Genomic DNA, 57,671 nt, shown 5'->3' with positions numbered 1-57,671 from the left:
CCCCTGCATCTCCCCCTCAAACGCTAATAAAAAGGTACGCCCATGACCCGTTACGTTGACGTCAATGACCTGAGCCGCCTCGTCCAGGCCAAAGGCCTGACCTGCTGCCTGACTGAAATGGCCGAGTACATTCGCCAGGACTACCTGCGCTGGGAAGACTTCGAGAAATGTGCCCGCCTGGCCAACCACTCGCCGGAGGGCGTGATTGAGTTGATGCCGGTGTCGGATGCCGCGCTGTACGCCTTCAAGTACGTCAACGGTCACCCGAAAAACACCCATAACGGCATGCTGACGGTCATGGCCTTTGGCGCGTTGGGGGATGTCGATACAGGCAAGCCGGTCCTGCTCAGCGAGATGACCCTGACCACCGCCATTCGCACCGCCGCCACCTCCGCCCTGGCCGCTCGCTACCTGGCCCGGCCAGACAGCCGGCGCATGGCGCTGATCGGCAACGGCTCGCAAAGTGAATTCCAGGCCCTGGCATTCCACACCCTGCTGGGCATCGAAGAACTTAGCCTGTACGACATCGACCCGGCCGCCAGCGCCAAACTGCAGGCCAACCTGAGTGCCTACCCGGCCCTGAAGATCACGATTGCCGCCAGCGTCGCCGATGCCGTGCGCGGAGCCGATATCGTCACCACCGTGACCGCCGACAAGGCCTATGCGACCATCCTCACCCCACAAATGATCGAACCCGGCATGCACCTCAATGCCGTGGGTGGTGACTGCCCTGGCAAGACCGAGTTGCACCGCGACATCGTCGAGCGGGCCCGGGTGATCGTCGAGTACGAACCGCAAAGCCGCATCGAGGGCGAGATCCAGCAGATGCCCGCGGATTCGCCGGTGATCGAATTCTGGAAAGTGGTCAACGGCCAGGAACAGGCTCGACGAAGCGCAGACGAAGTCACCCTGTTCGACTCCGTGGGCTTCGCCCTCGAGGACTACTCGGCCCTGCGCTATGTGCTGGACGTGGCCAAGGCCCTGGACATCGGCAGCGAGATTGAACTGGTGCCGACACTACAGGACCCGAAAAACCTGTTCGCCTTGCTGCAGCCGCCCGCGGCCACCGCCCACTTGCGCCGCGCCTGAGCAATCGGCCCTTGATTCAGGGATCGACCTGGCCCATCAGTTCGGCCACCGTCTCCGGGCGTTTGGCGTAGCGCTGGGCCAGCACCGCACAGACCATCAGTTGAATCTGGTGGAACAGCATCAGCGGCAGGATCAACAGGCCGATAGTGCTGCCGGCGAACAGCACCTGGGCCATCGGCACGCCGGTGGCCAGGCTTTTCTTCGAACCGCAGAACAAAATAGTGATGCGGTCTTCCTGGTTGAAACCAAAGGCCTTGCCCAGCAGCGTCGCCGCGATCAACACCAGCGCCAGGACGATGCAGCAGGCCAGCACCAGGCCCGCCAGTTCCCACAGCGGAATCTGCTGCCACAGCCCTTCGTTCACCGCCTCGCTGAAGGCGCCGTAGACCACCAGCAGAATCGAGCCCTGATCGACGAATTTCAGCCAATGCTTGTTGCGCCCTACCCAGGCGCCGACCCAGCGGCGTGCGATCTGCCCGGCCACAAACGGCAGCAGCAACTGCAGGCTGATCTTGAGGATGGCATCGAGGGTCGAGCCGCCGTCGCCGTGCACATTCAGGAGCAAGGCCACCAGCAAGGGCGTGAGGAAGATCCCGAACAGGCTGGACGCCGCCGCACTGCAGATGGCCGCCGGAATGTTGCCGCGCGCCAGGGAGGTAAAGGCAATCGCCGACTGCACCGTGGCCGGCAACGCACAGAGGTAGAGCATGCCCATGTACAACTCACTACCGACCATGGGTGAGAGCAGCGGCTTGAGCGCCAGGCCCACCAGCGGGAACAGCACAAAGGTCAGGCCGAACACCAGCAGGTGCAGGCGCCAGTGGCCGGCACCGGCGATGATCGACTCACGGGACAGTTTGGCCCCATGCAGGAAAAACAGCAGGGCAATCGCGCCGTTGGTCAACCAGCCAAAGCCGACGGCGGCCTGGCCGCTTACGGGCAGCAGGCTGGCCAGGAGCACCACGCCGATCAGGGTCAGGGTGAAGTTGTCGGGCAGGAAACGAGGACGGGTCATCGGTATCATCCGGGGGTTGCCAAGTACGTAGCGGCGACTCTAACGTGACTGCCGATTACCGACTAACGCCAAAGAGCCAGCCGATGCCGCCTAAAGGACATGACCAGAGCTACCGGCGCAGTGTGCCCGGGCTGCCCAGCCTGCCACGACCGGTCTACGGGCGCACCGAGTCACTGCCCAATCGCGCCCTGACCCGCCGCCACAGCCATCCCTGGGTGCAATTGTCCTACGCCATTCAAGGGGTGCTCGAAGTGCAGACCAGCGCCGGGCGCTTCGTCGCGCCGCCGCAACGGGCCGTGTGGATCCCCGCCGGCGTGCCACACCGGGTGTTCAGCTCGCCGCGCACGGAAATGCGCAGCCTGTACCTCGATTGCAGCGTCACCGCCTGGGCGCAGCCGCGATGCCACGTGCTCGGGGTCAGCGACCTGTTGCGCGAACTGATCCGCCGCTTCAGCCAGATGCCGGTGGAATACCAGGAGGACGGCGCCCAGGGACGACTGGTGCAGGTCCTGCTCGACCAATTGGCCGAGGCGCCGCAGATCGACTTGATGCTGCCCCTGCCACAGGACAGCCGCCTGCAGAAAATCTACCAGAGCCTGCAACTGCACCCGGAGCAGGCCACCACCCTGGGCCACTGGAGCGAAAAATTCGCGGTCACCGAAAAGACCCTCAGCCGCCTGTTCCTGCGCGATACCGGCCTGACCTTCCGCGCCTGGCGCCAGCGCTTGCGTCTGCTCGGTGCGCTGACCCCGCTGGAGCAGGGCGAGCGTGTCACCGACGTGGCGCTGGCCTGCGGCTACGACTCGACCTCGGCCTTCATCGCCGCCTTCCGCCAGCAATTCGGCGCCACACCCGGAGAGTTCTTTCCCTGAGCGCACGACTACCTTGCTGCGACCAATTGTCCCGAAGCCGGCACCCATCGCCGCGATTTTGATAGGATGCTGCCCTTTCACGGTGACCCCCCTGCCAGGTCAACTCGACTGCCAGGTGGCCAAAGGGCGTTGACGCATGAGTGTTTTGATGAATCGCCGCAAGGTGATTGCAGGTATGGGGCTGTTGGGCCTGGGGCTGCTGACCGGCTGCGACACTCGCGGCGAGCTGTCATACAAATACGGCAAGGACCTGAGTGACAAGATCCTCGGGCGCACCTTCAAGTTGAAAGACACCAATGGCGACGTGCAAACCCTGTCGAGCTTTCGCGGGATGATGCCGATGGTGTTCTTCGGGTTTACCCAATGCCCGGCGATCTGCCCCACCACGCTTGCGCGTGCGGCGAAAATCAAGAAGCTGATGGGCAAGGATGGCGACCGCCTGCAGGTGATCTTCATCACCCTGGACCCGGAACGGGACACCCCGCAAGTACTCGACGCCTACGTCAAGGCTTTCGACCCATCGTTTGTCGCGTTGTACGGCAGCCTCGAAGAAACCGCGGCCACGGCCAAGGAGTTCGACGTGTTCTTCGAGAGGGTCCCCAGCGGCTCGACCTACACCCTGTCCCACACCGCGACCAGTTATGTTTATGACTCCAGGGGCACCCTGCGCCTTGGATTGTCCCAGTCACTTTCGGCACAAGAGTGTACGGAAGACCTGCTCACCGTCATGGAGGTCTGCTAATGACCGCATCGTTCAGCAAAAGCCGTATCAAACAGTTGCTCCTGGGTGTTTCCCTGCTGGGCCTGGCCTTGCAGGCCTCGGCCCAGACCCAGGTCGATGACGCCTGGGTTCGCGCCACCGTCGCCGGGCAGCAAGCCACCGGGGCGTTCATGACCCTGACCGCCAGCACCGACAGCAAGCTGCTGGGCGTGCAATCGCCAGCGGCGAAAATCGTCCAGGTGCATCAGTCGACCATGAAGAACGACGTGATGAGCATGCAACCGGTGGAGTCCGTCGCCCTGCCTGCCGGCAAGGCGGTGTCGTTCGACCCCCACGGCTACCACGTGATGCTGATCGACCTGGTGGCCCAGGTGAAGGAAGGCGACAGCGTGCCGCTGACCTTGATCGTCGAAAACGCCAAGGGTGAAAAAGAGTCGATTGAAGTCCAGGCCCCGGTGCGGGCGCTGAACATGGCCGACCACAAGATGTAATCCAGGGTGCGGCGCACCGGTTGGCGATTGCAGTGTTGATCCTCTCGAAGGTAGTATTGAGAACGATTCACACTAACATCTGGAAAGCCGACCGGTGCAACCCCCTTCGACCCGCAAGCTGGGCTTCTTCTTCAGCGACCATCACCGCTGGCTGTTGCAGCATATCCAGCGTCGCCTGCGCAATCACGCGGACGCCGAGGACACTGCCGCCGATACCTTCTGCCAGATGCTGGTGGCCCGGGTCGATCCCGACAGCATCGAACAACCGCGCGCCTTCCTGGCGACCATCGCCCGCCGCCTGATCTTTGACCGCCATCGTCGGCGCAAGCTGGAGCTGGCGTACCTGGAACGCTTGTCGGCACTTCCCGAATTGCTCGCGCCCTCCCCCGAGGAACAATTGCAGCTGATTGAAGCCCTGGTGGCGATTGACCGGGCCCTCGACGGCTTGCCCCTGGTCGTCAAGGCCACCTTCCTCTACAGCCAACTGGACGGCCTGACGTACGTCGAGATTGCCCGTCGTCTGGACTTGTCCGAGCGCACCGTCAGCCGCTACATGAAACAGGCCCTGCGCCAGTGCTGCCTGAGCGAGATGAGCTCATGAGTGCGCCGCGCCTGGACCCTCTCAGCGAGCAGGCCATCGACTGGATGGTCAAGTTGCGCGCCGGCCAGCCCGACGCCGGACTGCAAGAACGCTTCAATGCCTGGCTGGCCATGGACCCTGCCCACGCACAGGCCTGGGCCACTTTGCAGGAACGCCTCGGCGGCTCGTTCAATACCCTGCGCGCCCTTGATCGACGGGTTCCCGGCCAGGCCGCGCAAGCTCGACAGTTGCTCCTGCAACCCCAGGGCTCGCGCCGCGATGCACTGCGGCTGATCGCTGGCCTCGGCCTGCTCGGTGGCGGTCTGTGGCTGGGGGCGCGCAGTCCACTGGGCGACAACCTGTTCGCCGACCTGCACACCGGGCGTGGGCAGCGCCGGGACTTCAACCTGGCCGATGGCAGCCGCCTGAGCCTGAACGCCGAGAGCGCGGTCGACCTGCAGTTCGATGGGCAGCAACGACTGGTGATCCTGCGCCACGGCGAACTACTGATCCAGGTGGCCGCCGATCCCCGGCGTCCGTTGCGCGTACGCACCGCCCAAGGCGAAGTGTGCGCGCTGGGCACGCGTTTCCTGGTGGCCCAGGAGCGTGATGCCAGCCGGGTGCTGGTGCTTGAGCATGCAGTCCAGGCGAGCCTGTTCGACGGCAGCCAGGCGGTCCTGCAGGAAGGCCAGTCGGCTCTGCTCTACCGGCAACGGATAGTCCGTCTCGCCGGTGATCAACGGCATCGCGCCGACTGGTTGGACGGGCGCCTGAACGTGCTCGACGAACCTCTGGAACAGGTGGTGGATGCCCTGCGCCCCTACAGCCGTGGTTTTGTCCGGGTGGCCCCCGCGATTCGCGATCTGCGGGTGCAAGGGGTATTCCCCCTCAACGACCCGGACAAAACCCTGGCCGCCCTGACGGAAACCCTACCGATCCGGGTCCAGCGCTACAGCCCCTGGCTGACCCTGATTCAAGCGAAATGACAGCCGCCAGGATTATTTTTTGAAAATCGATCTTATTTGTGTCTGGTTTTCATTTCTCATCCCACCTATCTCCTGACACTTCCACACGATCAGGAGAACGCTGTGTTTAACCCGTGGCCCAATGCCCTTTCCTTCGCCGTTGCCCTGGCAACCCTGGCCAGCCCTGTCCTGGTGCAGGCGCAGAGCCTGTCCTTCAACCTCCCGGCCGGTCCGCTGGCCCGCACGCTGAATGCCATTGCCAGCCAGAGCGGGCAGATCATTTCCCTGGACCCTGCCCTGGTGCGGGACAAGCTGGCACCCGCCGTGATCGGCCAGATGCCCACCGAACAGGCCCTGCACATGGCCCTGGCCGGCAGCGGCCTGCAACTGCGCGTGACCGGGCAAGGCAACTACAGCGTCGAGCCGACCACGGACAACCAGGACGCCCTGCAACTTGGGCTCACCAGCATTGTTGAACAAAGCACCGACGCCACCACCGAGGACTCGGGCTCCTACGCCGCCCGCGCGGTAACCATCGGCAAGGGCAGCCACAGCCTCAAGGAAATCCCCCAGTCGGTCAGCGTGCTGACCCGCAAGCAAATGGATGACCAGGGCCTCACCGACCTCAAGGATGCGGCCAACCAGACCACCGGCCTGGTGGGCGTCCAGGGCGTCGGCAAAGGTATGATCCTGACCTCCCGCGGGTTCCAGATCGATGACTGGCAATACGACGGTGTGCCAATCCCGCGCAATACCTACGCGCTCGGCAACTGGGCGACCCAGGACCTGATCTTCTTCGACCGCATGGAAGTGCTGCGCGGTGCGTCCGGCCTGCTCCAGGGCGCGGGCAGCCCCGGCGGTGCGATCAATCTGGTACGCAAGCGCGGCCAGAACGCGCCGACCGTGGCCCTCACGGCCAAGGCCGGGACCTGGGATCACTACGGGCTGCAACTGGACGCCGGTGGTCCGCTGAACAGCAGCGCCACCGTGCGCGGCCGGGTGGTGGCGGACGAGGACCAGAGCCAGTCGTTCATCGACTATGAATGGAGCAAGACCCATTCGTTGTACGCGGCACTGGACTTCGACCTGCAGGACGACACCACCCTGGGCCTGGCCGTGAGCAATTCCGACGCCTCCGCCCGGCCCATGCTGCGGGGCCTGCCGCGCTACGCCAACGGCGATCCGGTGGACGTTCCGCGCTCGACCTACACCGGCTCCGGGTGGAACCGCTCGCACATCGATGTCACCACGGTCTACGCCGACCTTGAGCACCGATTCAACGACGACTGGAGCGCCAAGGTCGGCGCGGTACGCATGAGCGAAAACAACGACTCGACCCAACAGCGAGTGCAAAGCAGCGGGGATGGCCTCAACCTTGATGGCAGCGGTGTGCAATATGCCGACTGGGTCACCGACTTCGACTCCACCAAGGTCGGCCTGGACGCCAACCTGGTCGGCCGCTTCGAAGCCTTGTCGATGGCCCAGGAAATCATCGTCGGCGGCAACTACTCCAAGTTCACCTCCGATGACCGCATCGCCCGGACCTTCAACGACAGCAGCGACAGTATTTTTGCGATCAACCACCAGCGCCCCGCCATCAGCTACGAAAGCCTGCTCAACACCCCGGGAGGGCGTGGCACCAGCAGCAGCTACGACATTCGACAAAAAGGCCTGTACGGCACTTGGCGGGTCAAGCCGATCGAGCCCCTGACCCTGATCCTTGGCAGCCGGGTCAGTTGGTATGACTACCGCTACAGTGCCTCCAACGAGGCGGCCATCAGCCACGTCATTACGGTCAATGAGCCCAGTAGCATGAGTGAAACCGGCGAAGTCACGCCCTTCCTCGGCGCCATCTACGCGCTCAACCCGCAATGGTCGGTCTATACCAGCTACACCGACGTGTTCCAGCCGCAAAGCGAGCGCGACGCCAGCGGCTCGGTGCTCAAGCCGGTGATCGGCAGCAACTACGAAATCGGCCTCAAGGGGGAGTTGCTGGACGGACGGGTCAACACCTCGCTGGCGCTGTTCCGCTATGACCAGGAAAATCGCGCGGTAAATGACGTCGCGGCGGGCTATGCCTGCGATGGCTGGTACTGTTCGACGGCCTCGGGCAAGGTCCGCAGCCAGGGGTTGGACGCCGAGATCAGCGGCGAAGTGCTGGACGGCCTGCAACTGTTTGCCGGCTACACCTACAACACCACCAAGTACCTCGACGACCCGGTCAACGAAGGACGAGTCTTCAGCCAGTGGACGCCCAAGCATATGTTGCGGGTGTGGAGCGACTACCAGTTCAGCGGCGACTGGCGCCAGCTCAGCACCGGCCTGGGCTTCACCAGCCAAAGCCACACCCTGGGTTACGAGCGCACCTATGACGTCCCGGGCTACACCCTCTGGAACGCGCGCCTGGGCTATCAACTGAGCCCGGAAATCGGACTGGCGCTCAATGCCAACAACCTGTTCGACAAACACTACTACGCGGCGGGCTACAACCAGCTCGATGGCAACAACAACTTCGGCGACCCGCGCAACCTGATGTTCAGCGTCAAATACACGCCGACGTTCTGAACCCACAACCTGCGCCTCAGCGCCGGACATCAGAGGATGCCCGGCCTGCGTAAATAGTGGAAGGACAGAGTCTTCAATCGAGCATCATGGAATGCTCCCGATGTGACCTTTGACGGTCACAGCAGGCCATTTCTCATTGCATACTCATACAACTCTTTATCGTTGCTGATTCCCAACTTCTGTTGCGCCGATATTTTCTGATGACTGATCGTCTTGACGCTGCGACTCAATATCACTGCGATCTCCGAAACGGTATGCCCGGCGACAAATAGCCTGAGCACTTCGGATTCTTTTTTCGACAACGCCTTTTGATCATATTCCCCCCTGGAATTCATATGATCCAGGCGGAACTCGTGGAGCAACTTTTTGACTTCCGTGCCAATGTACCGCTCCCCGGACGCGACGCGTCGTATGGCATCCACCACATCGTCCTGGCGCCCACTCTTCAATAGAATGCCGTCGGTGCCTGCCGCGAGAATATTCTCCAGGATCGAGGGGTTGGTCATCATGGTAAGGATGATCAACTTGACGTCTGGATAACGCCGCTTGACGAAGGAGACCAACGTCAGTCCATCACCATGGGCCCCGCCGGGCATGTAAAAGTCGCTGATCAGAATGTCCGGCTGCACTTTATCCATCAGCTCGACCAATTCGGTCGAGTCGCCAGCCTCGCCACACACCTCGATGCCCGGTTCGTGCTCAAGGGACATCCGTACACCCAGCAAGACAATCGGATGGTCGTCAGCCAGAATCACTTTCAGGTTCATGAAGATGCCTCAAGAATTGGACTCAAATACTGCGCCAGCTGCTGCACATGTTCATCCAGGCGATTGAGTCGACCCAGTTGGGCCTGGTTCTCAATTTCCGAGCACAGGTGCGCGGCGTCCAACTCGCCAATAGTCACCAACGCCCCCTTCAAGCGATGGGCATGTTGAGTGACAACGGTGGTGTCTCCTTCTGCCAGCGCTGCCAACATGGCTGACCAATCTTTCTGCGTGGTTGAAATAAACAGGTCGCGCATAGCGGGCTTAATTCCATTCAACGTCAATACGATATTCGATTCAGGTGGAGTGTCCGCGGCCGCTTCGACCAGCACTCCCACGGCAACCAGTGCAGCCCGCAAGCTGGCCAGGGAAACCGGTTTGGCAAGATGGGCATCCATACCGGCGTCTCGACAACGCTCACCCTCTTGCGCATGAGCATTGGCGGTCACCCCCACGATAGGGGTAGTGAGCCCTGCTTCGCGCAATTGCCGGACCAACTGATAACCGTCCAGGTTAGGCATGTTGACGTCGGTCAGCAGCACGTCGAAGGTCAGTCCGCGCTGCCAGAGTTGCAGCGCCTCCCTGCCGTCGGATGCCAGGGTGACCCGACAGCCTAGCTGCTCCAGTTGCTCGGTCAGTACTATTTGATTGATTGGGTGGTCTTCTACCGCAAAGACATGCAACTGTTTTTGCCCACCAAGCAGATGATCGATGGGCTGGACGCTGGCCGCACTCTCGCTGGGGGATTCACCGCTGGCAAGCAGCAATGCCTTTAACAACCCTTGCTGGCAGATGCTGCTGACATGCCAACCGTCGTCCTGCCATTGCGGGGTTGGCAAGCCATCGCGATCAAGCCAGATAACACCTGCGTAACGTTCGTGCGGCTTGACCTCGCAGGATTGAGGCCAGCCCACCACCAGGTATTCATCGTCTCGGATCGGTGTCGGGTTTGCCGCGATCAACTGCACATGCCCTCCGGCATGCTCAATCAACGCGAGAATGCTTTCGCGCTGATCATTCGCCTCAGCCAGGACGTGATAGCTCGCTACTTCACTCAAGCGTATCGAGGGTGCGGGACCGGCGATAGGCACTGTCAGCAACACGGAAAAACTACTGCCCAGGCCGACCTCGCTGACCAGCTCGATTTCGCCCCCCATCAACCGGACCAGTTGCCGGCAGATCGACAGCCCCAGCCCGGTTCCACCGAACCGTCGCGCCGTGGTGTTTTCAGCCTGGATAAAGGGTTCGAACAGGTGCTCCTGGGAGTCCCTGGCAATGCCAATGCCTGAGTCGGTCACCTGCAACCGCATTGCCAATTGCCCCTCTTGTGCAGGAGCCGGGGTCAACCGCACGACAATTTTTCCACTGTCGGTGAACTTCACCGCGTTGCTCAGCAGATTGCTCAGCACCTGTTGCAAGCGATTGCTATCACCTATTACCAAGGGCACATCGGGTGGCAAGCAGCAGTAGAGCTGTACGTGCTTTTTCTCCGCCAGGCTGCTGAAGCTCCTGACAATCCCTTCGATCAACTCCACCAGATTAAACGCAGCCGGGACCAGCGCCAGTTGGTTGGCTTCGATCTTCGAGTAATCGAGGATGTCATTGATGATCTGCAACAGGTTACTGGAGGACAGCTCAATATTTTTCAGATGATCGCGCTGTTGAGGCGCAAGCGCGGTCTTGCCCAGCAACTCCAGCGACCCCAACACCCCATACAAGGGCGTACGAATCTCATGACTCATCATTGCCAGGAAAATCGATTTGGCCTGGTTTGCCTCGTCGGCAGCGGCTTTGGCCCCTGACAGCATCAGCTCGGCGTTCTTACGCTCACTGTCGTCGACAAAAGAGCAGAACACTGCCGGTTGGTCGTGATAATTGACCTCCACCAGCGCCGCAAGAACATGCACTAACTTGCCACTAGCCTGCTCATGCGCATCCACTTCGACTTTGCAGGTGCCGGAGCTTTCCACACTCGACACCTGCAAAAAGTAGTCTTGCAGTTTGCGCTCTGGCTCGACGCTATTAATCGCCAGGGTCAACAATGCACGGGACTGTTCATTCTGGATTAACACCTGCCCGTCCGCGCGCCGGATCAAACACAAGCCAACGGGTGAAAAATCCATCAACACCTGAATCAACTCACGGCTTTCGGACATCTTCATCACATTTTTCTGCGCGGGGAACAGCAAATACTTCTTAAAGCCCAACGCGCCCAGAAAGATAAAAAACAAGCCGATGACAAGCCCTAGAACAGACATGACAACCGCAGCGATGTTGTCAAAAAAAACCACACTCAAGGGGATGCTGTAGACCACCCGCCAACTCGACATGGGGGCCACGACGTAAATCTGCAGCCACTTGCCGTCAATCACGTAGTCAAGATTGGCGATACCGCTCATCGACAGGGCCTTGGCCTTTATCCTGTCCAGGTTCCCCAACTCAGGGTCAGCCACCACTAACTGTCTGTCGGGATTAAATAGGGCCAGGCTCATGCTGTATTTCTGCAACCATTGCCGATCAACCAGTTCCGCGACGGGTACCTCGCCCACCAGAAAAGACTGCAGCTTGCCGTCCTGGCTATAGATCGGTGTGTAGCAGCCAATCACCGATGTTTCAGACAAGGCGCTCGAGTACGGCGCTGTCCATACCGCCTCCCGCGCTTTGTCGGTTGCACGGTTGTAGCTGCTCAAAATCGGGGCTCGAACCCTGGAAATATAGTTAGCCAGGGCGTCAGGATCTCGACTGACTTCATCCTTCCAGTCTCTCATTGCACTCGGCACGCTAAACAGCAGATCTTCATCTGCAGCCACCAGAAAACGATGCCGACGCTTGTAAGCGTCATGCCAGGCCGTACCCTCGATATAGGACACGTATTTGGCCTGGGTAATGAAGTTTGCTTCACCCTCCTCCGTAGCGGCCGGTCTACCCCGAAGAAACAGGCCATGCCCGAACCCGGCCACACCATCAATCTCGGTCGCCGACTGAGGGAGCAGGCGAATCATGTCAGCGGCTACACCGCCGTGGTTCACCGTGCCGGCACTGATTGCCGAATGGATTATTTTCGAGGTGCCTCGGACGAACAAGGACTCCAACTCCGTACGCAAGAACAGCGCCCGGGTATGCTCACGACTCCAACTGTCATAACGACTGATGGCGGTGACAAAAACACTATAAAGATGAAAGCAGAAAAATACAGATAACAGCAAAACGCCTAGGACGGTCGCACAATCAAGCAATCGCTTCGACAACTGAAATTGCCTTTTTTCCACTGGGCTACCTATCCTTAGTACGCCTGAGAACACCCCGGCTGTTGACTATGTATAGCAACTTTCGGACCTTCAAGGCGGTCCTTGTTCAGCAATACCCCTTCAAGAACCTGCCTCAACCCCTGCAACGAAACAGGTTTTCCCAGATGCGCGTCCATGCCTGCGAGCCGGCATCGCTCCTCATCTTCAGCCAGCGCATTGGCGGTTATCCCGATAATCGGCACGGTGATCCCCTGTTGCCGTAGCTGCCGGACCAACTCATAGCCATCCATCCGCGGCATGTTCACGTCAGTCAACATCACGTCGTAAGTCTCACCACGAAGCCAACGTTGCAGAGCTTCAGCGCCATCACTGGCCATGGTCACAATGCAACCCAACTGCTCTAGTTGCTCGGCCAGCAGCAGTTGATTGACTGGGTGATCTTCAACGGCAAGAACCCGCAAATTATTGAACCCCGGTATGGGCACATGCACCTGATTCAAAGCCACCGCAGGGGCACCACACAACATGTGCAGGGCCTGCAGAAGCCCTTGCTGGCTCACATAGCTGACGTGCCAGCCATTTTCTCGCCACTGGGGTGTCGGCAACCCTTCAAGATCCAGCCAGACAACCCCGGCAAATCCATCAACCTCAGTGTCGGCAAGACCGCAGGTCCCCACTACCAGGAGTGTGCCTTTCGCTGGGTGCAACGACGGTGACCAGGCTTCAACCTGCGCTCCCGCGTGGCTGATCAACGCGTTCAACGCATCGTACTGATCACAGGTATCCACCAGGATCTGAACCTTGGGCCGGCCGTTGAGACAGATCGACAACGCTGGCTGGGCAATGGGCAACTCCAGGGACAAGGTGAAGCTGCTCCCCAGGCCCAACTCACTGACCAGGTCGATTTGCCCGCCCATCAACTGCGCCAGCTTACTGCAGACCGACAGGCCCAGGCCGGTGCCGCCAAACCGGCGGGAAATGGAGGTGTCTGCCTGTATAAAAGGCTCGAACAACATGTCTTGTTGGGCCTTGGCGATTCCGATACCCGAGTCCGCGACCTGCAGCTTGATCGCGTAATGACCGGGACGGCTCTCATTCCCATAGAGGCGAACGACAATCTTCCCGCAGTCCGTGAACTTCACGGCATTGCTGAGCAGGTTGCTGAGGACCTGCTGCAACCTATTGCGATCCCCCACCAGCAGTGGCAGGTCGGGTGGCAAGTAGCACTGCAGCTGTACGCGTTTCTTCAAGGCCAAGGGGACAAAACCTCGAACTACCGCCTCGACAAACTCGACCGCGTTGAAGGGGGCGCACTCCAGCACCATCTGATTGGCTTCGACCTTCGAGAAATCCAGGATGTCGTTGATGATCTGCAACAGGTTGCCGGAAGAAAACCCGATAACGTCCAGGTAATCGCGTTGCTGCGATTGCAGTTCGGTGCGCCCGAGCAATTCCAGGGTGCCAAGCACGCCATACAGCGGGGTGCGAATCTCGTGACTCATCATCGCCAGGAAGGTTGATTTGGCTGCATTGGCGACATCAGACGCTTGCTTGGCCGCCGCCAACATCAACTCGGTATTGCGTCGAGCACTGTCGTCAACGAACGAACAGAACAGCACCGGTTGCTCGTGATAGTGCAAGGCAGCCAAGGAAAACTGGATGTGCCGAGGGCTTTGATCGGTCACTGAAAACGCAGTCACTCCCGACCTGAAAGGCTCCAGGGGGTCATTGACCGGGACGCTCAAGAAGTACGCTTGCAGGCTTTGTCGCTGGCCGTCCACCTCAACTTGCAGTTCCAGCAATCTTTTGGCCTTTTCGCTTTGCAGCAGAAGCTCACCGCTCTCCCGGTTCAGCACGCAGATACCGACGGGGGCCAGAGCCAACATCGTCCGGTTGAATGCCTCGCGCTCCAACAACTGGGTCGCCTGCTCCTGCGCCGGCAGGAACACGGCCTTCTTCACATACTTGAGCAACAGAACAGCAGAAACGAGGGCGGCAATTAATAATAATGCCCCCCAAAGAAAGCTGTACTTCACTTGGGCAACTACATCCAGGTAGTCCGCGTAGTAGACGATCCAGCGCTGCCCCCTACCTAACTCTTTTTTCAGGAAGATCTTAAACACCGGGGCGCCGACATTGGAAAAGCCGTCGCTAGCGTTTTTAAGCACATTGAGGAAGTTCGCGTCCAGTTGCCCCTTGCCCTCGAGCTTTGACCCGCTCTCCTCCACCGGCAGGCCATTTTCGTCGAGCACCAGGAACTTGATCGACAGATGCGCAGCCGCGTCCAATTGCTGCTTGATGGAGTCACGAACCTGACTGTATGGCACTTCCACACCAAGCCACGCCCCCGGAATTGCCCGGGACGAAATCGGCTCGAATATATAAGACTTTCTATTGCTGCCACTGCCCAACCTGAATATTTTAATTGCGCCGACATTACTCTCTGGCTCGAAGCTGTGCAGCTTCGCAGCAATCAAACTCAAATGATCGGGCGTGTCTGCCTGCGCTTTAAAGATATAGCGAACTTGGGCGCTAAGCCGATTGACATAGATCAAGTTAATACCGGACTGCCGAAGCTCCTCCTGGCGTTGTCCGGAAAGATAAAGCACCCCCTCGCCTCTCCCAGCAAGGGTTCCCGTACCAAGATAGAAGGTTTTTTTATCCAGGGTATTATTCTGGCTATTGGCCTCTGGAAAAATATCAATGGACTTTATCAAGCCTGACAACAACAGCTCGGAGGACTCGAAAAAGTCCCGACCTTGGGTATAGCCGTTATTGAAAACTTTCCGATAGTCGGATATTTCAGCCGTTACCGAAGCATAGCCATACATGGCGATGCAGCCCATAACCCCCATGACAAAGGCACCGGCCAAACAGTTGATCAACCGCAACGCAAACCCAGGGTGGAGGATCGAGTCTATTTGCAGCAGGTTTAAAATACGATTCTTGATCATTCAAAAATGGTATCTATCACCCGCCCGCTAAAACATAGGAAGATTCTTAATCAGCCCCTCACCGACGACCAATGTCATTAGTTACTCGTCAACTTTTCGACCTGCACAAGAGCCCTTCAACTTGCGCCTCGGCCACCGGCTTGCCCAACAGGAAACCCTGCACCGTATGGCAGCCAAGACGCTGCAACAGGGCCAGGTCCAGTGGGTCTTCCACGCCTTCGGCGATGATTTTTATGCCCAGGCGCTGGGCCAGGGAAATACTACTTTCGAGTGCCGCCTGGGCCGACAGGTTTTTATGGGCGCCTTGCACAAAGACACGGTCGAGTTTTATTTCATCGAAGGGCACTGACATCAAGTTCAGCAACGACGAGTACCCAGTGCCATAGTCGTCAATGGATAATTTGAAGCCTTTGAGCTTCAGCCGGGCAGCACCGGCAAGGTAATCACTGAAGCGATCGGTAATCGTGGTCTCGGTCAGTTCCAGCATGAGTGCCGCCGGGTCGCCGCCGCAGCCTCTAACCAACTCCAGCAAGCGCTCGGGCAGCGATTCCTCTACCAGCAGAGAAACCGGGATATTAAAAGAGATGGTCAGATCCGGATCAGTTTTGCGCCAGACTTTTAGCGCTTTCAGCGCACTTTCCAGGAGCATCGAATTAAGGTGATTGACCCAGCTTGATTTAACGATGGTATCGATGAACACCGCGGGCGCAAGCATGCCCCGCACCGGATGATCCCAGCGCGCAAGTACTTCCAGACCCACCACCCGCCCGGTCTGGGTGTCATATTGGGGTTGGTACCAGGGTATGAATTGCTTGCGGATCAACCCCTCCAGGATCGAGGCCGAATTGTCGTTGAGTTGCACACTGGATAACGCCTCGACCTGTGCACCGGCGCACCCCAGGCCAAAGCCCTGGATCACCGAAACAAACTCAGCCAGGACAAAGGGCTTGGACAACGTCCGGAAATTATCAAAGCCCAGTGACAACGCCAGGCGCTCAACCAGTTGCATCAGAGAAACAGGCTGGGAAGACAGCACGATCAGGTTGGGTTTGCAGACCAGATCCCCCAGGCGCTTGATAAATACAATGCCATCCATGGCAGGCATCGCCAGATCACAAATGACCAGGTCATAGGTTTTCGATTGCAGCATCTCCAGGGCCAAGGCCCCATCCGACGTACTGTCGACGTTCACCCCCAGATCGGAACGCAGTTGCTGGGCAACATACTCGCGTTGGAAATCATGGTCTTCGACCAATAGCACGGTAAATGAATCGGCCGCATGGCCAAGGCTCATCGTTATGTGATGGCTCATCTAACTCCCCCCTTGCATTGCACCGACATAGATCGTCCATAGGCGGTTTGGTTCGTCTAAAAACATTGAGCCTATACCCGGGGGTTCTCAGTAAAAATGAGACGATTCGCAATATTGATCAATCGATTCCGCACTTACAAAACCAGACAGCATCGACACCTTTGAGAAAGTTCTGATGGCCCCCTGCCTTGTCCAGTCGTTAGCGTCGTTCGGAATTCGTGTTGCCGGCCGCCTTGCACCGCGCATCCCCTGAACCACTGGTGAGCTTCTTGCGCATAAATAATCCAATCGATCCGGTACGTTACGCCCCCTTCATTCTGATCAAACATGCCGAATCCGATGCATCACTGTTGCTATTTGATCCGCAGAGGGAAACCAAGACCCACGTATTCAAGAACCCCCAATGCGGGGACTGGAACGGCAATGGCTACGATTGGAGCGATATCGCCCAGATGCTGATAAATGAGCGCCTGCCAGGCGTGCAGGGCCTGCTGTCGTTTACCCCCGACAACCGTATGTTTGCCGCATACGGCCCGCATTGGGCGCTTGAACGCCTGGGCGAGGCGATGAGCGCAGTCTTTCATGACGACGCTGCGCTTGAAGACCTGCTGTCACGCGCCGACTGCCTGATGCCCGGAGTGGTCGCACGACTGTGTTTCTGGGGGACCTGCGTGCGCCAGGCAATTGCTCGCATTTTCAAGTAAGCGCCAGACATTCAGGCAAAGACCCGGTGCGCGCTGGCGCAGTCTACGCAGGCAGCTGCCGACCTGGCTTGTACCTGTGCGGGTGATGAAATTGCTCATTGACGCAGGACCACCCGCCGCTTATTGATAGGCCCCGCCGATCACTACAATAAAAGGACGACTCATTGACCAGCCTCAGACAGCGTGCCGCCCAGGGCCTGAAGGTGGGCGACAGCTTCACCCTCAGCCGCCACTTCAGCGAGGCCGACATCCAGGACTTCGCGAAGATTTCCCGTGACTACAACCCGGTGCATTGTGATGCCCGCTTCGCCGAGGCACGGGGCTTTCGGGCGCCGGTGTCCCACGGCCTGCTGACCGCCAGCCTGCTCACCGAAATCGGTGGACAGATTGGCTGGTTGGCGGCTGGCATGACATTCGAATTCAAGAAGCCGGTGTATGCCGGCGACCGCATCACCTGCCACTGGGTCATCACTGAAATCACCCACAACGCCCGGGCCAAGGCGGTAGTAACCATGACCAACGAAGACGGTGTTGTGGTGTTGCAGGCCCATACCAGCGGTATCGTACCGAGGGCAGAAGAACGGCAAATCCTCAGCCGAATGCTCGCCGAAGGCGACCCCAGCAACGGCGTCCGTGAAGCCTGCGCCCTGGCGACGCCTGCTATGCTGCTCTGACACCGCGACGCCTCGATCCCCTGCTGCTGGGGTCCGTCAACGATTTTCACGGGAGCGCACAGATGAACCGTCTCACTGCGAAAGACTTTGCCCCTGAACTGCTGGAACTCTACGACTACTACGCCCATGGGCGAATCAACCGCCGCCAGTTCCTCGATCGCGCGGCGTTATTCACCTTCGCCGGCATGAACGCCAGCGCTCTGCTCGCCGCCCTGAGCCCCAACTATGCGCTGGCCGAGCAGGTGGCCTTTACCGACCCGCAGATTCTCGCCGAGTACGTCACTTATCCCTCGCCCAAGGGCCATGGCGAAGTTCGCGGCTACCTGGTGCGCCCGGCCAAGGCCAGCGGCAAGCTGCCAAGCGTGGTGGTGGTGCATGAGAATCGCGGGCTCAACCCCTATATCGAGGATGTCGCACGGCGCCTGGGCAAGGCCGGCTTCCTCGCCCTGGCACCCGACGGCCTGAGTTCGGTGGGCGGTTATCCGGGCAACGATGACAAGGGTCGCGAGCTGCAGGCCAAGGTCGACCCGGCCAAGCTGATGAACGATTTTTTCGCCGCTATCGAGTGGCTGATGAAACACGACGCCAGCAACGGCAAAGTCGGGATGACCGGCTTCTGTTATGGCGGTGGGGTGTCCAATGCCGCCGCGGTGGCCTACCCGGAACTGGCCGCGGCCGTGCCCTTTTATGGCCGCCAGCCGGACGCCAAGGATGTACCACGGATCAAGGCGCCGCTGCTGTTGCACTACGGCGAGCTGGACAAGGCAATCAACGAAGGCTGGCCAGCCTATGAGCAGGCCCTGAAGGCCAATGGCAAGACCTATGAAGCCTACATCTACCCCGGCGCCAACCACGGCTTCCACAACGACTCGACCCCGCGCTACGACCAGCAAGCCGCTGAACTGGCCTGGAGCAGAACCCTGGCCTGGTTCAATCGATACCTGGTCTAGAAGCTGCCCTGACAAAGGACCAAGTTGTTCGCAGATTTTGCATGTACCCACTCAACCTGTGGGAGCGAGCCCTGCTCGCGAAAAGCCTGAGGGCGCTGCGGGGTGTCAGACTGTACGCGTCATCGTTGACGACCATCGCGGGCAAGCCCGCTCCCACCGTTATTTGCGGTGCTTGCAAATCCTGCATGCACCCACTGAACCTGTGGGAGCGGGCTTGCCCGCGAAAAGCCCGAGGGCGCTGCTGGGTGTCAGACTGTACGCGTCATCGTTGACGACCATCGCGGGCAAGCCCGCTCCCACCGTTATTTGCGATGCTTGCAAATCCTGCATGCACCCACTGAACCTGTGGGAGCGGGCTTGCCCGCGAAAAGCCTGAGGGCGCCGCTGGGCATCAGACTGTACGCGTCATCGTTGACGACCATCGCGGGCAAGCCCGCTCCCACAGTAATTTGCAGTGCTTGCGGATCCCGCATGCACCCACAGAACCTGCTCGCGAAAAGCCTGAGGGCGCTGCTGGGTGTCAGACTGCACGCGTCATCGTTGACGACCATCGCGGGCAAGCCCGCTCCCACACTAGTAATTTGCAGTGTTTGCAGATCCCGCATACACCCACAGAACCTGTGGAGCGGGCGCCCGCTTGCGGCTTGCTCGCGATGGCGGTGGATCAGGCAGTATCCAAGCCCACGCCTACAACACCCCCGCCAGCGTCGGCGAGTTTTCCAGCAGCGTGCGGGTGTACGCTGCCTGCGGTTGGTCCAGCACCGCATCGACCCACCCCTGCTCCACCACTCGCCCGTGCTGGAGCACCACCACCCGGTCGGCGATGGCGCGGACCACACCCAGGTCATGGGTAACGAACAACAGAGTCAGCCCTTGCGCCTGCAACTGACGCAACAACGCGAGGATCGATGCCTGCACCGAGACATCCAGCGCCGAAGTGATTTCGTCGCAGATCAGCAGGCGCGGTTGGCAGATCAGCGCCCGGGCGATAGCCACCCGTTGCCGTTCGCCGCCCGACAGGCTGTGGGGGTAGAGCGCGCCGACCGAAGCCGGCAGCGACACCCGCTCAAGCACCGCCGCTACCCGCTGACGGGCCTCGTCACCCTTGATTCCGAAGAAGTGCGCCAAGGGCCCGCTGAGGGTCTGTAGTACCGTCTGCCGGGGGTTCAACGCCCGGTACGGGTTCTGGAAAATGTACTGGATCTGGTGCCGGGACCCGGCCTCACGCTGCCGCGCCGCCAGGCTCAACTCCTGCCCGGCGTAATACATCCGGCCTTGGGCGTTCTCCCCCAAACCCGCTACCGCGCGGGCCAGGCTGGTCTTGCCGGAACCGGACTCGCCGACCAACGCCAGGCATTCCCCGGGCGCCACGCGCAACGAGACATCGAACAACACCTGGCGGTCGTAGGCCACGTTCAGCCCCTGAATGTCGAGCAACGCCGGTCGCTCAACCACCTCCCCGACCCGCTGCGCGCCCTGACTGGCAATCAACTGCAACGCCTGCCGATGCGGGTCCAGGCACGCCACCTGCTGTCCTGGCGCGACCTCGAGCAACGCTGGCTCGGCCAGCGCACAGGCGGCAGTGCGCCGCGGGCAGCGTGCGGCGAAACCACAGCCGACTGGCCGCTGCCCCGGCGCTGGGGCGTGCCCGGCAATCGCCGCCAGTTCGCGGCGCTGCGCCACATCCGGAATCGCCGCCAGCAAACCCCGGGTATAGGGATGGGCTGGCCGGCTGAACAGCGCCTCACGGCTGGCGGTCTCGACGATGCGCCCGGCGTACATCACCATCACCCGGTCCACCAGGTCCTTGATCACCGCCAGGTCGTGGGACACATACACCGCCGCGACCCCCAGGCTTTTGCACAGCCGGCGCAAGGTGGCGAGGATGTGGGCCTGGGTGCTGACGTCCAGGGCGGTGGTCGGTTCATCCAGTACGATCAACTTCGGGCGCAGGACAAACGCCAGCGCCAGCATCACCCGTTGCTGCTGGCCACCAGACAGTTGGTGGGGAAAGCGCCGCAGGAAGTCCGGATCATCCGGCAGGCCGACGTCGCGCAAGGTCTCGCTGATGCGCTGGCGTTGCGCGCTGCGGTCCAGTTGCACCTGGTGGGCGCCGAGGGTTTCGCGCAGCAGGTTGCCGATGCGCAACGCCGGATTCAACGCCGTGGCCGGGTCCTGCGCCACGTAGCCGATCAGGCTGCCCCGGGCCCGGCGCAAGGCATCGCCCTGCAAGGTCAGCAAGGCCTGCCCCGCCACCTCGACCCGACCGCCAACAATCCGCGCACCGCGTCGGGCGTGGGCCAGCAATGCCGTGGCCAGGGTGGTCTTGCCGGAACCCGACTCCCCCACCAGGCCGAGAATTTCCCCAGCCTGGACACTGAACGACACCCCGGACAGCACATCGACCTGCCCGTGCAGCTCGACGCGCAAGTCGCTCACCTGCAGCACCTGGGTGCTGAGCTTGTCTGGCGATGCAAAACCTGCGAGCGCATTCATGGCTTTTCTCCAATCCGTGAGCTGCTGCGGCCGATGCCCTCGGCCAGGATGTTGGTGCCATAGGCAAAGATCCCGATCAGCACCGCCGGCGCCAGTACGGCCCAGGGCTGCACCAGCAATCCGGCCTGATTTTCATTGATCATCAAGCCCCAGTCGGCAGTCGGCGGCGCCACGCCGTAACCGAGGAAGCTCAGGCCCGACAGCATGCCCACGCCCCAGGTCAGCATGTTGCCGAAGTGCACCAGCAGCGGCGTGAGGATGTTCGGCAGGATCTCGCGGAACAGGATCCGCCAACGCGAATAGCCCATCATCTGCGCGGCCTCGACAAACTCCTGGCCGGCCACCGCCACCGCGCTGCCCCGGGCCAGACGGATCACCCCAGGGGTGAAGGCAATCGCCACGGTAAGCACGATCAGCCACGGCGCGCGGCCGAGCATCGAGACGATCAGCAGCACCAGGATCAAGTCCGGAAACGCCAGCGAAACATCCGCCAGCCAGGTAATCAACTGGTCCAGCCGACGCCGGGAAAACCCCGCCAGCAAGCCCAGGGTGCTGCCCACCAGCAGGGCGATCGCAGCGGCGGCCACGGACATCCACAGCACCGACCGACCGCCATTGAGCAGGCGCGACAGCACATCGTGCCCGAGGAAGTCATAACCCAGCCACGCCCCGGCCGTCGGCGCCCCATAGACCGTGCCGAGCATGTCGGTCGGCCCATGGGGCGCCAGCCAGGGGCCGCACAGCGCGAGGGCAATCACCAGCAGCGTGATCACCGCGCCTTTGCGGGTTTGCGTGTGTGCCAGCCAGTGCCAGCGAGTCGCGGATAAGTCACGCATGCAGCACCTCTCATGGAGCCTTGGAAGTGGAGCGCCGCCACCAGGGCTGGATGCCCCGACGGTTGCGCTGGATCAGGGTCACGCGCCGGGCCGTGCGCAGCTTGGGGGTGAGCAGCACGGTCAGCAGGTCGGCGCACAGGTTGATCAGCACCACGCCCAGGGTGATCAACAACACGATTGCCTGGATCATCGGCAGATCGCGCATCTGGATCGCCGAATTCAGCGAGGTGCCGATGCCGGGGTAGCTGAAAATCACCTCGGCCAGCAACGCCCCGCCGATCAGCGTGCGCAGGGTCAGCGCCACGCCCTGGATGGCCGGCACCAGGGCATTGGGCAAAGTGTGGCGCCAGACGATGCGCCACTCGGCGATCCCGCGCAGTCGGGCCGCGATCACGTAGTCGGACTCCAGTGCCTCGATCATCGAGGCCCGCACCATCCGCGTCAGGTACGGCAGCGCCGACAGGCTCAGGGCCAACACCGGCAACACCAGGTACTGCAACTGCCGCCACAGCGAACGGTCCGGGTCGATCAGCGACACCGCCGGCAGCACGTCCATGTGCGGCATGGAAAACAGCAGCACCAGGCCGATGGCCAACAGAAACCCCGGCGTCGCCTTGAGGAAGATCAGCCACGACAGGCTAATGCGGTCCAGGCGACTGTCGCGGCGCAACGCCAGGCTCACCCCCAACAGCAGCGCCGTCGGCACCACCAGGGCAATCACCCCGGCCAACAACGCCAGGGTGTAGCCAAAACGCGTGAAAAGGATGCTCGCCACCGGCGCATTGGAGTCCAGCGACACCCCCAGCTCACCGCGCACGGCGTGCCCCAGCCAGCCCAGGTACTGCTCGAGGATCGGCCGATCCAGGCCCAGTTGGCGTTGCAGGGTGAGGATGCTTTCCAGCGGCGCATCCGGGCCGAGAATCACCCGGGCCGGGTCCGAGGGCAGCGCCTGCGTGGCGATGAACACCACCAGGCTGATCACCCAGGCCGTCAGCAGGCCATAGCCGAGCCGGCCGATGAACCAGGCCAGCCACGCCGGTGTACGCGGTTGCTTGGAGGATTTATCCATGGTTCAACCACAGCTCGTCAAAGCGCCAGGAGGCGAACGTGGTTTGCTCGGGCAGCAGCCCGCCAACCCGGGTCGATGCCGCATCGAGCACGTCGTTGAAACCCCAGATCAACAAGCCACCGCGCTCGTGCTGGATACCCTGGGCTTCGTGCACCAGCACTTTGCGCTGGGCCAAATCCGGTTGCGCCAGCGCTTGTTGGTACAGCGCACTGAAACGCTGGTCATGGAAATTGCTGCGGTTATAGATCGCCTGCGGTGCATCGTTGTGCAAGGCCGAGGCGAGAAAGCCGCGGGCCGGGGTCGAACCCGGCGACAGCAGCCAATTCTCGCGCTGCGGCCCGTTGAACACCGAGCCGTCGACCTGGGTGACCTTGATCTGCACCCCGGCCTGTTTTGCCTGCTGGGCAAACACCAATGCCGCATTGACCCCCGGCCCCGGCGTGGTGGTCAGTTCGACCCGCAGGTCATCCTGCCCAGCCTGGCGCAGCAGCGAGCGCGCCTGCTCCAGGTCATGGGGACGCTGGACGATGGCGTGGTTGTAGGTCGGGTCGTGGGGTGAGTACAGGTCATTGGCGATCCGCCCGAATCCGTTGAGGCCACGGTTCACCAGTTCCTGACGGTCGGCCAGCAGGCGAAAGGCCTGGCGCACGCGCACGTCCTGGAACGGCGCCTTGGCCAGGTTCAGGTTGAACCCGGTAAACGAGGTGCTGGGCGACACGCAGAGCTGCAACCGCGAGTCGGCCTTGAGCAGCGCGCTATGTTCGGCTTGCACACCGCTGGCGAGGTCGATCTGCCCGGCACGCAACGCCGCCGAGCGTGACACCTGGTCCTTGAACTCGATGATCTCCAGCTCGTCGGCATACGGTTGATTGGGCTTGTAGTAGTGCTCGAACCGGCTGTAAAGCGAGCGCTGGCCGGGGATGAAGCTCTTGAGCTTGTAAGGGCCCGCGCCCACCGGATTGCTGATCGGGTGGTAGTCGGTGGGCACGATGCCGCCAAAGCTGATCAGGGTTTCGTCCAGCGGGAAGAAGCTCTGGCCTTCCTTGAAGCGGATCTCGATGGTCCGCTCGTCCAGCTTGCGCAAGGCATTGCGGTCGATGGCCCCGACCAGGCCGGCAAACGGCGAAGCCAGTTTGGGATCGGTCAGGCGTAACAGCGAGAACAGCATGTCGTCGGCGCCGATGGTCTTGCCGTGGTGGAACTCCAGCCCCGGCTTGATGCGGATGGTCCAGGCGCTGGCATCGGCATTCGGCTCGGCAAATTCGGCCAGGGCCAGGCGCGTGCTGACATCGCTGTTCCACTCCCAGAACTTGCTGTACAGCGCCCAGCCACGAATGATCCCGCCGCCCACCGGTTTGTGCGCGTCAAGGTTGCCGGACTGGTCGCCATCGATGATGCCGACCCGCAGCCGACCGCCGCGCACCGGGGTGCTGGAAAGCACGCTAGGCGTATCCGCGGGGCTGTCGCAGCCACTGAGCAGACTGCTGCCCAGCAGCAAACCGCCGCCGACCACCAGACTGTTGCCGAGAAACACCCGGCGGGGAAAATCCTGATTCATGACGCGCTTCCTTATGCCTGCTCGGTGGTGCGCGGTGCTGTGCGGCGGCTGACGCCCAGGCGCGGCACGTCGAAGCCGTGGTCCAGGTCCAGCAGCGGGAACAGCAGGTCAGCCACTCGATGGGCTTCGTCGATCAGCGGGAAACCCGAGAGGATGAAGGCCGAGGTGCCCTGGGCCTCGTACTCGCGAATCCGTTCGGCCACTTGCTCGGCGCTGCCCACCAGGTAGGTGCCGGCGGCCGGGCCGAGGATGTTGAAACCGAACAGGCTGGGGCCGAGCCAGACGTTGGGGTAGATCTCCAGGTCCCGAGCCTTGGGCAGGCGCCCGGCGCGCAGGGTATCCAGGTTGCGTTGGGTTTGTGGGTCGTCGCTGTGGAAGCTGTCGAAGGTTTCACCGGCCGGCAACTGGCGCTCGACCGCGTTGCGCGCGGTCTGCAACGAAGTGCGTTGCAGCAGCTTCTCGGCGTGGGCCCAGGCCTCCTCCTCGGTTTCGCGGACGATGATCTGCAGGCGGGTGCCGAAGGTCAGTTCGCGGCCGATCTTCGCCGCTTCGGCGGCCACCTTGCGGAACTTGTCGCCGAGTTTTGGCGGGGTGTTGGCAAAGCTCAGGTAGACGTCGAGCAACTGCACCGAGTGAGCCACGCCGGGGCCGGATGTCCCGGCGCCCCACAACGCAATACCGGGCTTTTGCCGGGGTGGATGCCAGCCGCCCAATGGGTGGTTGGCGGCGCCCGCCGCGCGTGGCGCAAGCTTGACGTATTGGCCGTCGTAGCCGCTGGTATCGCCGGCGTAGAAACCCTGGAAGGCACGCCAGTATTCCAGGCTGAAGTCATAACGCTGATCGTGCGGGTAATGCACGCCGAGGGTGGCCAGGCCAGCGTCGTTGCCGTTGACCACGTTGAACAGCAAGCGACCATTGGAGAACTGGTCGAAGGTCAGTGCCCACTTGGCCAACACTGCCGGCGACAGCTCGCCCGGGTGCTGTGCCACGAGGAAGCGCAAGCGCTGGGTCGCATCGATCAGGGCGGCGGACACCGCCAGGCTGTCGTTGGGACTGGACCCCAGCAACGCGCCGTAGTAACCCAGGCGATCGCTGGCCACGGCCAATTGCTTGAGGTGCTCGAAATCAGTCTGCCAGCGGCCCTCGGGCTCCCACGGATACGGACCGTCGGGGGTGGTGAGGTACCAGAGAATCTTGACTGCCATGGGTGTGTTCCTTTCGATGAGGTAGGAGCAAGGCTTGCCCGCGATGGTGGCCGTGAGCCCGGCATCGCGGGCGAGCCAGCGCAGACAGGGGTGAGGGGTAATCAGCGGCTCAGCTACGCCGATCAATCGCCGGCACCAGTCCCAGTTCCGTGGCCTGGTCATACAGTCCGCTCATCTTCCATTGCTGGGTCAGTACGCCCGGGCCGTAGGCACGCGATCCGCCCAGGGCGTCGGCGAGCAACTGCAGTTGTGCGCCCTCCTCCAGCAACAGAATGAACTCGGCGGTGGCGCGCAGCCCCTGCTTGCCCCACACGGTGGAACCGCCGTTGGCTTCGAGGATCGCCAGGTTGAAGGGGTTCTCGGCGATCTTGTCGAGGATAAAATCCACTTCCGGCTGACGCCGGTCGATGTACACCGGCAGCTCGCGCGCCAGCTGATAGCGCTGCACCGGCACATAATGGAACGGCAGCGTGCGGTGGGTCTGGGCCCAGGCACCGAGGTACGGCGAATGCACGTGGGACACGGTGGTGACATCGGGGTGGGTCTGGAACAACTTGGTGTAGCGACCCAGGCCACCCTTGCCCTTGCCGTAGATCACCTTGCCGGCGAAGTCGGTGACGGTGGCCTGTAGCGGTTGGCGGTAGTTCCACGGCCCGCCGTAGTTGACCGAGACCAGCAATTCCTCGCCCGGCACCCGCTCGATGAAGCCGACGGTACCGTTGGCGGTGATGGTGTTGGTTTCACGGAACACACTGAAGGCTTGTTCGGCCTCCAGCAGCACCTTGTCGATGAAAGCTTGCAGTTGTTCGCTGATCAGTTGTTCGTGGATGAGCACAGTCATGGCAGTTCTCCGGGTTCAGGCGCGGCGCTTGGCCAACAGTTCATGGGCGGCTTGCAAGGGGCGCGGGTCAACCCAGTCGGCGATGTCGAAATCGCCTTCGAGGAAGCCGTGCAGGTACAGGAAGTTTTTCTGGATCTGCAGGAACTCCAGGCGTTGTGCCGACAGGTCCGGGGCCAGGGTGGTATGGAAATCGCCACGATAGGCTTCGGCCACACCAGCGCTGCCGGCACGGGTCTCCTCTTCGAGAATGGCGTGCAGGGCTTCGCGGTTGTCAGCGGCCCAATCAGCCGCACTCAGGGTTTGCGCGAGGAACCGCACCACCAGCTCGAAATGGTTGTCCAGCAGGCTCTGGTGCACGGTGATCGGCCGTGGCGTGCCGTTGTTGATGCGGTAGCGCGGATCAGTGATCTGGTCCAGGTCAATCCCCACTACGAGCCCCAGCCGGCGCGCGGCGTCGGCTGCGGAAGCGCCCTTGACGTAGACCGCATCGACCTCGCCGCGCACCAGGTAATCCAGGCCCGACCACAGGCGTTGCAAACCTTCCTGCGGGTTGGCCGCCTGCTCCTGGTCCTGCAGCGCCACCTCCACCAGCTCGACGTCGTCAAAGCCCAGGCCAGCCAGGCTCAACGCGCCTTTGTAGCCGTGCAGGCTCATGGCCCGGGCGATGCTGCCGGGACGACTGTCGCCCCAGGCCGGCAAGGCCAGGCGCTTGCCCTTGAGGTCTTGCGCACTGCGGATAGCGGAGTCCGGGCGAACCAGAATGGTCTGCCACTCCTCGATCCAGGTCAGGCCGATCAGCCGGCTCGGCGCCCCAGCGGCACGCGCCGCCAGTGCCGGAACGTTACCGCCTTCGCGAAACAGCCCCGGCAGTTGGTGATCGTAGTGATGCCGGCCCAGTTGCCGGGCCTCCTGCAAGGTCGAGACCGGCAGGCCGTCGGCGGCAAACTCTGCGCTGAGCCAGCCGAGTTTGTAGGCGATGCCCGAGGCGGTCGGCACCGGGCAGCGGGTGAACCAGATCTGCGCCAGCTCGGTCTCGGCAAGCGGGCTGGGGTGTTGGGCAGCAAGCGTCATGGGCAGCTCCATCGGGTTTTGCGAGTCAGTTGCCAAGGCCAGTGCAGCGTCCGTGCCAAGAGCGCCAAGCCCCGGTTTACCTGGGCTGGCGCCGCGCAGCGGGTTAACCACGGGGTTTGATTGCTGGCCTGTCAGCAGCATTGCGCGAGCACTGCTGCTGGCTGCGCAGTCGCCTTCCGTGCACTGCTGCCCCAGCAACACCCCCGCGACCAAAGCCACGCCGGGCAAGGGTTTGCCGACCTTGGCGCACAACTTGCTCAAGGCAGTTCCAGCGCCTATCAACCACGCCCCCTCCTGCAGGAGCTGGCAATCCATTAGCCGAGGAATCGCTATGAGCAAGATCGAACCCCTACCCCACACGCTGGCCCCCGTACGCCAGTTGACCAGCGAGGCCGAGGCCATTGCCGTGGCCCGGGAGATTGCCCGGGAAATCGCCGCGATCGCAGCCGATGCCAGCCAGAACGGTCAGTTGCCCCGGCGCCAGGCGCAGTTGCTGTCGGACAGCGGCCTCACCGCCATCGGCGTGCCCAAGGCCTTTGGCGGGCTGGGCGCATCGGTGCAGACCATCGTCGAAACCGTGCGCCTGATTTCCGTGGCCGATGGCGGGGTCGGCCAGTTACTGCAGATTCACAACGTGATGCTGCGGGGGATTTTCACCGGTTACCCGGACGCCGTGCGCGACCGCCTGGTCAGCGACGTGTTGGCCGGCAAGCGCTTTGGCAATGCCCTGGCGGAAGTCGGTGGCAAGAACAAATTTGCCCTCAAGACCCGGGTCGAGCGCCGTGCGGACGGCAAGCTGATCCTCAATGGCAGCAAGTTCTACTCCACCGGCTCCTACCTCGCCGAGTGGATCTCCCTGACGGCAGCTTCCGACGATGGCGGTGCCGGGGTGCTGCTCAATCGCAACACCGAGGGCTTGACCCTGGTGGATGACTGGGAAGCCTTCGGCCAGAAAAACTCAGTCAGCGGCACGGTGATTTTCGACAACATCGAGCTCGACGAACGCTTCGTGTCCCAGCGCAAAGGACCGATGAAGCGCACCGGCCTGACCTTCCCGCAGATCCTCCACGCCGCCATCGACACCGGCATTGCCGCCGGCGCCCTGGCCGCCGCCGTGGACTACCTCAAGCACAATGCCCGGCCGTGGGTAGAAAGCGGCGTCGAACACGCCAATGAGGAACCGCACATCATCAAGCAGATCGGCGAGTACGCGGTGGCCCTGCGCGGCGCCGAAGCCCTGCTGCGCGAGGCCGCACAGGTGTTCGACCAACACGAACTGGACCCGGACAATAAAGAGCTGCAGGACGAACTGATCCTCTCGGTGGCCACCGCCCGCGCCCATTCGGACCGAGCATCGCTGCAGATCTCCAGCGACATCTTCTCCCTGCTCGGCGCCAGTTCGTCCCTGAGCAAATGGAACCTCGACCGCTTCTGGCGCAACGCCCGGGTGCACACCACCCACGACCCGATCCGCTGGCGCCTGCACCACGTCGGCAACTATTACCTCAACGGCGTCGACCCGGGCGAATACACCGCGATCCTCAATGCCAAGGAACAACAGGGCGCGACCCGCCGCTAAATCCCCCCACTCCATACCCGTAGGAGCAAGGCTTGCCCGCGATGGCGTGCTGGTGATCGCCATCGCGGGCAAGCCTTGCTCCCACAAGCCCCGTGACGCTAATGAGCTCTCCATGATCGAAAAACACCCCCTTCTGCGCTGCCTGGCGATCTACCGGGAAATGCCCTGGCGCTTCGCCCTGGTGGCGGCGCTGTACGTTGCAATCAACCTCGGCCTGGTCTGGCAGCAGTGGCTGATCGGCCATGCGGTGAACGACGTCAGCGCCGGCCGCGCGGTGGTCCACCAGGACGATGGCAGCCTGGACGCCAGCCTCGGCTGGTATTGGCTGTGGTTGATGCTGGCCGTGGCCCTGGGTCGTGGCGTCTTGCAGTACGCCGCCAGCGTGCTGTCGCTGGTGCTCAGCCAGGAGCTGCTGACACGCCTGCGCGAGCGCATCCTGCAGCAGGTCCAGGACCTGCACTTGGGCTACCACTGGCAGCACGGCATGGGCGAGATGATTACCCGCACCACCCGCGATGCCGACAAGGTTCGCGACGCGCTCATCAGCTTCTGGCGCCAGGTGGTGGAAACCCCGCTGGTGGTGCTGGCCACGGTCGGCCTGTTGAGCTGGTACAACCCGTTGCTGGGGCTGGTGCCGCTGTTGCTGACGGTCCTCGGACTGTGGATTTTTGTGCGCCAGACCGAGCGCCTGGTCAGCCTCGACCGGGCCGTTGGCGCCGCCTACGACCGGGTCAACCAGGACTTGAGCGAGGGCATCGGTGGTGTGCGGGTGATCAAGTCGTTCGGCCTCGAACACCGCCGCACCCAGCGCTTCGCCACACAGGTGGCGCTGTTCGCCGAACACGCACGCCTGGCCCTGGCCTACTCCAGCTCGCGGATTCCCCTGCCCCAGGCCGTGGTCGCCCTGGGGCATGTATGGATCCTGGTGTATGGCGCCCACCTGGTGGCCAACGCGCAGCTGGGGATCGGCGAGCTGGTGACCTCGCTGCTGATCGCCACCACCCTGGTGTTTCGGATCGAAGGCATCGGTCGAGTGATGCAGACCTTCGCCGACGCCCGCTCCAGCGCCGAGCGCATCTGGCAGCTGCTGGATGAGCCAGCGGCGATCCGCAGCGGCACGGCCAGCCTTCCCGAAACGCCCCTGGGGCTGAAACTGGAGCACGTCAGCGTCAGCCCGCCCGGCGGTGGCCAGGCCATTCTGCGCGACTGCTCGCTGACCCTGCAGCCAGGGGAAATCGTCGCCTTGGTGGGCGCGACAGGCACCGGCAAAAGCCTGCTGGCCAGCCTGTTGCCGCGCCTCAGTGAGGTCACGAGCGGACGTCTGCTGCTGGGCTCGGACGCCGCCGGCTGGCAGGACATTCGGCAACTGGACCTCAATCAACTGCGGCGCCGGGTGCACGTGGTGCCCCAGGAGAGCTTTCTGTTTTCCGACACCCTGGCCGCCAACCTGCGCCTGTGCGCGCCGACGGCCAGTGAACAACAGTTGCGCCAGGGCTTGCGCCTGGCTGCCGCCGAAGACGTGCTCGAACGCCTGCCCCATGGCCTGGCCACGCCCCTGGGTGATCGCGGCGTGACGCTCTCCGGCGGCCAGCGCCAGCGTCTGTGCCTGGCCCGCGCCCTGCTCGGCGAGCCCGACATCCTGTGCCTGGACGACGCCACCAGCGCCCTCGATGCCATCAGCGAACGCCAGGTCCTGGACAACATTCGCCAACTGCGCCGCGACCAGGGCCGGGCCACCAGCGTGTTGGTGATCTCCAGCAAGCTCTCGACCATCCTCCTCGCCGACCGCGTGCTGATGCTCCAGGACGGCCGGATCGTCGCCAGCGGCCAGCACTGCGAACTGCTGCAAACCCAGCCCGACTACCGCGACCTGCTAGGGATCGACCATGGCTAATCCAATCGCCGGCACAGCCTTGAGCGATATTGAAATTGAAGAAGCACTGGCAAAAAAGGCTCTCGACCGCAGCATGTTGACGCGCCTGCTGCCGCTGCTCAAACCGATACGCGGGTCGATCGCCGCGGTGATCGGCATCGAGCTGCTGCTGGTGTTCACCGTGTTCCTGCGGCCCTGGTTCGTGCGCGAACTGCTGGACCGTGGGCTGATTTCGCAGCAGGATCACTGGTTGCTCGATGAGCGCCTGGTGCTGTGGCTGGGTCTCGGCCTGGCGGCGAGCTGGCTTGGTCGGTTCCTGCTGGCCGGGGTCTCGCAGTTCGTCGCCGGCGGTGCGGCGATCCGTGTGCTCAATGACCTGCGAGTGCGGGTGTTCGCCCACGTGCAGAGCCTGAGTGTCAGCTACTTCGATCGGACCAAGGCCGGGCGCATCATTTCCCGCGCCGACCGCGATGTCGACAGCCTCGAACCGCTGCTGATCCAGGGCCCGCCGGAGCTGCTGGGCGCACTGCTGCGCTGCGGGCTGGCGGCCGTGATGCTGTGGCGGATCGACCCGCGCTTCTTCCTCAGCCTGGTCGCCACCGTGCCCTTGCTGGTGCTGGCGACCTGGAGCTTCAAGCGCATCTCCCAACGCAACTGGGCCAAGGTCGCGGAGAACCGCAGCCGCTTCACCGCGCACCTGGTGGAAAGCGTCAGCGGCGCGCGGATGTTGCAACAGTGCGCGCAACAGACTCCGAACCTGCGGCGCTACCGTGGTCTGCTCGAGGACTTCAACCAGGCACTGATCCGCGGCAGCCTGCGCTCCAGCTGGTTCGCGCCGTTCACCGCGCTGCTCAGCTCTGCCGGCATGGCGCTGCTATTGCTGGTGGGGGCCTATGGCCTGGCGCAAGCGGATGTCAGTGTGGGCCAGATCGCTGAAAGCCTGTTCTACGTGTTCCTGTTTCTTGGGCCTTTGCAGGAACTGTCGGACCTGTTCGAGCGCTACGCCACCGGTTCGGCGTCGGCGCAGCGGATCTTCCTGTTGCTCGACACCCGCCCGCAGATCACCGACAGCCCCACCCCACGCCTCCTGGACCGGGCGCGGGGCGACGTGAGCTTCGAGCAGGTGAGTTTTGCCTACGACCCCCACAGCCCGACGCCGGTGATCGATCAGCTGGATTTGCAGGTTCGCGCGGGAGAAGTGCTGGCGATCGTCGGCCCTTCAGGCCATGGCAAGAGCACCCTGGTGCAGTTGTTGACGCGCTTCTACGAGGTGCAGGCGGGGGCGGTGCGACTCGACGGCATCGACGTGCGCGAACTGACCCAGCAGGCGCTGCGCCGCAACGTTGGCGTGGTGCTGCAGGACAACGTGCTGTTCAGCGGCACCATCCTCGACAACCTGCGCCTGGCCGCCCCCGACGCCAGTGATGCAACACTGATCGCCGCGGCCCGCGAGCTGGGGGCCGACGAGGTGCTGGAGCGCCTGCCACACCAGTACCACAGCGAAGTCGGGCCTTTGGGCGGGCACCTGAGCCATGGCCAGCGGCAACTGGTGTGCCTGGTGCGGGCCTACCTCGCCGACCCGGCGGTGCTGGTGCTGGACGAGGCCACCTCGGCGGTCGACATCCATACCGAGCGGCGTATTCAGCGGGCATTCCGGCGACTGTGCGAAGGCCGTACGGCGATCATCATCGCTCACCGCCTGGCGACCATTCGCGACGCCGACCGGATCGCGGTGATTCAACGCGGCCGCCTGGTCGAACAAGGCCCGCACCGCCAGTTGATTGCCCAGGGCGGGGCCTATGCGGCGCTGTACCAGACCTATTTGCGCAGTGCTTCCCTCGAGGAGATGGGCCAGCCGGCCTGAATTGATTGGGGGAGCTAGCGCCCGCTTGCGGCCTGCTAGCGATGGGGCCAGAACGCAAAATCTGCGAACAGCCAAAATCACTGTGGGAGCGAGCTTGCTCGCGATGGGGCCAGCACATTCAACATCGCTGGTGCCTGACACACCGCCATCGCGGGCAAGCCCGCTCCCACAGATCTAGTGGTGTTCAACATCGATGGCGCCTGACCCACCGCTATCGCTGGCAAGCCGCAAGCGGGCGCCAGCTCCCACAAGTTGAGCGGGCGCATGCCAAATCTGCAGACAACGCCAGTCGCCGCACGCTCGGGCTGTTGCCGCTTCAACAACCGTTGCTGACGGGCTGCTGCTACAGACGCAGCCCTGGGGCAACCGCCCAGAGTACCCACCCCCAATCCCCAGCCCCTGCGGCCCGCAAGCCGTTCCAGGCGCCATGGCATGTCCGTTGCAATCATCCCTGCAAGGCGTCCTCGCACGCGTTACTGAATCAGGAGCACCCATGAGCACTGAATTTTTCTGGCGTCTACCGCTGGGCACCGACGGGCCGCAGTTGAGCACCGACAAACACAATCGCGGCACCTCCCACCATCGCCCTGGCAACATCGCGCCGGGGCGCTTGCCCAATGGCGAGCCGGACGACTTCACCTACATCGACTACATCGCCCAGGTGGCCAAGGCCGCGGAGCTGGCCGGGTTTGAAGGCGCGCTGCTGCCCACCGGGCCGGAGCCCTGGATCGCCGCGGCGGCGCTGGCCCGGGAAACCCGGCGCATCAAGTTCCTGATCGCCTTCCAGGCCACCTGGACCCTGCCGGCCTACGCCGCGCAACAGGCGGCCATCCTGCAGAACCTCAGCCGTGGCCGCCTGGAGTGGAACATCATCACCGGCGGCAACCCGGCCAGCCAACGCGCCAACGGGGACTTCCTCGAACACGACCTGCGCTACAAGCGCACCGGCGAGTTCCTCGACATCATCCAGGGCCTGTGGCAGAACGAGCGGTTCTCCTACGACGGCGATATCTATCAACTGGAGAACGGCGCCCTGCCCCACGGCCTGCATCAGGAACGCAAGCCCGGCGTGTACTTCTCCGGTTTCTCCGACGCCGCGCTGGACGTCGCCGCCAAGCACGCCGACGTCTACCTGAACTGGGCCGAGCCGATCGACAAGCTCAAGCCGCACATCGAACGAGTGCGTGAGCTGGCCGACAAACAGGGGCGTAGCGTGCGCTTCGGGCTGCGGGTCGACCTGTTCGCCCGGGAAACCGAAGAACAGGCCTGGGCCGACCTGCGCCGCCAGTTCGACAAGCTCGAGGGCCAGAGCAGCGTGGTCGCCAAAGGCTTCACCAGCGGCTCGGACTCAGTCGGTGGCGCACGGCAGACCGCCTACCACCAGAATGTCGATCGCTTCGACGACCTGATCATCGGCCCCAACCTGTGGGCCGGTTTCGCCAGGGCCAAGCCAGGGCCGACCGTGGGCCTGGTGGGCAGCCACCAGAACATCGCCGAACGCCTGGTGGAATACCGCGATGCCGGTTTCTCGACCTTCATCCTCGCCGGCAATCCGCACCTCGAAGAGGCCTTGCGCATCGGCCAGGAAGTCCTGCCGCTGGTGCACCAGCGCCCCGCTGCCAGCCCGGCAACCGCACTCAAAGCCAGCGCCTGAGCGCTGAGGGAGACGACTTGATGAGCCATCCACTCGATACGCTCTGGTACACCCGCTGCCCGGTCCCCACGGGGTTGGGGATCGCCGTGCAAAAAGGCTGGTTGCAGGACACCGTAGGCGCCCTCGGTACCCGGGTGCAATCGCTGCGCGAGTCCACGGACAAGGCGGTGCGCGAGTCGCACTTCGATCACAGCTTGCAGAATTCGGTGCGCCACGGCGGCAACATCCCGGCGATCTGGGCCCGCGCCCAGGGTCGCGAGACCCGGGTGATCGGCCTGTCGTGGGCCGACGAAGTGCAACTGATCCTGACCCTTCCTGACAGCGGCATAAAAACCGTCAAGGACCTCAAGGGCCGCAGCTTCGGCCTGCCGGACTGGGCCGGCGCGCAGATCGATTTCACCCGGGCCCAGGCCCTGCGTGGCCTGGAGAACGCCCTCAAGCTCGAAGGCCTGCAGGTCGGCGACGTGCGACTGGTGAACTTTGTGTATGGCGGTACCTTCAGCGACCCGCAGGTGCATACCGTCAATGGCACGCCGGTAGCGACGCAACGGGTCGAGGGGCGCAACCTGGAACTGATCGGCCTGCTGCGCGGCGAAGTCGACGCGATTTTCCTCAAGGGTGCCAGCGCCGCCCAGTACGCCCACGACTTTGGCCTGCACACGGTGATCGACACGGGGGCCCACCCCGACCCGCTGATCCGCAGCAACAACGGCACGCCACGCACCCTGGCGGTCGACCTGCACCTGCTGGAGCAGCATTTTGACGTGGCCAGCGGCATTCTCGACGCGGTGCTGCGGGCCGAACAGTGGGCTCATACCCACCCGGATGAAACCCGCCGCTACCTGGCGCGGGAAACCAACAGCAGCGAGTACTGGGTCAGCGCCGCCTACGGCGACAACGCCCACCAGCGCCTGCACACCGCACTCGACGAACAGGCCATCGACGCCCTGCAGGACTTCACTCACTTCCTGCACCGCTGGCGCTTTATCCCGAACAGTTTTGACGTGCGCCAATGGATCGACCCGCGTCCGCTACAAGCCCTGCAGACCGCCCTCACCGGCTAACCCCAACCGCACGATCACCCTAGCGCGGCGGGGTGATCGGTTTCATGGACTCGAACGAAGATCCCTTTATGAGCAAACCACTCGATACCCTCTGGTACACCCACAGCCCGGTGCCCACCGGGCTTGGCATTGCGGTGCAATCCGGGCGCCTGGCCGAGGCTTTCCAGCCGTTCGGCACCAATATCCAGTCATTGCGTGAGTCCAGCGAACGGGAAGTTCGCGAGGCCCACTATGACCATCACCTGAAAAACTCGGTGCGTCACGGCGGCAATATCCCGGCTATCTGGGCCTACGCCAGTGGAGTGCAGACCCGGGTCCTGGGATTGTCCTGGAGCGATGAAGTGCAACTGATCCTGACCACTGCCGAAAGCGGGGTGAAGAGCATTCGCGACCTGAAGAACCGCCGCTTCGGCGTACCGAAATGGGCCAACGTGCAGATCGACTTCACCCGCGCCCAAGCGTTGCGCGGGCTGGAGAACGCACTCAAGTTGGAGGGCCTGAATGTCAGCGATGTCGAGCTGGTGGACTACCCCTACGGCGGCACCTACAGCGACGATCAGAAGCAACACGTGTATGGCTCGGAAGTCAGCCTCGGCACCAGCCGCTTCAGCCAGCGCAATAACGAGCTGATCGGCCTGCTGCGCGGCGACATCGACGCGATTTTCCTCAAGGGCGCCCACGCCGTACACCTGGCCAACGAATTCGGCCTGCAGGTGGTGGTCGATACTGGCTCGCACCCCGACCCACTGATTCGCTCCAACAACGGCACGCCGCGCACCCTGACCGTCGACACCCACCTGCTGCACGAACACTTCGATGCCAGTGTGAAAATCGTCGACACCGTGCTGCGCACCGAGCAATGGGCGTGGGCCAACCCGGATGAAACCCGGCGCTTTCTCGCCCGCGAGCTGAACACCAGCGAATACTGGGTGGCCGCCGCCTATGGCGAAGACGCACACCGGCGTTTGCGCACCACCCTGGACAGCCGCTCGATTACCGCCCTGCAGGATTTCACCGATTTCCTGCACCGCTGGGACTTCATTCCACGGCGGTTCGATGTGCGCGAGTGGATCGACTTCAGCGTGCTGGAAACGGTAATTGGCTCGACATCGAGAGTGGCGGTCTGATGACCCTGTAGCAACACAACGGTTGGCAGTTGTGTTGCTACAGCAGCAGCCTCACAGCAACCCATGCTGAATAATCGACAGGGGTTTTCCCGGTAACTTTTACCCGAACTTTTCGAGGCTTTAACATCAAATAAAATACTAATTTTATCCTTTATTAATCAGCCACTTAGCAAAAGTAAGCAACCACCAGCACAGCCCTCAAAGCTATTGGCACGATCTCTGCTCTACCCCTGTTAGTGAAACTTTATCGGGGGAGTACCAACATGCATAAGCTTAATCCAATCACCAAGAGTATCTGGCTCACCTTGCTGCTGGCCGGGGGGGCCGTCAGCGAGGGATTGCTGGCAGCCGAGACAACAGAAAGCGACGCCGGCAAGACCAGCACCGAGCCGGCGCTGAAAACCGTGACCGTCACCGCCCAGCACAAGGAAGAAACCCTGCAGGAGATCCCGGTGGCGGTGTCGGCGATCCAGGGCACCAGCATCACGGCCGACGGCGTGCGGTCGATGGGCGACATCACCACCTTCGTGCCCAACGCCTCGGCGAAGAACCCCGACGGCGACGGCCGTCCGCGCTGGTACATCCGCGGCCTGGGCACTGGCGATACCGGCGCTGCCACCGTGTACCCGGTGGGGATCTACTCCGACGACGTCTACCTCAACGCACCCATTGCCGGTGGCGGCCCGCTGTATGACCTGGAGCGCATCGAGATTCTGCGCGGGCCCCAGGGCACCCTGTACGGCAAGAACACCACGGCGGGCGCGGTGAACATCATCTCGCAAAAACCGAGCCTCGATGCCCAGACCAACGGCTACGGCACGCTAGGTGTCGGCAGCAAGGATGAACGCATCGTCAGCGGCGCCCTGGGCGGTGTGCTGGTGGACGAAAAACTCGCCGCGCGGGTGGCGCTGTACTCCGAGGAGCGCGACGGGTTCGCCGAGAACCTCACCGACGGCCACACCTACGGCGACGTCAACAAGAAAGCCGTGCGCGTGCAGTTCCTTGCCCAGTTGAACCCTGACCTCGAAGCCCTGCTCAAGGTCCACGCCCGCCAGCACAATGGCGACGGCAGCAACGGCTCGCTGCCGGTGGGACGTTACTACAACGTCGGCTACCAGCGCCCGAACGGCCGCGACATCGAACTCAACGTCAATGAAGATGCCAAGCTCGACCATGACGGCACCTCGCTGACCTTCAACTGGAACCTGGGCGACTACACCCTGACCTCGATCACCGCCTACGACTACATCCGCGGCCAGTCCACCAGCGATGCCGACTACACGCCATACGAAGTCAACGGCGCCGCCACGGCCGACAACAAATACAGCCAGTACTCCCAGGAACTGCGCCTGGCCTCGCCCCAGCAGGAAACCCTGCGCTGGCTGGCCGGCGCCCACTACTTCCACGAGACCCTCGACAGCTCGGCCACGCGCTTTATTACCCCGGGCCCGACGCCCAATGGCAGTGGCTCCAACCAGATCGGCGGGGTCACTGACCTGCGTGACCTCAACTACGACCACAAGACCGACAGCTACGCGCTGTTCGGCAACCTGACCTATGACTTCACCGACAATTTCACTGTCACCGGCGGTCTGCGCTACACCCAGGAAAAGAAAGACATCGACCTCGACCTGACCCAACTGACCCGCGCCAGCGCCAACGGCCCGCTGATTCCACTGAGCGGCGTCGGCACCAACGGCAACCGCCAGGAAGCCAATACCTGGGAAGCCTGGACCTACGACCTGACCCCCGAGTACCGGATCAACGACAACCTGCGGGTGTTCTTCCGCTACGCCCACGGCTTCCGTTCCGGCGGCTTCAACACCGGCTTGTCGACCAGCCTGGCGCAGTTGACCACGGTCGATCCGGAACAACTCGACGCCTATGAAATCGGCCTCAAATCCGAGTGGTTCGACCGTCGCCTGACGGCCAACGCGAACATCTTCTACTACGACTACTCGGATATTCAGGTCAACCTGCTGACGGTCAACAACGGCGTGCTGACCACCGCCCTGACCAACGGCGCCGCGGGCAAGGTCAAGGGTGCCGAGCTGGAACTCGAAGGCCAGCCCACCGAGTACCTGCACCTGCGCGCGGCGATCTCGTTCCTGGACACCGAGTACACCGACTTCAAGAACACCAACCCCAATACGGGTGCGGTCACCGGCGACTACAGCGGCAACAGCTTCGTGCGCTCGCCGCGCAACGTAGTCTCGCTGGGCGGCGACTACACCTTCCCACTGGAGATCGGCGGCAAGCTGGTGGCCGGTGGCGACGTGAGTTTCCGCGACAAGGAATACTTCCTCGCCGACCGCCAGAGCAGCGCCGACAAGACCCTGAGCCAGGCGCACTACACCTTGGCCAACAGCCGCCTGACCTGGTTCAGCCCGGATGAAAAACTCAGCGTCACCGGCTTCGTCAACAACCTCACCGACCGCCGCTACCAAGTCCACGGACGGCCCAACGGCACCCTCGGCCAATACGTGATCACCTACGGCGACCCCCGCACGGTGGGCCTGAGCGTCACCAGCCGGTTCTGACCCACCACCTGTAGGAGCGGGTGCACGCTTGCGGCTTGCTCGCGAAAAACGTCAACAGTGACGCGTGCATTCAGTATGCACGCGGCGCCTGCGAGTTCTTCGCGAGCAAGCTCGCTCCTACAGGTTGATCCTCTTGCCCTAGAAAGGAATCCGCCCATGCTCCACCACAACCCGTTGGCCAGCGCCGTGGCGCTGGTCATTGGCAGCCTTGCCCTGCCTGTCATGTCCGCCGAAACCCACCCTGCCCCGACCGGTGCCAGCAACGATCACCTGGACACCGTGGTCGTGCTCGGCACCCGGCGCAGCGACGTCACCGCCCTGCAAAGCGCCGCCCCGGTGGACGTGCTGTCCAGCGAGCAACTACAGGACACCGGCGCCAACGACCTGTCCGGCGCACTGACGGCACTGTCGCCGTCCTTCAGTTACCCGCAATCGCCCCAGGGCGCGTTCTCCGGCTCCATTGCCCAGGGCGCGTCGTTGCGCGGGCTGGCCTCCGACCAGGTGCTGGTGCTGGTCAACGGCAAACGCCGGCACACCAGCGCCAACGTCACCCGCCAGGGCCTGGTCAACGGCCGGGGGGCGGCGGCGGTCGACCTCAGTCTGATTCCGTTGGGTGCGATCCAGCGCGTGGAGATCCTGCGTGACGGCGCGGCGGCCCAGTACGGCTCCGACGCCATCGCCGGGGTGATCAACATCGTGCTCAAGGAGAAGGATGACGGCGGCAACCTCGGCTACCGCTTCGGTGGCTACGACAAGGGTGACGGCATCCAGCGCAAACTCGGCGGCTGGAAAGGCTTTACCCTGCCCAACGACGGCTTCCTGACCCTGAGTTTCGACGCCGGCAGCCAGGACCCGGCCAGCGACACCAACCCAGACAACCGGATCTACTACCCCGGTTCCACCAGCATCAACACCGCCAAGGAACAGAACAACCGCTACCGCACTTGGCGCTGGGGCTCGGGCAACGTCTCGGACCAGTACAACCTGGTCGCCAACAGCGAGATCGGGGTCGGCGAAGGCTTGACCGCCTACGGCTTCGCCACCTACTCGCACAAGAACACCGATGCCGAGGGCTTCTTCGACCCGCCCACGACCTTGCGCAACAATTACGGGAGCAACGCTTTGCAGCGCTTCCCCGATGGTCGCTTGCCGGTCACCCGCTACTCTCTGGAAGACTATGCCGTGACCGGTGGCCTGCGCCTGGACGACGAGCAACTGGGCAAGTTCGACCTGGCACTGAATTACGGCGACAACCGCCTCACCTCCGACGACCGCAATGCGATCAACCCGAGCTGGGGCGCCGGCAGTCCGCAGAACATCTACACCGGCAAGCGCCAGGTCGACCAGACCAACGCCACCCTGGACTGGGTGCGCGACTTTCCCACCGACCTGCTGTTCAAGCCCCTGACCCTGTCGGCGGGCCTGGCCTGGCGCCAGGAGAACTACGAGCTGAGCGCCGGGGAAGCGGCCGGTTGGCAGAACGGGCCGTTGTTCAACACCGTCGACCCCTTCACCAGCCGGCGGATTCCCGGGTATTACTCGGGCATCACCCAGGTCGACGCGGCGTCCCTGGACCGCCGGGTACTGGGGGCCTATGTCGATGTCGAAGCCCAGCTAACCGAGCAATTCCAGGCCGGGGTAGCGCTGCGCAGCGAGCACTATTCGGACTTTGGCGACACCACCAACGGCAAGTTGTCGCTGCGTTACGACTTCACCCCAGAGATTGCCGCGCGGGCCACCGCCAGCACCGGTTACCGCGCACCGTCGCTGGTGCAGAGCGGTCTGTCCTCGTTCAGTGTGCAGGTGGTCGAACAGCCGCCGGGCAGCGGTAACTATGTCGAGGTCCAGCAACGCACCCTGCGCGCCAACAGCCCGGAAGCGGCGCTGCTGGGCGGTACTTCGCTGAAACCGGAAGAGTCCACCAACTACTCCCTGGGCCTGGTATGGCGGCCGTTGCCCAACGCGTCGGTGACCATCGATGCGTACCGGATCAACATCGACAACCGCATCACCCTCTCCGACCAGTTACCGGCCTCGGTGGTGTCGCCGATCTTCGCCGGTACCCCGTACGCCAATATCCAGAGCGCAGCGTTCTACACCAACGTGGCCGACACTCGCACCGACGGCATCGAGCTGACCGGCAACTATCAGTTCGACCTGGCGCAATGGGGCCGGCTGAACCTGAGCAGCGGTTTCAGCAAGAACCATACGGACATTACCCAGCTGCGGGACGTTGGCAACATCAAGGGTGAGCAAATTGTCGGCCGGGCGACCCAGGGCCTGATCGAGGAAGGCACTCCCGAGAACAAGCTGGTGCTCAGCGCCAACTGGCTGTACGCCAACTGGGGCGTGACCATTGCCCAGCGCCGCTACGGCGAATGGAAGAGCCTGAACGCGAGCAACCCGGACCTGGACCAGACCTACAGCTCGCAGTGGGTCACCGACCTCGACTTGTCGTACACCTTCGACAAGGCGCTGAAAGTCTCGGTGGGCGCGATCAACCTGTTCGACACCCACCCGGACGAGGCCGATGGTACGCAGCTGTACGGCGTGCCCAAGTACTCGATCACCAGCCCTGAAGGTGCCCAGGGCGCGTTCTACTACACCAGCGTCAGCTACGAGTTCTGACCGCCACTGCTGCCGGGGTGTTGCCCTGGCAGCAACGGGTGCGTCTGTAGGAGCAGGTGTCTGCTTGCGGTGCCCGATTGCGGCGCCTGCTTGCGGATTGCGGCTTGTCCGCGATGGGCTCAAGAACAGTGCGTTCATCCTGGTTGCGCGCGTTATCGTTGACGTCCATCGCGAGCAAGCTCGCTCCTACAGGGGCGGGGGCGGGGTTGCAACGAGGACATGGCACAGCTCTTGCGATAGCCCTCGGGTACTTCGCCGAAATAAGACCCGCCATGCGCCCACACTCCTTGCTGACCGCTCTCACCTGGCTTATCTCGCCCCTGGCCCTGCTGGTGCTCTGGGCAGGGGTGGCCGAGGCCGGGATTTTCCCACGCAACCTGCTGGTGCCACCCGCCCAGGTGGTGCAAGCCTTCGCCGAACTCTTGGCCAGCGGCGAGCTGCTGGAGCATCTGGGCAATAGCCTGTCCCGCCTGGGGCTGGGGTTTGCCATTGGCTCGCTGTGCGGCCTGGCCTTCGGGGTGCTGATGGCCCTGTCCAGGCAGGTCGAGATCTACTGCGCGCCGCTGTTCCACACCTTGCGGCAGATCCCCAGCATCGCCTTGATTCCGATGTTCGTGTTGCTGTTCGGCATCGATGAAACCTTCAAGATCATCATTGTCGCCAAGACCGCGTTCTTCCCGGTGGCCCTGGCCGCCAGCGAGGGGGTCAAGGCCATCCCGCGCAGCTATTTCGAAGTCGCCGACGTGTATCGCCTGCGCTGGCCGACCCTGGTCCGCGAGATCGCCCTGCCCGCCGCTACGCCACCGATCATCACCGGCTTTCGCATCAGCCTGACCCGGGCCTGGGTGGTGCTGGTAGCCACCGAGTTGCTCGCCGCCGACAGCGGCCTGGGACAGATGATCGAGATGAGCCGGCAGATGCTGCGCATCGACGTGGTGATGGTCGGTGTGGTGGTCACCGGGGTGATCGGCTTTGCCCTGGACTTTTCCTTTCGCCAACTCGAACAGCGCCTGTTCCGCTGGCAAACCCGCTAGGAGCCCGCCATGCCCCCTTTACTCGGAAAATCCCGCGGCCTGTTGCTGCCGCTGCTACTGATCGGTGGCTGGGAATACCTGTCGCGCCAGGATGCCGCCGGGGCCTATGCCTTCGTGCCGCTGTCGACCATCGGCCAGGCCTTGCTCGAGCTGCTCGGCAATGGCGAGTTGCTGGTCAACCTGCTGGCCAGCCTGGCGCGCACCAGTACCGGCCTGGCCCTGGGCATCGTCTTTGGCGTCGCGCTGGGGGTGCTGATGGCGCTGTCGAGCGTGGCCAACCGATTGATCGGCCCGCTGTTTCATTCGATTCGCCAGGTGCCGATGCTCGGCTGGATCCCGCTGATTGCCATGTGGTTCGGCAACGGCGAGTTCTCCAAGGTGTTGATCGTCACGCTCGCGGCGTTCTACCCGATGGTGCTCAACACCTATCAAGGTTTCACGCACGTCGAGGGACGCTACCGCGAAGTCGGCCAGGTGCTGGTGCTCAGCCGCTGGCAACAGTTCTCCCATGTGCTGCTGCCGGCGGCGCTGCCGAGCCTGGCCACCGGCGTGCTGCACGCCCTGGCGTTTGCCTGGGTCACCGCCGTGGGCAGCGAGCTGTTCCTGTCGTCCGGGGCCGGCCTGGGCAACCTGATGATGAACGCCGAAGCCGGCGCGCGCATGGAGATCATCGTCCTCAGCGTGCTGTGCATCGGTCTGTGCGGTTACCTGATGACCCTGCTGTTTACCCTTCTGAGTCGCCACCTGCTGCGCTGGCGCAACATTCGTTGAAAGGCCACCCCATGAACGCCATTGCCCATCACGCTTTGCCCCACAGCACCACACTGCCCTGCGGCGCCCTGGAAGTCCGCGGCCTGAGCAAGGCCTACCGGATCGAAGGCCAACCGCTGCCCGTACTGGACAACATCAACCTCAAGGTCCGCCCTGGCGAATTCATCAGCATCGTCGGCGCCAGCGGCTGCGGCAAGTCGACCCTGCTGCGGCTGATCGTGGGCCTGGAGGGCGACTACCAGGGCGATATCCTGCTCGATGGCAAGCCCGTAGTCGGCACCAGCCTGGAACGCGGCATCGTGTTCCAGGACCACCGCCTGTTTCCCTGGATGACCCTGAGCAAGAACATCGCCCTGGCCCTGAAAAACCACCCACTGTCCCAGGTCGAAAAGGATCGCCTGGTGGCCGAGCACATCGCCCTGGTCAACCTCGAGGGATTCGAGAACGCCTACCCGCACCAGCTGTCCGGTGGCATGGCCCAGCGGGCCGCCATCGCCCGCGCCCTGATCAACCGCCCCAAGGTGCTGCTGCTCGACGAACCCCTGGGCGCCCTCGACGCCCTGACCCGGGTCCGCCTGCAACACGAACTGCAGCGCATCTGGGTGCAGCAACGCTGCACGGTGATCATGGTCACCCACGACATCGAAGAGGCCCTGTACCTGGGCGACCGGGTGATCGTCATGGACGCCCACCCGGGGCGGATCAAGCACCAGATCCAGGTCAACCTGCCCCACCCCCGGGACCGGAGTTCGCCCGTATTGCAGGGCTACAAAGAGCAACTGCTGGAGGAGTTGGTGGGGCATTGAGCGCGATATGCAATCTTTTGATCCTGGATTTGTGGGCATATCCAGCCAAAGGTCCAGCGTGCACCCTGCACACATCCTGAGCGAGCTTGCTCGCGATGAGGCCAGCACAGTCAACATCGATGCTGCCTGACACACCGCCATCGCGGGCGAGCCCGCTCCCACAGGTTTGATAGCGCATTAGCCCATCGGCAACGGCGAAGGTCAGGTCCACGCTGGTGTCGGTGCGTCCGTTAAGGTGCCCACGACTTCTGCAGTTGCTCCAGCACGTCGCGCCGCACCAGGTAGCCGCCGTGGCTGTCCGAGTAGAGGGCGTCCAGATACTACTTCCAATTGCTCGGCAACCTCAAAACCGCCGAACGCTCCTTCACACATTGCTGAAAATCCCGCTGACCGGCTCGATGTTCCCACCATAAGGCACAGTGGTTCCGGCGGCCTTGGCGATGGTTGCCCATATGCGTTGCATATCGACCATGTATTGACCGATAACCGGATTGCCCGTGTGGTGCTTGCGATCGGCCTGCGACGTCACATCAAGATAGCGTCCGGCGCCATCACCACTTTTAAGCAATCCACTCGCCCCGCCCATCAACAGCAGCGGCATGTCGATCATGTGCTCCGGCGCGCCGTCCGCCATCTCACTGGTCAGCACCACGAGTGTATGGTCGAGCAGACTGTCGCCTGGCACATGGGGGTCCTGATAGCGGGCCAATTCATCCATCAGGAATTTGACCCGCTGGACATACCATTGACGTGTTCCCTTCCATAACTCCTTCTGGTGAAGTCGGTGGGCACACTCGTGGGGATTGTTGCCCGGGCTGACGTCGAGGATGTTCAGCGACTCCGCCGAACGGCCGATCTGAATCGTCGCCACTCGAGTGATCCCGCAACTCAAGGCCGTCGCCACTACCTGGTGATGGTTGGCCTGAATTCGGGTGCGGTCCTTTGCCGAACGGTAATCCAGCGGTTCCACGGTCAATGGCTTGCATTCGCCAATCGGTGGCTGGCTCAGGTCGAGGTCCTTGATCACCTGTTCCACTGAATCCAGATGGGTATCGAGTTTCTGCCGCTCAGCGCCCGACAACTTGCCTTTGATTTCCTGGATATCCGCCAGGGAGGTCTGCAATAGAGTACTGCCGCCAGGCTGCCGACTCGATGAAGCAAGACCGGGTTCCTTGAACAACGCCTGCGCCATGAGCACCGGATCACGATAAGGTGTGCGGATCGCATTGCCCTGATAGGACACGAACCAGGGCGTACCATCGACGCCGGCATGGGGACCGGCAAACAGACTGCGGTGAGACGGCTCGGTGCCCGGCAGCGCCTGACCCAGCAGTATGTCGATGGATGACTGGCTCCCCGCACTGTCGCGCAACACAAATGTCCAGCCCAAATGACCTACGTTGGCGCCTTCCGGCCCCAGGATAAGTCCACGCAAGTAGAGTGATTGGTTGCGATAGGTTGCCAGCTCGGCACTCACCTCATTCAAGGTAAATGCCGTGGTATCGCTGCTTTGCACCTGTGGATGCCACAATCCGCGACCATCGCCAAAACCGCCCCCGGTATAGGAATCCACCGCCAGGCCATCGGGCACGACCACAAACACAATCTTCAACTTGGCCTGCTGGCTTTGCCCCGCCAACGCCATGCGCGCCAGGCCAAACTGAGTCAACGGACCATAGACACTCGCTGCAGCCAGGCCCGCGAGAAAACGCCGACGACTCTTCAGGATGCCCATGCTCAGTTCCTCTCAGTCTTGTAGGTGAACGCTTTGGAAGTGCCCAAGGTTTTCAGCATGTCGGCCAGCGAGCCCGAAGTTTTCAATCCATCGGCCACTGCCTTGACGGTTCCTGACGTCGACACATCGGATTTACTGCCGAAGACAAACCGGAAGTAACTGTCGGCCATGCAGAACTGCGATGCCGGGTTACGCGGAATGATTTTGGCGATATCGCGTACGTCATTGATCGGCTCGGTGCCAGTCGCCATGAGGAATGGACCGGCAGCCTTGATTGCCACCATCTGTGGGTACTGATTGAAGTTGTAGGCTTTTTCCTCGAGGCGATAGCGCCCCGCCGCGTCGTAGTGCTCCATCGAGGACCCGGTGTCGTTCATGTATTGATGACACCGCCAGCAACGCCCCTCTGACGCTTGCTCGCCGTTGGACGCGTCCCAGTGCTCGCGGGTGGTAATCGCCCGCGCCGGGTAGGCAGGTGGCGTAGGATCCGCCTCCACCGGTGCACCAAAATCGCGGCAAAACATCTGCTCGCGGATCATGATGCCGCGCTTGACCAACGAGGTGGCCTGGTAGTCCGAGGTAGCGGCCTGAGTCAGCCCCAGATGCAGCAGCCCACCGCGTTTATCGTCGACCGCGACCTTGTGCAAGGTGCTGCCAGAAACCCCATCGATCCCGTAGTGCGCGGCCAGGGCCTGGTTGAGGTAGGTGTAGCGTGGATTGAACAACTCCTCGAAAGTGCCTGCGTTCAACATCAGGTTGCGGCTCAACAGGTACTGTTCCTGCGCCATGAGCTGGATCATTTGCGCACTCAGCCCCGGCTTTTCCTGGACGCCGCGAATGGTCTTGACGTAGTAGCTGACAAACCGGTTGAACTGCTCGATGCCCTTGTCCGTACGCATCATGCGCTCGATCTCTGCCGAGATCTGTTGCGCAGTTTGCAGTTCGTTGCGCTGGGCCTTGGCCAACAGTTCGGCGTGCGGGGTGGTGCCCAGGAATCCATAGGACAGCGCCGTCGCCAACTCGAACGGTGTCAGCTTGAACACACTGCCCCCCTCTTCCGTCGCCAAACCCAACTCGGAGCGATAGAGGAAATGGGGCGACAGCAGCAGCGCGGCGATCAGTCCAGTCGCACCTTGTTCGTCGAACAATGCCTGGTAGCGCAGACGCTCGGCATCACTGACTGGACGGCGAAACAGCTGATACCCCAACGATGTCACCAGATCCGACCCGAGCTTCGATTGCGCCAGGACGCTCAAGCGCGACGGCGCAACCTTGTCGGCTACCCACAGCGCCATGTCATAGAACTGCTTGACGTCCTCTGCCTGCGCAATGCCCTTGTCCGCCTCACCGGGGTACTTGAAGTCTTTCTCAGACTTGTCGGCCGGTAGCTTCTCGGGATTGATCTCGACCGCCAGGATGTCCCTGACGCTGGCGGCGTATTCATCCGGGGTCAGCAAGCGCAGCTGCCGCACCCCATGGGATTCCGACGGATCCAGGTAAGGCTTCCACACCACATTAATCAGGTGCTTGCTGATTTCGCTGGCACACGTGGTGTCGCAATGCCCGGAAACCGGCATGCTTTTTATCTGTTTGACCAGCGCGTCCTGCCCCGCCACGCTCCAGGCCAGGGCCATGCGCAAGCTGTCGAAATACTCGACCGCGTGACATTTGGTACAGGCCTGGGCCAGCACCGTCTCCCCCAGGTTCTCGACAGGACGGTACGCGACCGCTGGCAATTGCCTGTCCTCGCTGGATTCATCTATCACCACCTGCTCCAGTTCCGGCTCAGGCTTGGCCTTCGAATAAAACGGGTAGATGACCTTGTACTTGCCGTAGTCCAGGATCTGCGTGGTGCTGGCGCCCCAGGGCACCTGGATCACCTGCGGCTCGGCACCACTCTGCGCTTCGTTGACCAGGCTGAAATGCCACTGCGCATCGGTCACTGACGCCGGTTTGCCCGGTGCCTTGATCGTCACCTTGACCTCCAGCTTTATCGGCCGCTCACGGTAGCGCAGGCTGATGGTCTGAGCCTTGTTGGTGGCAGACAGGGTGAAGGCCGTGTTGCGAACCTGGGGAATCCAGTCTTCTACATCATTGAGCCTGAGCTGATAGACGCCATAGGGCAGTCCGTTGAGGACCAAACCGGCGTCACTGTCCTCGGGATTCCACGACACCTGAACCAACCGACGATTGCCGTCGGGGGCAGTCAGGAAGCCGCTGATCATTTTCTTTTCGTAACCCGCCGGAGGCAGCATGGGCCGTAACGCCAACTGCGTGGCCGGCAGCTCGCTGGCATCGTAGCGCACGCGATAAATCACCCCGGCGACGTCGTCGCTGATCAGCAGGCTGCCATCGGCCAACTCAAGGAATTCCGCGGGCCGACCAATACACGAGTTATCCAGGCAGTACACATCGAAACGATCGGGGTCCTGGACAAATCCGTTGATCAAAGGGATCTGATTGACCACCCGCGTTCCGCCCTGGATCGTCAGCATCTGCACATCCATGCCTGGACTTGCCGCAGAACCGGCACCGTGCACGGCCACCAGCAAACGCTGGCTTCCACTGGTGGTGGGATAGCCCCGCCAGAACTTGACCCCAAGCGGTGCGGTGTTGGTTCCCAACTCGAACGCAGCGGGCACATAGTCCGCCGGATTGACCTGGGCCGGGGATTTGTCCGAGACAATGGCACCAGGCACCAAGGGCGGCTGGATCACTCCGGGGTTCTGGTACTCCTCCTGGGTGAACCCGGGTGTGCCCTTGCCAAACCGGTACGGCACCCCAAAATGCAGGCCGGGGCCACTGATCCAGTTGATCTCATCGGGATTGGGGAAACCCTGGCGATTGTTGTCGCTGAACCACAGGCTGGCGTTTTGCGGGTTCCAATCGAAGCCCACGGAGTTGCGCACGCCCTTGGCCAGAACTTGTGATTCACCGGTCTCCAGTGAATAACGCAACAGCGTCCCGTAGCGCTGATCGGCGGGAATCATGCACAGGTTGCAGGGAATACCGACCGCCGTGTACAGCCACTTGTCCGTCGGGTCCAGCGGGTTGAAGCGCAAGGGATGCTTCATGTGCCAGATCCGGGTGTTGGAACCGGAGGCCAGGGGCGGCAGGGGAAACAGCTTGTCGTCGGCCGGGAAGTTGAAGACCCGCTCCGGCTTGGGGTCCTTGTAATGGTTATCGGCATCGCGCAAGCGATACAGCCCGCCCGTGGTCGAGTAATACAGGTCACCGTCACGCCAGGCCACGCCGTGAGGCTCTTCCAGACCGCTGGCGAGCACATGGATGGCCGTCGGTTTACCCGCTGCGTCCAATGGCAACGCATAAATCATGTCGGCAATCTTGCCTTCATAGATATACGAAGGAATGGCGCTGGAACCCACATACAACACATTCTTGCCCATGGCCATTTGCCGAGGCTGGATCAAGCCCTGGGCGAACAACTCGATCTTGATTCCAGGCAGGCCGCTGAGCTTGGCGACCTCCACCGGTGGCCGGTATTTCACCGTCACCGCTTGTTCGTCTCCCTCTGCTTGCTTGAACGAGATAATGCGCGGGGTGTTCAACGGGACAAAACCGTCAGCGACATTCATCACCAGTTGATAGTCGCAGGCTTTCAAATTATCGAGGTGGATGGTTTCGCTGGCCTTGGCACTGATCGGGATTTCTTCGGCCTTGCAGCGCAAGACCCCGGTCAGCACCTCATCGGCTCGCACGACACCGGGCACTGCTGGTTTCAAGGGAGCCTTGCCACTCAGGGTAGCGAAACTGAGGGTCAGGCGATTACCCGCGAAACCACCGCACTCACCGAGCTCTTTCCAGGCATCTTTCCAAGGGCCGCCCTGGAGCAACGGCTCATAGGCAGGTACTTGGCACCACGCCCAACTGCCTATCCCCAGCGGCGGACCGTCTTCATCTTTCCAGCACTCGAATTGCTGGTCTTTATGCTGGACCTGGTCCCCCTGTTGATAGACCTTGCCCTTTTCATAGGCCGGCGCGGTACAAGCCTGAGCCTGTACCGGGGAAGATTCGGCGGTAAGTGGAAACAAAACCACGCCAATGATCACACCGAAAGCAACCAGCCCCAGCATCAACAGCCAGCGACACACACCGACAGACTTATCCATGACTCAAGCCTCATGCGTCAGCCAAGTGCTTCGTTGCCTCGCAAGATCTGCTGATCGAGTTGCGCTGCGAACCACCTGACCCAGGGCTGGCGCCACGGTATGACGAGTCTAGCCCGGTGTTGTGATTGGAATGTCTTCCAATGCGGTTCCACTGCATGACCACAACATGGCAGGACAGCCATAGAGACAGGAACTGACAGACACTCATCCTTGCACAGCCACCCGCGGGTACGGGCGCTGCAATCTACAAACGCTTTTATCAAAGCGCCAATGGACCGGACGTGTCTACTGTCAGAGTTGACAGGTACTTGCTTCTCTAGCCGCCCGCAGACTTGCACGCTGCGGGACGGCCCCCAGCAGAAAATCAGCAAGTGCGACTAAAAATACTTGAGCCAAACCAAATCCCGGCGACTGCTCTTGAGCCTTGAGAACCAGCGCACCGGCAGGTACAGGGTCAACGCCAACAGCCCCGCCGCCAACCACACCGCCCACACGGAATCAAACCCGTAGTAGCTGCCCTGATTCAGGCCAAAACACGCCACTGCCAACAGGTAGGCGAACTTCAAGACGTACAGGTGCAACAGGTAAAAGAACATCGGTGCCGAGCCGAACACGCTCAACACCAGGATCCAGCGGCTGCCCTGGCGCCGTTCGAACCCGCGCAACAGCAGCAGGCCGAGGCTCAGGGTCAGGGTGATGAACAGCAGGGACGGCGGGTACTTGGTGATGTTGAAAAAGCTCATCAGCGTCTGCAGGGTACTCTCGCCCTGGACCCAAGGTTTGTCGCCGTAGCCGTTGAGCAAGCGCAACCCGACAAAACCCGCCAGCGCGGCGATACCGCCGATCCAGAGTGCACGTTGGCGCCAGGCGGCATCACTGGCCTGGGCGAACCAGGGGCCGATGGCATATCCCAGGCCGATCACGCCGATCCACGGCAGCACCGGGTAGGAGGTACGCAGGCGCAGGCCTTCGCTGAACTCGATCCAGCCGCGGTCATGCAGCACCGCCCACGGCACATGCAGCGCCGACTCCAGCGCAAAGTGCAAGCCGTCCAGCAGGTTGTGCCCGGCGATGATCAGCAGGCTCAAGCCCAGCAACAACGGGCGTGGCAGCCAGACCAGCGCCGACAGGGCCAGCATGCTCAGGCCGATGGCCCAGATCACCTGCAGGTAGATCACAGTCGGCGGAATCTGGAAGGTCCAGGCGAAGTTCACCAGGGTGATCTCCAGCAGCACCAGGAACAACCCGCGCTTGAACAGGAAGCCGCAGACATCTGTCTTGCCCGCGTATTTTTCGCCATACAGGTAGGCAGACAGGCCCGTGAGCAGGACAAAGATCGGCGCACACAGATGGGCCAGGGTGCGGCTCAGGAACAGCGCAGGTTCGGTCGTGGCGATGTCCATGGGGTCGCTGACCTGGCGGTGCAGCAGAAAGGTTTCGCGCACATGGTCGAGCAACATGAACAGAATCACCAAGCCCCGCAGGGCATCGATGGACAGCAACCGGCCAGCGCCGGCGGGTCGGACAACAGCATTTGTCATGGGGGATTCGCAACGCAGAGGGTGGAGGAAACGGCCTGTCTTGGGCCTTTGGGCTTGATATTTTGTGTAATAGTATTACATTACGAGACCCGTTCGAAACCCCGTTGCACAGGCATGCACTGTCAGCCTGCCCAAGGTGTATGCAAGGACCCCATACATGATCAGATTCAAGCGTCTCGCCCTGCCCTTCGCCCTCGCCGCGCAGTCCACCACGTTGCTGGCTGGCTCGGCCCAGGAAGAGTCGCGCGGGCTGGTCGAGGACAGTCGCTGGAGCCTGCTCAACCGCAGCGTCCTGGACCACCGCGAGTACCAGCACGGCGCGCGCAACAACGCCGCACGCAATGCCTACAAGCCGCGCAACGAACGCAGTGGCAATGCTCAGGAGTGGGGATACGGATTGATGGGCAGCCTGCAGTCCGGGTTTACCCAGGGCCTGGTCGGGGTGGGCGTCGATGCCCATGCCTATGCCGCCTGGCAGTTGGACAGTGGCGGCGGTCGGGCCGGCAAGGCGCGTTTGCTCGGGCTCGATAACGCCGGTCATCCCAAGGACCAGTTCGGCCGTGGCGGCGCGGCGCTCAAGCTGCGCACCTCCTCGACCACCCTCAGTTACGGTGAGCAACGGGTCAAGACCCCGGTCTTCAGTTCATCCGACAGTCGCCTGCTGCCGGAAACCTCCACCGGGTTCTTTCTCAACAGCCAGGAGTTCGCCGGCTGGAAAATGCTCGGTGGTCACTTCAACGAAAGCACCGACCGCAACGCCAGCAGCCACGACCAGGGGTTTGTGGTGAACTATTCCAACGCCAGGCAAGGCAACAACTTCGACCTTGCCGGGCTGGTCTACGACGGGATTGAAGGGCTTTCCACCAGCCTGTACAGCGCACACTACGAAGACAGCTGGCGCCAACATTACCTGGGCAGCACTTACAGCCATGCCCTGGGGCTCGACCAGACGCTGACGCTTAACCTCAACCTGTACCGCACCCTCGACACCGGGCAGGCTTGGTCGGGCAAGATCGACAACACCACCTGGAGCCTGCTCTCCAGCTACCGCAACGGTGCTCATACCTTCAGCCTGGGCTACCAGAAGGTCGATGGCGATACGCCCTTCGACTACGTGACCCGGGGCGCGATCTACCTCACCAATGCCGTGCAACTCTCGGACTTCAACGCCCCCAACGAGCAATCCTGGCAGGCCCGTTACGACCTGGGTTTGCAGGCGCTCGGCTGGCCCGGCCTGGTGCTCAGCGCCGCCTATGTGCGCGGCAGCAACATTGATGGGCGCCACGTCGACCCGGCAGGTGGCTATGCCTACCTGGGCTACGGTGAGGGCGGCAAGCATTGGGAGCGCGACCTGGAAGCCCGCTATGTGGTGCAAAGCGGCCCGGCCAAGGACCTGGCCCTGTCACTGCGGCACAACCTGCACCGCGGCAACACCGCCCAGGCAGAACTCGACACCGAGCAGATTCGCCTGGCCGTCGAGTACCCCCTGAACGGACGCTTCTGAGTCAGCCAATCACAGGCTCAGTGCCCGCGAATGTAATGCTCCAACTGGTGGATCAGATCGGCCTGTTCGACGATGGCCTGCTTGACCAGATCGCCAATCGACAGCAGCCCGATCAATTGCCCCGCCTCCAGCACCGGCAGGTGACGCAGGTGGCTGTCGGTCAATCGTTGGCCACGTCCACTTGCACCTGCCCACCTTCAAGGCGCACCGGCCAGACTCGCAGGCGCTGTTGCGGATACTCCAGGCAATACCCGTCCTCGAGTCGAAAGTGCTGCTTGTACAGGGGCGACGCCACCACCAGCTCGCCCTTGAGGCTGCCCACCAGCCCGCGACCGATGACGTAGGCGCCCGATTGCGGATCGTGGTTGTCGATGGCATACAGCGTCTTGCCCTCGGCCTGCGGCAGGTAGAACAGCGCCACTTGTGCGCCGTCGAGCCACACCACCACCCCCGAGTTGTCGACCAGATCGTGCTGGCTGCACACCGATTGCCAGAGGGGTGAACGGGCGGCGGCGCGCGGGGAATTGGACAGGTTCATCAGGCAAGCTCCTCGGTGACAGGGATAAGGTTGAGTTCGGCGGCCATGATGGGCCGGCGTTGCCCACGCTCCTCGACAAAATGAATGCTCGGGTCGGGACGCTCGTCGTTGACGAAGGTACGGAAGCGCTTGAGTTTGTCCGGGTCCTTGAGGGCATTGGCCCACTCGCACTCATAACGGTTGACCACCAGTTGCATCTGCGACTCCAGCTCCTCGCCCAGCCCCAGGCTGTCGTCGATGACCACCTGCTTGAGGTAATCCAGCCCGCCCTCCAGGCTCTCGCGCCAGACCGAGGTGCGCTGCAATTTGTCGGCGGTGCGGATGTAGAACATCAGGAAACGGTCGATGTAGCGGATCAGGGTCGCGTCATCCAGATCGGTGGCAAACAGCTCGGCGTGCCGCGGACGCATGCCGCCGTTGCCGCACAGGTACAGGTTCCAGCCCTTCTCGGTGGCAATCACACCGACGTCCTTGCTCTGGGCCTCGGCGCACTCACGGGTGCAGCCGGAGACCGCGAACTTGAGTTTGTGCGGTGCGCGCAGGCCCTTGTAGCGGTCCTCGATCAGCAAGGCCATGGCCACGCTGTCCTGCACCCCGTAGCGGCACCAGGTGCTGCCGACGCAGGACTTCACCGTGCGGGTCGACTTGCCATAGGCATGCCCGGTTTCAAAACCGGCTTCGATCAGCTCGCCCCAGATCTGCGGCAACTGGTGCAACTGGGCGCCGAACAGGTCGATGCGCTGGCCACCGGTGATCTTGGTGTACAGCTGGTACTTCTTCGCCACCTGGCCGATCACGATCAACTTCTCGGCGCTGATCTCGCCCCCAGCGATACGTGGCACCACCGAATAGGTGCCGTTTTTCTGCATGTTGGCCATGAAGGTGTCGTTGGTGTCCTGCAACGGCACCAGCGAGGCGTCCATGATCGGCTGGTTCCAGCACGAGGCGAGGATCGAGCCCACGGCCGGTTTGCACACATCGCAACCGGTGTGTCCACGACCATGCCGGGCCAACAGTTCTTCGAAACTGTGCAGCCCTTCGACCCGCACCAGGGCGTAGAGCTCCTGCCGGGTAAAGGCGAAGTGTTCGCACAGACTCTTGTCGACACTCACACCACGGGCGATCAACTCGTGCTCGAACACCTGCTTGAGCAGGCCGGCGCAACCGCCACAGCCGGTGCAGGCCTTGGTTTGCGTCTTGAGCTGGGCAAGATCGCTGCAGCCGCCGTCGATGGCCGAACAGATCGCGCCCTTGCTGACGTTATGGCACGAACAGACCATGGCCGACTCGGGCAAGGCGCCAGGACCCAGGGTGGGCGCGCCGGTCGAGGATGGCAGGATCAGGCTGGCCGGTTCGGCCGGCAGGGCAATGCCGTTCTGGGCGTACTGCAGCAAGGTGTCGTAGTAGCTGTTGTCGCCCACCAGCACCGCCCCCAGCACCTGCTTGCCGGACGCGTCGACCACCAGCCGGCGGTAGCTGGCGCTGGCCTCGTCGATGAACTGGTAACTGCGCGCGCCCGGGGTGTGGGCATGGGCATCGCCGATGGAGCCGACGTCGACCCCCAGCAGCTTGAGCTTGGTCGACATGTCCGCGCCGATGAAGGGCTCAGCGTCCTGCTCGCACAACTGCGCGGCGACACTGCGGGCCATCTGGTAGCCCGGCGCGACCAGGCCGAACAGGCTGCCGTTCCACGAGGCACACTCGCCGATGGCGTAGATATGCGGGTCGCTGCTCAGGCACTGGTCGTCGATCACCACCCCGCCACGCGGGCCGATGTTCAATGCGCATTGGCGAGCCAGGGCATCCTGGGCGCGGATCCCGGCGGAGAACACGATCAGGTCGGTTTCCAGGCTTTCTTCGTTGGCAAAGTTCATCCGATAGCGGTACTGCTCGCCGGCACTGATCGATTGCGTAGCGCGGGACAAGTGCACGCCGACACCCAGCCGTTCGATTTGCGACTTCAGCGCCAGGCCACCCAGCTCGTCCAGTTGCACCGGCATCAGGCGCGGGGCAAATTCCACCACATGGGCTTCCAGGCCGAGGCTTTTCAGGGCATTGGCCGCCTCCAGGCCGAGCAGCCCCCCGCCCACCACCACGCCGCGCTGTGCATTGCCGGCGGCGCGGCGGATGGCGTCGAGGTCTTCGAGGGTGCGATAGACCAGCCGCGAGTCGCCTTCGGCGCCTTCGATGTCCGGTACAAAGGGATAGGATCCGGTGGCCAGGACCAGGGTGTCGTAGGCGACGCAGCCCTGGGCGGTGATCACCTGGCGCCGGGCACGGTCGATTTCCAGCACCGGCACTCCCAGGTGCAAGGTGACCCCCGGCGTCTGGTACAGCGCCGCGTCGGACAATGCCAGTGACTCGGCATCACGTCCCGTGAAGTATTCGGACAGGTGCACCCGGTCATAGGCCCGCACCGGTTCCTCGCTGAAGACATGTAGCTGATAGCGCCCAAGGGCGCCGCGCTCGATCAACTGTTCGACACAATGATGGCCGACCATGCCGTTTCCGATCACGACCAGGGTTTGCAAGGTGTTCAACGCGGCAACATTGGAGTTCATAAGTAGCACCCGATCACTGTTCTAAAAGCAAAAAAAACGCCTGAAACCTTACGGTTCCAGGCGTCTTTGCCTGTTCATTTGCGCTGTGCAAACCCGACTGCTGTGCCCGGTTCAACGCTGCTGCCCACGACCTGTGCGGCCAATCGATCGTCGTTGACCGAGGGGGCTGCCTGGACGACGGTGTTGCTGCGCGCCAGGCCTGCGAGATGTATTGCAGCCTTTGTGCCAGAACCGCGGTCAGCCCCGCACAGCCGCGATTCAGGGCGCTTGCAGGCCATGTACGGCGGCGCCCGGACTGGCTCGACCAGCCTGCGGCGTGACTTGGCTTAGTGCACGGAGGGTGGCGCGGGCTTTATAACAGTGCATCGCCGGGCGACGCTCCGCTGGCCCGCGATGGGCATCGGTATCTACACAACTTTGTAGCGGTCTGTGGCGAGGGAGCTTGCTTGCGTGGCGACCTCTGGGGGGTTGGATTAGACCGAGTACATATCCATTTCTTTGGTAACGGCCTCCTATGGTTCCGCTTTTACAGCGGCTCACTTTTGGAGGAGCCCAAAAGTAAGCAAAAGGCTCTTGCCCCACCACTCGGCACCTCGCTTAGGCTCGGTGTGCCCTCACTCCGGCTTGAATCCGTGGGCCGCCGCCACGCGCCATCCATGGCGCGGGGCGGCTAACCCGGCGTCCTGCCGGGTTACCCACGGCTTCAAGCCTGCGTTCGGCCAGCGTGGTTAACGGGGCGCCC

39 protein-coding genes and 1 pseudogene are annotated in these 57,671 nt (G+C 62.5%); 22 read left to right on the top strand and 18 right to left on the bottom strand.

Annotated elements, in window-relative coordinates:
- Positions 1–42: 42 nt before the first annotated feature.
- Complete coding sequence (locus CKW24_RS15625) at positions 43–1,089, top strand: ornithine cyclodeaminase (RefSeq protein WP_095169079.1); 1,047 nt, start codon at positions 43–45, stop codon at positions 1,087–1,089.
- A 16-nt stretch (positions 1,090–1,105) separates the two neighbouring features.
- Here CKW24_RS15625 and CKW24_RS15620 read toward each other — a convergent pair whose 3' ends face one another.
- Positions 1,106–2,104, bottom strand: coding sequence for a bile acid:sodium symporter family protein (locus CKW24_RS15620; protein WP_095169078.1), 999 nt, complete (start codon positions 2,102–2,104; stop codon positions 1,106–1,108).
- Between the two features lie 83 nt (positions 2,105–2,187).
- Between CKW24_RS15620 and CKW24_RS15615 the strand changes: the two genes are divergently transcribed.
- The 6 genes from CKW24_RS15615 (at position 2,188) to CKW24_RS15590 (ending at position 8,298) form a co-directional block, all read left to right on the top strand.
- On the top strand, positions 2,188–2,976 hold the full coding sequence (locus CKW24_RS15615; protein ID WP_095169077.1) for a helix-turn-helix domain-containing protein: 789 nt from the start codon (positions 2,188–2,190) through the stop codon (positions 2,974–2,976).
- A 136-nt stretch (positions 2,977–3,112) separates the two neighbouring features.
- The gene (locus tag CKW24_RS15610) at positions 3,113–3,718 is read left to right on the top strand and encodes an SCO family protein (RefSeq protein WP_095169076.1); all 606 of its coding nucleotides are present in this window, start codon (positions 3,113–3,115) and stop codon (positions 3,716–3,718) included.
- A complete protein-coding gene (locus CKW24_RS15605) occupies positions 3,718–4,188 on the top strand; it encodes a copper chaperone PCu(A)C (RefSeq protein WP_095169075.1) in 471 nt (156 codons plus the stop codon). Before CKW24_RS15610 ends, CKW24_RS15605 begins: the two co-directional genes overlap by 1 nt.
- A gap of 94 nt (positions 4,189–4,282) precedes the next feature.
- On the top strand, positions 4,283–4,789 hold the full coding sequence (locus tag CKW24_RS15600) for a sigma-70 family RNA polymerase sigma factor (protein ID WP_095169074.1): 507 nt from the start codon (positions 4,283–4,285) through the stop codon (positions 4,787–4,789).
- Positions 4,786–5,754 (top strand): FecR domain-containing protein, encoded by a 969-nt coding sequence (locus CKW24_RS15595; RefSeq protein WP_095169073.1) that lies wholly within the window; start codon positions 4,786–4,788, stop codon positions 5,752–5,754. The genes CKW24_RS15600 and CKW24_RS15595 overlap by 4 nt, the downstream gene beginning before the upstream one ends.
- Before the next feature lie 102 nt (positions 5,755–5,856).
- Positions 5,857–8,298: a TonB-dependent receptor gene (locus CKW24_RS15590; RefSeq protein ID WP_095169072.1), complete on the top strand. Its 2,442-nt coding sequence runs from the start codon at positions 5,857–5,859 to the stop codon at positions 8,296–8,298.
- A 116-nt stretch (positions 8,299–8,414) separates the two neighbouring features.
- Here CKW24_RS15590 and CKW24_RS15585 read toward each other — a convergent pair whose 3' ends face one another.
- The 4 genes from CKW24_RS15585 to CKW24_RS15570 form a co-directional block, all read right to left on the bottom strand.
- Entirely contained in the window at positions 8,415–9,065 is a 651-nt protein-coding gene (locus tag CKW24_RS15585; protein WP_095169071.1) for a response regulator, read from the bottom strand.
- Positions 9,062–12,331: an ATP-binding protein gene (locus CKW24_RS15580; RefSeq protein WP_095169070.1), complete on the bottom strand. Its 3,270-nt coding sequence runs from the start codon at positions 12,329–12,331 to the stop codon at positions 9,062–9,064. The genes CKW24_RS15585 and CKW24_RS15580 overlap by 4 nt, the downstream gene beginning before the upstream one ends.
- A gap of 14 nt (positions 12,332–12,345) precedes the next feature.
- On the bottom strand, positions 12,346–15,264 hold the full coding sequence (locus CKW24_RS15575; protein WP_095169069.1) for an ATP-binding protein: 2,919 nt from the start codon (positions 15,262–15,264) through the stop codon (positions 12,346–12,348).
- Positions 15,265–15,352: 88 nt separating this feature from the next.
- Positions 15,353–16,576 (bottom strand): EAL domain-containing protein, encoded by a 1,224-nt coding sequence (locus CKW24_RS15570; RefSeq protein WP_095169068.1) that lies wholly within the window; start codon positions 16,574–16,576, stop codon positions 15,353–15,355.
- Positions 16,577–16,836: 260 nt separating this feature from the next.
- Here CKW24_RS15570 and CKW24_RS15565 point away from each other — a divergent pair, with 260 nt between their 5' ends.
- From CKW24_RS15565 to yghX, 3 genes are all read left to right on the top strand, one after another.
- Positions 16,837–17,280: an Imm51 family immunity protein gene (locus CKW24_RS15565; protein WP_159987297.1), complete on the top strand. Its 444-nt coding sequence runs from the start codon at positions 16,837–16,839 to the stop codon at positions 17,278–17,280.
- Positions 17,281–17,444: 164 nt separating this feature from the next.
- Entirely contained in the window at positions 17,445–17,954 is a 510-nt protein-coding gene (locus CKW24_RS15560) for a MaoC family dehydratase (RefSeq protein WP_095169066.1), read from the top strand.
- Between the two features lie 62 nt (positions 17,955–18,016).
- Positions 18,017–18,904, top strand: a complete 888-nt coding sequence (gene yghX / locus CKW24_RS15555) for a YghX family hydrolase (RefSeq protein WP_095169065.1) — start codon at positions 18,017–18,019, stop codon at positions 18,902–18,904.
- A 687-nt stretch (positions 18,905–19,591) separates the two neighbouring features.
- Here yghX and CKW24_RS15545 read toward each other — a convergent pair.
- The 7 genes from CKW24_RS15545 to CKW24_RS15515 form a co-directional block, all read right to left on the bottom strand.
- Positions 19,592–21,400 carry an ABC transporter ATP-binding protein gene (locus CKW24_RS15545; protein ID WP_095169063.1) on the bottom strand — a complete coding sequence of 603 codons (1,809 nt, stop codon included), beginning with the start codon at positions 21,398–21,400 and terminating at the stop codon, positions 19,592–19,594.
- Complete coding sequence (locus CKW24_RS15540) at positions 21,397–22,236, bottom strand: ABC transporter permease (RefSeq protein ID WP_095169062.1); 840 nt, start codon at positions 22,234–22,236, stop codon at positions 21,397–21,399. The genes CKW24_RS15545 and CKW24_RS15540 overlap by 4 nt, the downstream gene beginning before the upstream one ends.
- A gap of 10 nt (positions 22,237–22,246) precedes the next feature.
- Positions 22,247–23,305 carry an ABC transporter permease gene (locus tag CKW24_RS15535; protein ID WP_095169061.1) on the bottom strand — a complete coding sequence of 353 codons (1,059 nt, stop codon included), beginning with the start codon at positions 23,303–23,305 and terminating at the stop codon, positions 22,247–22,249.
- On the bottom strand, positions 23,298–24,863 hold the full coding sequence (locus CKW24_RS15530) for an ABC transporter substrate-binding protein (RefSeq protein ID WP_095169060.1): 1,566 nt from the start codon (positions 24,861–24,863) through the stop codon (positions 23,298–23,300). The genes CKW24_RS15535 and CKW24_RS15530 overlap by 8 nt, the downstream gene beginning before the upstream one ends.
- A gap of 11 nt (positions 24,864–24,874) precedes the next feature.
- The gene (locus CKW24_RS15525) at positions 24,875–26,068 is read right to left on the bottom strand and encodes an LLM class flavin-dependent oxidoreductase (RefSeq protein WP_095169059.1); all 1,194 of its coding nucleotides are present in this window, start codon (positions 26,066–26,068) and stop codon (positions 24,875–24,877) included.
- A gap of 109 nt (positions 26,069–26,177) precedes the next feature.
- Positions 26,178–26,909 (bottom strand): class II aldolase/adducin family protein, encoded by a 732-nt coding sequence (locus tag CKW24_RS15520; protein ID WP_095169058.1) that lies wholly within the window; start codon positions 26,907–26,909, stop codon positions 26,178–26,180.
- A 15-nt stretch (positions 26,910–26,924) separates the two neighbouring features.
- Positions 26,925–27,980 (bottom strand): ABC transporter substrate-binding protein, encoded by a 1,056-nt coding sequence (locus CKW24_RS15515; protein WP_095169165.1) that lies wholly within the window; start codon positions 27,978–27,980, stop codon positions 26,925–26,927.
- A gap of 331 nt (positions 27,981–28,311) precedes the next feature.
- Between CKW24_RS15515 and CKW24_RS15510 the strand changes: the two genes are divergently transcribed.
- The 11 genes from CKW24_RS15510 to CKW24_RS15460 all read left to right on the top strand — a co-directional run bounded on the left by CKW24_RS15510 (position 28,312) and on the right by CKW24_RS15460 (position 44,920).
- Positions 28,312–29,559 carry an acyl-CoA dehydrogenase family protein gene (locus tag CKW24_RS15510; RefSeq protein ID WP_095169057.1) on the top strand — a complete coding sequence of 416 codons (1,248 nt, stop codon included), beginning with the start codon at positions 28,312–28,314 and terminating at the stop codon, positions 29,557–29,559.
- A gap of 112 nt (positions 29,560–29,671) precedes the next feature.
- On the top strand, positions 29,672–31,453 hold the full coding sequence (locus CKW24_RS15505) for an ABC transporter ATP-binding protein (protein WP_095169056.1): 1,782 nt from the start codon (positions 29,672–29,674) through the stop codon (positions 31,451–31,453).
- The gene (locus CKW24_RS15500) at positions 31,446–33,296 is read left to right on the top strand and encodes an ABC transporter ATP-binding protein (protein WP_095169055.1); all 1,851 of its coding nucleotides are present in this window, start codon (positions 31,446–31,448) and stop codon (positions 33,294–33,296) included. The genes CKW24_RS15505 and CKW24_RS15500 overlap by 8 nt, the downstream gene beginning before the upstream one ends.
- Positions 33,297–33,789: 493 nt before the next feature.
- Positions 33,790–34,950: an LLM class flavin-dependent oxidoreductase gene (locus CKW24_RS15495; protein ID WP_095169054.1), complete on the top strand. Its 1,161-nt coding sequence runs from the start codon at positions 33,790–33,792 to the stop codon at positions 34,948–34,950.
- Between the two features lie 20 nt (positions 34,951–34,970).
- On the top strand, positions 34,971–36,014 hold the full coding sequence (locus CKW24_RS15490) for an ABC transporter substrate-binding protein (protein ID WP_095169053.1): 1,044 nt from the start codon (positions 34,971–34,973) through the stop codon (positions 36,012–36,014).
- Between the two features lie 68 nt (positions 36,015–36,082).
- Complete coding sequence (locus CKW24_RS15485; protein WP_095169052.1) at positions 36,083–37,141, top strand: ABC transporter substrate-binding protein; 1,059 nt, start codon at positions 36,083–36,085, stop codon at positions 37,139–37,141.
- Between the two features lie 263 nt (positions 37,142–37,404).
- Positions 37,405–39,681, top strand: coding sequence for a TonB-dependent receptor (locus CKW24_RS15480; protein WP_095169051.1), 2,277 nt, complete (start codon positions 37,405–37,407; stop codon positions 39,679–39,681).
- A 156-nt stretch (positions 39,682–39,837) separates the two neighbouring features.
- Positions 39,838–42,309: a TonB-dependent siderophore receptor gene (locus tag CKW24_RS15475; protein ID WP_095169050.1), complete on the top strand. Its 2,472-nt coding sequence runs from the start codon at positions 39,838–39,840 to the stop codon at positions 42,307–42,309.
- A gap of 272 nt (positions 42,310–42,581) precedes the next feature.
- Positions 42,582–43,343: an ABC transporter permease gene (locus CKW24_RS15470; RefSeq protein WP_095169049.1), complete on the top strand. Its 762-nt coding sequence runs from the start codon at positions 42,582–42,584 to the stop codon at positions 43,341–43,343.
- A 9-nt stretch (positions 43,344–43,352) separates the two neighbouring features.
- The gene (locus CKW24_RS15465) at positions 43,353–44,114 is read left to right on the top strand and encodes an ABC transporter permease (RefSeq protein WP_095169048.1); all 762 of its coding nucleotides are present in this window, start codon (positions 43,353–43,355) and stop codon (positions 44,112–44,114) included.
- A gap of 11 nt (positions 44,115–44,125) precedes the next feature.
- Positions 44,126–44,920: an ABC transporter ATP-binding protein gene (locus CKW24_RS15460; RefSeq protein ID WP_095169047.1), complete on the top strand. Its 795-nt coding sequence runs from the start codon at positions 44,126–44,128 to the stop codon at positions 44,918–44,920.
- A gap of 364 nt (positions 44,921–45,284) precedes the next feature.
- On the opposite strand, the gene CKW24_RS15455 is transcribed toward CKW24_RS15460, so the two are convergent.
- From CKW24_RS15455 to CKW24_RS15445, 3 genes are all read right to left on the bottom strand, one after another.
- The gene (locus CKW24_RS15455) at positions 45,285–46,655 is read right to left on the bottom strand and encodes a DUF1552 domain-containing protein (protein WP_095169046.1); all 1,371 of its coding nucleotides are present in this window, start codon (positions 46,653–46,655) and stop codon (positions 45,285–45,287) included.
- Positions 46,656–46,657: 2 nt separating this feature from the next.
- Complete coding sequence (locus tag CKW24_RS15450) at positions 46,658–50,785, bottom strand: DUF1592 domain-containing protein (RefSeq protein ID WP_095169045.1); 4,128 nt, start codon at positions 50,783–50,785, stop codon at positions 46,658–46,660.
- 377 nt (positions 50,786–51,162) lie between these two features.
- Entirely contained in the window at positions 51,163–52,326 is a 1,164-nt protein-coding gene (locus tag CKW24_RS15445; RefSeq protein ID WP_095169044.1) for a DUF1624 domain-containing protein, read from the bottom strand.
- A 157-nt stretch (positions 52,327–52,483) separates the two neighbouring features.
- Between CKW24_RS15445 and CKW24_RS15440 the strand changes: the two genes are divergently transcribed.
- The gene (locus CKW24_RS15440) at positions 52,484–53,830 is read left to right on the top strand and encodes an OprD family porin (protein ID WP_095169043.1); all 1,347 of its coding nucleotides are present in this window, start codon (positions 52,484–52,486) and stop codon (positions 53,828–53,830) included.
- Between the two features lie 17 nt (positions 53,831–53,847).
- Here the strand turns inward: CKW24_RS15440 and CKW24_RS15435 are convergent.
- The 3 genes and pseudogenes from CKW24_RS15435 to nirB all read right to left on the bottom strand — a co-directional run.
- Positions 53,848–53,994 (bottom strand): annotated as a pseudogene (locus CKW24_RS15435) (histidine kinase); the annotation flags it as partial.
- Positions 53,991–54,368, bottom strand: a complete 378-nt coding sequence (nirD, locus tag CKW24_RS15430; RefSeq protein ID WP_095169042.1) for a nitrite reductase small subunit NirD — start codon at positions 54,366–54,368, stop codon at positions 53,991–53,993. The gene nirD and the pseudogene CKW24_RS15435, both read right to left, overlap by 4 nt.
- Positions 54,368–56,929, bottom strand: coding sequence for a nitrite reductase large subunit NirB (gene nirB, locus CKW24_RS15425; RefSeq protein WP_095169041.1), 2,562 nt, complete (start codon positions 56,927–56,929; stop codon positions 54,368–54,370). The genes nirD and nirB overlap by 1 nt, the downstream gene beginning before the upstream one ends.
- Positions 56,930–57,671 lie beyond the last annotated feature (742 nt).

Source organism: Pseudomonas sp. Irchel 3H3 (genome assembly GCF_900187635.1).
Taxonomy (GTDB): domain Bacteria; phylum Pseudomonadota; class Gammaproteobacteria; order Pseudomonadales; family Pseudomonadaceae; genus Aquipseudomonas.
The sequence above is the reverse complement of the archived record's forward strand: the minus strand, read 5'-3'. Positions and strand labels throughout refer to the sequence as shown.

Bases quoted from the DNA above. Each gene is read 5' to 3' on its own strand.
- CKW24_RS15625 (WP_095169079.1), top strand. From the start codon at position 43: ATGACCCGTTACGTTGACGTCAATGACCTGAGCCGCCTCGTCCAGGCC.
- CKW24_RS15620 (WP_095169078.1), bottom strand. From the start codon at position 2,104: ATGACCCGTCCTCGTTTCCTGCCCGACAACTTCACCCTGACCCTGATC.
- CKW24_RS15615 (WP_095169077.1), top strand. From the start codon at position 2,188: ATGCCGCCTAAAGGACATGACCAGAGCTACCGGCGCAGTGTGCCCGGG.
- CKW24_RS15610 (WP_095169076.1), top strand. From the start codon at position 3,113: ATGAGTGTTTTGATGAATCGCCGCAAGGTGATTGCAGGTATGGGGCTG.
- CKW24_RS15605 (WP_095169075.1), top strand. From the start codon at position 3,718: ATGACCGCATCGTTCAGCAAAAGCCGTATCAAACAGTTGCTCCTGGGT.
- CKW24_RS15595 (WP_095169073.1), top strand. From the start codon at position 4,786: ATGAGTGCGCCGCGCCTGGACCCTCTCAGCGAGCAGGCCATCGACTGG.
- CKW24_RS15585 (WP_095169071.1), bottom strand. From the start codon at position 9,065: ATGAACCTGAAAGTGATTCTGGCTGACGACCATCCGATTGTCTTGCTG.
- CKW24_RS15575 (WP_095169069.1), bottom strand. From the start codon at position 15,264: ATGATCAAGAATCGTATTTTAAACCTGCTGCAAATAGACTCGATCCTC.
- CKW24_RS15570 (WP_095169068.1), bottom strand. From the start codon at position 16,576: ATGAGCCATCACATAACGATGAGCCTTGGCCATGCGGCCGATTCATTT.
- yghX (WP_095169065.1), top strand. From the start codon at position 18,017: ATGAACCGTCTCACTGCGAAAGACTTTGCCCCTGAACTGCTGGAACTC.
- CKW24_RS15545 (WP_095169063.1), bottom strand. From the start codon at position 21,400: ATGAATGCGCTCGCAGGTTTTGCATCGCCAGACAAGCTCAGCACCCAG.
- CKW24_RS15540 (WP_095169062.1), bottom strand. From the start codon at position 22,236: ATGCGTGACTTATCCGCGACTCGCTGGCACTGGCTGGCACACACGCAA.
- CKW24_RS15535 (WP_095169061.1), bottom strand. From the start codon at position 23,305: ATGGATAAATCCTCCAAGCAACCGCGTACACCGGCGTGGCTGGCCTGG.
- CKW24_RS15530 (WP_095169060.1), bottom strand. From the start codon at position 24,863: ATGAATCAGGATTTTCCCCGCCGGGTGTTTCTCGGCAACAGTCTGGTG.
- CKW24_RS15525 (WP_095169059.1), bottom strand. From the start codon at position 26,068: ATGGCAGTCAAGATTCTCTGGTACCTCACCACCCCCGACGGTCCGTAT.
- CKW24_RS15520 (WP_095169058.1), bottom strand. From the start codon at position 26,909: ATGACTGTGCTCATCCACGAACAACTGATCAGCGAACAACTGCAAGCT.
- CKW24_RS15515 (WP_095169165.1), bottom strand. From the start codon at position 27,980: ATGACGCTTGCTGCCCAACACCCCAGCCCGCTTGCCGAGACCGAGCTG.
- CKW24_RS15510 (WP_095169057.1), top strand. From the start codon at position 28,312: ATGAGCAAGATCGAACCCCTACCCCACACGCTGGCCCCCGTACGCCAG.
- CKW24_RS15505 (WP_095169056.1), top strand. From the start codon at position 29,672: ATGATCGAAAAACACCCCCTTCTGCGCTGCCTGGCGATCTACCGGGAA.
- CKW24_RS15500 (WP_095169055.1), top strand. From the start codon at position 31,446: ATGGCTAATCCAATCGCCGGCACAGCCTTGAGCGATATTGAAATTGAA.
- CKW24_RS15495 (WP_095169054.1), top strand. From the start codon at position 33,790: ATGAGCACTGAATTTTTCTGGCGTCTACCGCTGGGCACCGACGGGCCG.
- CKW24_RS15490 (WP_095169053.1), top strand. From the start codon at position 34,971: ATGAGCCATCCACTCGATACGCTCTGGTACACCCGCTGCCCGGTCCCC.
- CKW24_RS15485 (WP_095169052.1), top strand. From the start codon at position 36,083: ATGAGCAAACCACTCGATACCCTCTGGTACACCCACAGCCCGGTGCCC.
- CKW24_RS15480 (WP_095169051.1), top strand. From the start codon at position 37,405: ATGCATAAGCTTAATCCAATCACCAAGAGTATCTGGCTCACCTTGCTG.
- CKW24_RS15475 (WP_095169050.1), top strand. From the start codon at position 39,838: ATGCTCCACCACAACCCGTTGGCCAGCGCCGTGGCGCTGGTCATTGGC.
- CKW24_RS15470 (WP_095169049.1), top strand. From the start codon at position 42,582: ATGCGCCCACACTCCTTGCTGACCGCTCTCACCTGGCTTATCTCGCCC.
- CKW24_RS15465 (WP_095169048.1), top strand. From the start codon at position 43,353: ATGCCCCCTTTACTCGGAAAATCCCGCGGCCTGTTGCTGCCGCTGCTA.
- CKW24_RS15460 (WP_095169047.1), top strand. From the start codon at position 44,126: ATGAACGCCATTGCCCATCACGCTTTGCCCCACAGCACCACACTGCCC.
- CKW24_RS15455 (WP_095169046.1), bottom strand. From the start codon at position 46,655: ATGGGCATCCTGAAGAGTCGTCGGCGTTTTCTCGCGGGCCTGGCTGCA.
- CKW24_RS15450 (WP_095169045.1), bottom strand. From the start codon at position 50,785: ATGGATAAGTCTGTCGGTGTGTGTCGCTGGCTGTTGATGCTGGGGCTG.
- CKW24_RS15445 (WP_095169044.1), bottom strand. From the start codon at position 52,326: ATGACAAATGCTGTTGTCCGACCCGCCGGCGCTGGCCGGTTGCTGTCC.
- CKW24_RS15440 (WP_095169043.1), top strand. From the start codon at position 52,484: ATGATCAGATTCAAGCGTCTCGCCCTGCCCTTCGCCCTCGCCGCGCAG.
- nirD (WP_095169042.1), bottom strand. From the start codon at position 54,368: ATGAACCTGTCCAATTCCCCGCGCGCCGCCGCCCGTTCACCCCTCTGG.
- nirB (WP_095169041.1), bottom strand. From the start codon at position 56,929: ATGAACTCCAATGTTGCCGCGTTGAACACCTTGCAAACCCTGGTCGTG.